This window comes from Cryobacterium sp. N19, from assembly GCF_002929595.1.
In the GTDB taxonomy this organism is placed as follows: Bacteria; Actinomycetota; Actinomycetes; order Actinomycetales; family Microbacteriaceae; genus Cryobacterium; species Cryobacterium flavum.
The window spans coordinates 55,931-112,984 of sequence record NZ_PJJR01000053.1 but is presented as its reverse complement, the minus strand read 5'-3'; the positions used below and the strand labels follow the sequence as shown (position 1 = coordinate 112,984).

The window sequence follows — 57,054 nt, the reverse complement described above, 5'->3', positions numbered from 1 at the left end:
CATGGCCTTCGCGACGACGTTGGCGACGATCGCCCGCACCGCCGGTGTGCCGAGCACCTCCTTGGTCTGGCCCTCGAACTGCGGCTCCGGCAGGCGCACCGTGAGCACGGCGGTAAGTCCGGCCATCACGTCGTCTTTGTCGACCTTGTCGCTGCCGACCTTGAGCCGGCGGGCGTTCAGTTCGACCTGGCCGCGCAGGAACTTCAGCAGTCCGGCGTCGAAACCGGCCTGGTGGGTGCCGCCCTTGGGAGTAGCGATGATATTGACGAAGCTCTGCACGATCGTGTCGTAGCCGGTGCCCCAGCGCAGGGCGATGTCCACCTGGCAGTCGCGCGTGAGCTCGGTCGGCACCATGGCGCCCTTGTCGGTGAGCACCGGCACGGTCTCAGTGAAAGTGCCGTTGCCGGTGAGCCGCCAGGTATCGGTGATCGGGGCATCCGTCGCGAGGTGTTCGACGAATTCGCTGATGCCGCCGTCGAACTGGAACAGGCTAGTGACGGGCTCCTCGGTGCGACGGTCGGCGACCTCGATCGCGAGGCCGGGAACGAGGAACGCGGTCTGGCGGGCTCGGTTCAACACCTCGTCGGTCTGGAACGCTGCACCCTTGGTAAAAATCTGCCGGTCAGCCCAGTAGCGGATGCGAGTGCCCGTGACGCCGCGCTTGACCTTGCCGATCACGCGCAGCTCGCTCTGGTTCTCGAACGGAGTGAACGGTGCGTCGGGGCTCTTCTCCCCCGAATCCGCGAACAGGCCAGGTTCACCGCGGTGGAACGACATGGCCCAGGTCTTGCCGTCGCGGTCGACCTCGACATCGAGACGTTCGGACAGCGCGTTGACAACGGAGGCCCCCACCCCGTGCAGACCACCCGACGCCGCATACGAACCGCTGCCGAACTTTCCGCCGGCGTGCAGTTTGGTGAAGACGACCTCGACACCGGTCAGGCCGGTCTTGGGTTCGATATCGACCGGGATTCCGCGGGCGGTGTCGCGCACCTCGACGCTCTGGTCGGGATGCAGCTCGATATTGATGCTGGCACCGTGCCCGCCCAGGGCCTCATCGACGGAGTTGTCGATGATCTCCCACAGGCAGTGCATCAGTCCACGCGAGTCGGTGGAACCGATATACATGCCGGGGCGTTTGCGCACTGCCTCGAGTCCCTCAAGGACTGACAGGTGGCGCGCGGAATAGTCAGAGCTCACAACAACCAAGAATACCGGCCCCGACCGGGAATCTTTCGCGCTTTGGAGGCACGGCGCGGCAGGCAACCCCCCCCACGACACGTCTACGCGGTGAGCGAAATACCGGCCAATCATCTCGTCATTGGCCCTGCGGCGTGTTTACATTAGATAAGAGGGTTCATGTAATTCAGTCTGGAGGAGGAGAATATGTCCCAGATCGCCACCGAAAATGGTGCTGTAGACAACCAGGGCGCCCCCCACCAGCTCACCGCAGCCGACCGCTGCGACGCGTGCGGTGCCCAGGCTTACATCCGTGTCGTCGTGAAAAACAGTGAGCTGCTGTTCTGCGCGCACCACGGCCGCAAGCACCAGGAGAAGCTGGCAACCATTGCCGAAAGCTGGCATGACGAATCGAGCCGTCTGCTCGAAGACCAGCGCTCCTAGCGGGCTGGTAGGCACTCAAAACGGATGCCGCGCCGGCGGCTGGCTAAGGCCAGTTGCCGGCGCGGTCTTTTCGTCGCTGCGACTTTTCGGTCTCCGGAACCGCGCTCAGTCCGCAGCCCCTATTCGGCGTTCTGGCCCAGCCGCACGGCCACTTGGTTGCGGGCCGTCCGCGCGGTGTCATCGACGGACTCGGCCGTCGCGCCGCGCGCATATTCGAGATCGTGGCGGCTAAAGGCTGCCTGCAGCAGGTGGTCGGCGAGTGCGGGATTGCGAGCAAGAACGGGCCCGTGCAGGTGGGTGCAAAACACCTCACCCATGGTCAGTCCCTCAATCTGAGGTCCGCTCGCCGGAGCATCCGCGTTGCCGGTGCCGTACAGCACCCGGCCGAGCGGGCTGGCTTCAGCACCGACGTAGTCGCGGGCATGGTTTTCGAACCCGATTAGCCGCCCGTATTTTGAGGCGACGATGATGTCGTCGGTAGCGCGGGCGGCGCGTGGCACGGCGTGGCCGGCTACGAGGCCGAGTCCTTCCAGCACGCTGCCGTCGGGGAGGTCGCTCCCCCAGCTCAGCAGTTCCCACCCGGTGCCGACGGCCAGGATGGGCACGCCGGAATTGGACCAGAGGCGCAGTTCCTCCACCAGGGTACGAAGGTTGTCCCTGGCCGGCAGAAGTGCAGCATCCGTTCCCGAACCGATCGACACGGCATCCACGTGCTCGGGCAGGTCGGCCCGGGAATGCACATCGACCACCCGCGCGTCGTGGCCGCTCCACCGAACGCGCTGCGCGAGCACACGAGCATTGCCGGCATCACCGTTCGTGTTCAGAAGGCGCGGCAGCAGCGAGACGACCGTGAACGGGCGGTCCAGCGAAGTGGCAGTCATACCGGCTCCTCAGAGTTGGAGACGAGGCCGAGGTGCGCGCGGGTGCGCCGCATTCCGTCGGCGGAGAAGATGATGGTTTTCACCCCGGAGACGGGATCGGGCAGGGCTAGGAACGCGTCGAGAGCGGTCGGGACATCGGGCTCGATGCGGTCGACGGTGACGTCGTCGTAGGCCAGCTGCAGGGCGATGTCGTGCGCCTTGAGCCCGGAGGCGATGAGTACGTGGCCGAGCCCAGAGGTGTCCACCGGCCAGAAGTACGACGGGTCACGCACGTCGGAGCCGATGATCACCAGAATCTGCTCGGTTCCCGGTTCGAGACTGTCCACGTTGAGCTGAAAACTCGACGGGTTTTGCACGAGCACAAACTCAACGGTCTTGCCGCCAACGGTGACGACCTCGCCGCGTCCGAAAACGGCCGGCATGGCCGACAGCGCCGTGCAGGCGATCGCCGGATCAAAATGTACGCCCAGGGTCGACTGGGCCGTGCTCAGCGCGGTCAGCGCGTCGACGGCGTAGTGGATGCCGCGAGCCGGCAAGCGGATGCTGTGAACGCCCGTGGCAAACTGCACGTCGGCGTCCAGGCCGGCCACCCGGGTGAGCTGGAGCCCGGTTCCGTTCGGCAGGCGAATCGGTGCGGTGTCGGCGTAACCGAGTCCGCGTGGATACTGAGCGAGAACCTCGGCGGTTACACCGTAGCGGGCTACCGAAACGCCAGGTTCGAGATCGTGACCGAGATCGGCCAGGTAGCGGTCGTCAGCGTTGAGTACGACCGACTCCGTAGCCCGTGCAGCGATTTTCGCCAGCAGGGCGGCGACCATTTCGGAGTCGTGGAACCGGTCGATCTGGTCAACCATGACGTTGGTCAGGGCGACGACCCGCGGAGTCAGCGAGCCGGCGATGAACGCGCCGTGTCCCTCATCCATTTCAAGCACGGCAACGTCGCCGGCAATCGTGCCGGACAGGCTGACCTGTTCCAGAAGGGCGCTGGTCAGCCCCTGGCTGATGTTGGCCGTCGACTGGTTGGTGAATACGGACAGGCCGTGCGCGCGCAGAACGGCGACGAGCATCTTGGTCGTGGTTGATTTGCCACTGGACCCGGTCACGATTACCAGGCCGAGCGGAAACCCGTTCAGCGCCGCGGCCAAAAAGCCCGGGGCGATGCGGTTGACGACGACGCCGGGAATGGCCGAGCCACCGCCCGGTTTGCGCCAGCGCGCGAGCACACGAACGGCCCGACCGATGAGAATCGCGGGGGCGTACCGAAGGGAACTCACGAACCGCACAACGCAATCCGGGTGGGACCTGTCACTGTCACGTTTACTCGAGGTAGTCGCGCAGGGACTGCGACCGGGACGGGTGACGAAGCTTGGCCATCGTCTTGGACTCGATCTGGCGGATGCGCTCGCGCGTGACCCCGAAGGTGTCGCCGATCTGGTCGAGCGTTTTCGGCATGCCGTCACCGAGGCCGAAGCGCATGCGAATCACACCGGCTTCACGTTCGGACAGCGAGTCGAGCAGGCTTTCCAGCTGTTTCTGCAGCATGGTGAAACCCACGGCATCGGCGGGCACGACGGCTTCGGTGTCTTCGATGAGGTCACCGAATTCGCTGTCGCCGTCTTCACCGAGCGGGGTGTGCAGCGAAATGGGTTCGCGACCGTACTTCTGAACCTCGACGACCTTTTCGGGCGTCATGTCGAGTTCGCGGCTGAGCTCTTCAGGGGTGGGTTCGCGACCGAGGTCCTGCAGCATCTGGCGCTGCACACGGGCGAGCTTGTTGATGACCTCGACCATGTGCACCGGAATACGGATGGTGCGAGCCTGGTCGGCCATGGCCCGGGTGATGGCCTGGCGAATCCACCAGGTGGCGTAGGTGCTGAACTTGAAGCCCTTGGTGTAGTCGAATTTCTCGACCGCACGAATGAGGCCCAGGTTGCCCTCCTGGATCAGGTCGAGGAACTGCATTCCACGACCGGTGTAGCGCTTGGCGAGCGACACGACGAGCCGCAGGTTGGCACCGAGGAGGTGGCTCTTGGCTCGGGCGCCGTCCTTGGCAACCCACTGCAGCTCACGGCCGAGCGCGTTCTTCTTCTCGACATCCGTCATCTCCGACAGCTTGTCTTCGGCGAACAGGCCGGCTTCGATGCGCATCGCGAGTTCGACCTCTTCGGCCGCGTTCAGCAGGGCGACCTTACCGATCTGCTTGAGATAGTCCTTGACCGGGTCGGCCGTGGCGCCGGTGATGGCGCTGGAATAGACCGGGACCTCGTCGTCATCGTCGACCAGGGAGAGTACGAGGGCGCCGCTGGGGAGCGGCTCGGTCGATGCCGTGCGCTTGGTGCTGTCCTCGTCTGACTCGTCGTCATCGGCGTCCGTTCCACCGTCGACGTCGGCTTCGTCGTCTTTCTTGACGACCTTCGCCTTGGTCGCGCGCTTCTTCGGGGCCGGCTTCTCGGCGGCCAAACCGGCGGCCGCGGACTTCTTCGTCGCTGCGGCCTCGGCTGCTGCTGCCTTCGCGGCTGCAGCCTTGGTGACGGTCTTCTTGACCGGCGGTACTACCGGAGTCGTGACGGACTCGTCGGTCACCTCGGTCTTGACGGTGGTTGCCATTCGAACACCTCTCATGCGGAGTCGTACCTGCTTCTGTGCGACCGGTGACGGTGCCAGATGCGTTTTTGGGCAGAACTTGGACCCATGTCAAGTCCCGGGATGCTCACGCCGAAATGACTTCGGTGTGCCCCGGACCAGAACGGGTCCTGGAAATAATTATTGCACGGTTTGTCTGGACGACAAGCCACGACACGTACTACGATCATCCGTTACGCCGTTTCCAGGCGCGTGATAGTGCAACCCAGATAGGTGCGACTTCTATTCCCTCGTCGCGAGAGAGCTGGCGTCTGGTGCGCCGCCGGGCGTGCACGAGAAAACCGATGCCGATTCCGACGACCAGGTATTGCACCGTGAATGCCACCCGAAATGCGTCGAGCGCGTACAGGTCGCTCGCTGCTCCCCCGGCCACGCGCCATCCGTTCTGCAGGTCGAGCAGCAGCCCGATCAGGTACATCATGACGAAGCTCGCGGTGAAGCCACCGACGTTGACGACGCCGTTGGCCGAGCCCAGGCTGCGCTGCGGATTAAAAGTGCGCGCGAAGTCGAAGCCGATCAGCGAGCCCGGCCCGCCGATGCCGAGCACGACCAGCAGCAGCACAATGCTCCACAGCGGTGGAACGCCGGGCCAGAGCAGCACGATCGCCCACGCGATTCCGATGCCGGTCACGATACCAAGCACGATATTGCTGCGGCGCAGTGGGTAGCGTGCGGTCAGCAGGCCGAGGATCGGCCCGAACACGAGGCCGGCGCCGACCAACACGGTCAGCATTCCGGCGGCGAACGCCGGTTCGTAGCCGAGGCCGAAGACCATGAAGGGATAGCCCCAAAGCAGACTGAAGACGGTGCCGGACGACTGCGTCACGTAGTGCGACCAGAATCCGAGCTGGGTGCCCGGGCGCCGAAAACTGTGTCGCAGCTGGGTCAGCGCGATGCCAAGGCTGTTGGCACGCACGTGCTCGGTGACGTCTCTGGGTCGGTCCTGCACGAAAATGATGACCACGATCAGGGCGATTACGGCCACGGATGCCGCCGAGAGGAAGGCGGGTTTCCAGCCGCTGGTGTGGAGAAGCCAAGCCAGGGGCACCGCGGAGAGTACCTGGCCGAGTTGACCGATGTTGCCCATCCACTGGGACAGCAGGGGGACGATGCGACCGCTGAACCAGGAACTGATCAGGCGGATCATCGAGATGAAGATGGTCGCGTCTCCGGCGCCGACCAGGATGCGGCCGATGACGGCGACCGAGATATCCGGTGCCAGCGCCAGTGTCACCTGGCCGGTGACCATGAGCGCCGTTCCGGTGACCATGAGCACTCGCGGGCCGTACCGATCGATCAACACCCCGACCGGAATTTGCGCGGCGGCGTAGACGACGAGCTGCACGACGGCCAGGCTCGAGAGGATGGCGGCCGAGCCGCCGAATTTCTCCGTGGCGGCTACCCCGGCGATTCCCATCGAGGTGCGCTGGAGTACGGCCGACAGGTACGCGAACGACCCGATGATAAAGATCAGGGTGGATCGACGCGAGTTCACTCGATCTAACCTATCGCGTTCCTGACCAGCCGGTCAGGCGTGTCGACCAGATACTTCCAGCTGCGTTAGCTGGCGGCACCGTCATCGCGGCTGCGCCGCAGGGCGAGGAAGTTCTCGAGTTCGGCGGCGATTTCATCGGCCGACGGCAGCTCGCCATCTTCGTCGGTGAGCGGCGACCGCAGCGGGCTTCCCTCCATGTAGGCATCGTAGCGCTGCTCCAGTGTGCCCACCAGCTTGGCCAGCTCCGGGTTGTTCCGCACCTGGTCATCGATGCGTGCCACGAATTCTCGATTGGCTTCCCGCAGGCGATCGGTCGGAAAGATCAATCCGGTCGACGCGCTCGTGCTCTCTAGCGCGGTGAGGGCTGCGGCCGGAAATTCGGTGTCACCCAGGTAGTGCGGAATGAGCAGCACGTAGCCGACCGTGGAGGCGCCACGTTCCTGCAGGCGGAACTCCAGGAGGTGCAGAACGTTGGCCGCGACCTGCGTGTGCGGCCGCCAGACCGATCGGTTCTCGATGAGATCGGAACGGTTGCCGCTGACGGTGACACCGATCGGTCGGGTGTGCGGAACGGGCATGGGGATGGCGTGCACCCAGGTTGCCCCGGCGACCGTGAATCGGTCGACGAGCTGCAGCACGGCGGCAGTGAACTGTTCCCAGCGGAAGTCGGGTTCGAAACCGGTCAAGAACAGGAACGGCTGCCCGATCTCATCGCGGGCCAGGTACAGCTGCAACGTCGGCGGCTGATAGTTGGTGAGATGATCCTGGTCGAAGTAGATGATCGGGCGCCGGGCCCGATAGTCGAGCAGAGTGTCGGTGTCGAACGACGCGACGACGGTGTGATCCAGGGTGGTCAGCAGATAGTCGGTGAACTGGGCTACCGCACCACCGGCATCCGCGAAGCCAGTCAGGCCCATAATCAGGTGCAACCCCTGCGGGACGCCAGCGGCGTCGGCGGTGAGTTCGTAGAGCTCCTCGGGGTCTGACATTCCTTAACTCTAATCCGAGGGGCACATTTGTGCTGTGTTTTGGGGCTTTCACCATCGTGCCCAGAGCGAACAGCCTGGTAACGGCCCCGGATAGCATCGAGTTATGACTGTTCCCACCCTGTCCCTGTCCACCGAGTCCGCGCTGGGCTCCCCCGCCGACATTCTCATCCTCGCTGCGCTGCAAACGGATGATGGGGTGCAGCTAGTCGCGGACGTCACCCTCGGTGACGCCCTGATCGCGTCGGTGACGGCTCAGCTGCCGCTCCTGAACGCCACCGGAGCACGCGATGAGATCGTGCGTCTGGTGTCGAGTGCCGGCACTCCGCGCAGCATCGCCGTCGTCGGACTGGGGCGCGTGCTCAGCACCGCAGCCCTTCGCCACGCGGCCGGGTCTGCCGTTCGGCAGCTGACCGGCGCGACCTCGGTCGCCTTCGCCATTACCCTGGGCGACGCCGACCAGGTCGAGGCCGTGCTCGAGGGCGCCGCGCTCGGTGGCTACTCCTACACTGCCTACCGCCACAGCTCGCTGGCCGCCACCAAACTTCCGGCCCGAAACGTCGTGGTGCACACGACGACACCGGCGGCATCCGCTGTGGAGCGCGCCCAGGTCAGCGCCGAGGCCATGGCCCTGGTCAAGGACCTGGTGAACATGCCGCCGCTCGACCTGTACCCGGCAGCGCTGGCCGATCTGGCGATCGAGGCCGCCAGCGGACTGCAGCTCGAGGTGACGGTCTGGGACGAGCAGCAGCTCGCTGCCGACGGGTTCGGCGGCATCGCCGGGGTCGGAGCCGGCTCGACCCGCCCGCCGCGCCTGGTCAAACTCAGTTACACCCCGAGCGGGGCCGGCAAGCACCTCGCCCTGGTCGGCAAGGGCATCACATTCGACACCGGCGGACTCTCGCTCAAGCCGCCGGCATCCATGGTGGGCATGAAGTACGACATGACAGGTGCCGCCACTGTTCTGGCCGTGGTGGTCGCCGCGGCCCGGCTGCAGCTGCCGGTGCGAATCACCGCGTGGATGTGCATCGCCGAAAACATGCCGTCGGGCTCGGCTATCCGCCCCAACGACGTGCTGCGCATGCGCGGTGGCCGCACCGTCGAGGTGCTCAACACGGATGCCGAGGGCCGCCTGGTACTCGCCGACGGCCTCGTCGCGGCCGGCGAAGAACACCCGGACGCCATCATCGACGTCGCGACCCTGACCGGGGCCCAGGTCGTCGCGCTGGGCAACCGGTATTTCGGCGCCATGGGCGATGACGCTCTCGTTCAACACGTGCTCGCGGCCAGCGCTGCGGCCGGCGAGAACGCCTGGCCGATGCCGTTCCCGGAAGAATTGCGCGCCACCCTCAACTCGGACGTCGCTGACATCGCCAACGCGAAGATCGGCAGCTCGGCCGGCGGAATGCTGCTCGCCGGGGTCTTTTTGAAAGAATTCATCGGAACGGATGCGGCCGGCCAGACCATCCCGTGGGCTCACCTCGACATTGCCGGACCGGCCGAGAACTCCGGCACGGGCTGGGGATTCACCGCTGCCGGCCCGACCGGGGTGTCCGTTCGGGCGCTGATTCGACTGGCCGAGGACTTTTCACGCCCGTAGTACAGTCGTAGGGGCAAGAAAAAGCTTGTCAAACCACGCGGTCGAGCAGCATAATCTGTCGGCCGTCGTGACAAAGCGTAATGCGCGAGGGAGTAGCTGAGTGTCGGAACAGAATTTTGACATTGTCGTTCTCGGTGGCGGAAGCGGTGGATACGCAGCAGCGCTGCGTGCCGTGCAGCTGGGATTCACCGTTGGTCTGATCGAGAAGGGCAAACTCGGCGGCACCTGCCTGCACGTCGGTTGCATTCCGACCAAGGCCCTCCTGCACTCGGCTGAAGTTGCCGATTTCAGCCGTGAAGCCGCCAAATACGGCGTCAAGACCGCGTTCGAGGGCATCGATATCGCTGCTGTCACCGCGTTCCGCGAGGGCATCGTGGCCAGCAAGTACAAGGGATTGCAGGGCCTGGTAAAAGCTCGCGGAATCACCGTGATTGAGGGCGAAGGCCACCTGGTCTCCCCCACGACCGTTCAGGTCGGCGAAGACATGATCGTCGGCAAGAACGTCATTCTGGCTACCGGCTCCTACTCTCGCTCGCTGCCCGGGCTCGAGATCGGCGGCCGCGTCATCACGAGCGAAACCGCTCTCGCCCTGGACTACGTTCCCAAGAAGGTCGCCGTGCTCGGTGGCGGCGTCATCGGCGTCGAGTTCGCGAGCGTCTGGAAGTCTTTCGGCGCCGACGTCACGATCATCGAGGCTCTACCGCACCTCGTGCCCAACGAGGAAGAGTCCATCTCTAAGCAACTCGAGCGTGCGTTCCGCAAGCGCGGTATCGAGTATTCCCTCGGCATCCGCTTCCAGAGTGTCACGCAGTCCGATTCGGGCGTCGTGGTCACTCTCGAGAACGGTGCGACCGTTGAGGCCGACCTCCTGCTCGTGGCCGTCGGCCGCGGACCGGTCACCGCGGGCCTCGGCTTCGACGAAGTCGGCGTCACCATGGACCGCGGGTTCGTCATCACCGACGAGCGCCTCGCCACGAACATCCCCGGCGTGTACGCCGTTGGCGACATCGTTCCCGGCCTGCAGCTCGCCCACCGTGGCTTCCAGCAGGGCATCTTCGTCGCCGAAGAAATCGCCGGACTGAACCCGATCATCGTCGAAGACGTGAACATCCCCAAGGTCACCTACTGTGACCCCGAGGTTGCCTCCGTCGGCTACAGCGAAGCCAAGGCAGCCGACAAGTTCGGTGCCGACCAGATTTCCACCTACGAGTACAACCTCGGCGGAAACGGCAAGAGCTCGATTCTGGGAACTGCCGGTTCGGTCAAGTTGGTGCGCGTCAAGGATGGCCCCATCGTGGGCATCCACATGATCGGTGCTCGCGTCGGCGAGCTCATCGGCGAAGGCCAGCTCGTGGTGAACTGGGAAGCGTACCCGGAGGACATCGCTCCGTTCCTGCACGCGCACCCGACGCAGAGCGAAGCGATGGGTGAGGCCTTCCTGGCTCTTGCCGGCAAACCGCTTCACGCGATGTAGTCGGATTCCACAATTTTCATTGATTTTTCAGATAAGTAAACGGTTTTGAAGGAGACATACGCATGAGCGAATCCGTCAGCCTCCCGGCACTCGGAGAGAGTGTCACAGAGGGCACGGTCACCCGCTGGCTCAAGAACGTGGGCGACCGCGTGGAGGTCGACGAGCCGTTGCTCGAGGTATCGACCGACAAGGTGGACACGGAAATCCCGTCTCCGGTCGCCGGCATTATTGAAGCCATCCTGGTGCAGGAAGATGAGACCGTCGAGGTCGGCACCCCCCTGGTCACCATCGGCGACGGATCGGGCGCGGCCGCACCCGTCGCTGAGGCACCGGCTGCAGAAGCGCCGGTTGCTGAGGCGCCCGTTGCCGAGGCACCCGCGCCGGTTGCTGAGGCGCCCGTTGCCGAGGCACCCGCGCCGGTTGCAGCACCCGAGCCCGTCGCGGCACCAGTTGCAGCACCCGCACCCGTCGCGGCACCAGTTGCAGCACCCGAGCCCGTTGCGGCACCGGTTGCAGCACCCGCACCCGCACCCGTCGCGGCACCAGTCGCTGCACCAGCGCCCGTTGCAGCAGAACCAGAACCGGTCGCTGCAGCCCCGGCAGCAGCACCCGCACCCGTCGCAGCCGCCCCCGCGGCACGCGGTTCACACGCTGGCACCAGCGGCTACGTCACGCCGATCGTGCGCAAGCTCGCCAACGAAGCCGGCGTCGACCTGGCGACGATCAGCGGCACCGGAGTGGGCGGACGTATCCGCAAGGAAGACATCGTGCAGGCGGCCTCGGCCTTCGGCACGACCGCTGCCGCACCGGTCGTCGAGGTCTCGCCGCTGCGTGGCACCACCCAGCCGATGTCGCGCCTGCGCAAGGTCGTCGCCGAGCGTGCTGTCATCTCGATGCAGTCATCCGCTCAGCTCACGACCGTGGTCGAGGTCGACGTCACCCGCGTCGCTCTGCTCCGCGACCGGGTCAAGGGCGCTTTCGCCGAGAAGACCGGCAACAAGCTGTCCTTCCTGCCGTTCTTCGCCCTCGCTGCCGCTGAGGCCCTCCGTGCCATCCCGATTGTGAACGCCACGATCGAGGGCGACACGATTGTCTACCCGGCGCAGGAGAACATCAGCATTGCCGTTGACACCGAGCGTGGCCTGCTGACCCCCGTTGTGCGTAACGCCGGGGATCTCGACTTGGCCGGTTTCGCCGCCCAGATCGCCGACCTCGCCGCTCGCACCCGCGACAACAAGCTGAAGCCCGATGAACTGAGTGGCGGAACGTTCACGCTGACCAACACCGGTTCGCGCGGCGCGCTGTTCGACACGCCCGTCGTGTTCCTGCCGCAGAGCGCCATTCTGGGCACAGGCATCGTGTACAAGAAACCGCTCGTTGTCACCAACGACGGTCTCGACTCGATCGCGATCCGTTCCAGCGTGTACCTCGCGCTGTCCTACGACCACCGCATCATCGACGGAGCGGATGCAGCCCGCTTCCTCACCACGATGAAGGCGCGGCTCGAAGCCGGTGCGTTCGAGGGCAACCTCGGAATCTAACAGTACGAGCTGTCGGAAGTTTCGGCCTGGGACACCTCAGTAGTCGAAGATCTCACGAAGACGCCAGCCGCCCTCGCCCTTGACCACCAGGACCGAGGCCGGCTGGCTTTTTTGCTGCCCGGACGCCGGAGTCAACACGACCACGGCCAGGTCACCGCTCCGTTCTGCCAGGGACGGCAGGTAGGGCGCGCAGTCGGCGACCTCCCGGCCGGATCCGCCCTGCTGCCGTTCGCGGGCATCGTAGCTGTCCGCGGCCAGAATGGCCGAGCCGGTCTGATCCACGTCGACCAGGCAGACCAGGGAGGCAGCGACCAGGCACGCCGCCCGGCGCACGAGGAGCACCGGCACGGCCGATACCGGGTTGTCCCCCGCTATCGCCGCCAAGCCTGCCGTACGAGCGGCATCCGCGGAGCCCGCGACCGTTGGTACGGGGGCCGGAGTGCCGGTGGCCCCTGCACTGTTCCTCGACGTGCCGTCGGCACCCGACGCGCCGGGTAACGCGCTGTCACCGGCACGGCCCGATACCGGGAACAGGGTCAGGGCGAGCACGAGAATGCTGGCGCCGCCCAGTGCTGCCACCAAAAGCGGCCGGTGGTGCCCATACAGTCGTTTGCGCAGGGCGTGCGCCACGGCCTTGAGCGGATGCGAGTCGATCACAGAATCAACGACGGTCGCGAACGACCGACCAGGACGCGACTGCGGCTGGAGCCGGCGCAGGCTGGCTGCGCCCCAAGCCATGAGACTGGTGAAGGCATCGCCACCGACGCCGAATCGCGCGGGTAACGACCTGTCGTCGAACAGCTCGTCGATCGTGTCGGTAAACTCATCGTTGGACGTGTCGTCGAACCCGTGATCGGATCCGTCGTCGAATTCGTGGCGGCGGAGTTGCACCACGTTCACCTGACCAGTCCCCGCCTCGAACGCGTCAGCGTTCACGTTCTGTGTTTGGGCCTCCAATCGGTGGGTGAGGCGAAAGGCGTCAAGCGGTTCGGCGTCAGCCCAATCGAAAAGGTCATGCTCCAGTGTGCCGAGGACCGAACCGACCCCTGCCGCGCCAGCTGCCCCGTCTGAAGATTTCGGAGAAACGGCCGGGTCGATGGCGCCCCGAAAGCGCCGCAGGAGCGCCGCGCCGCTCGCGCGGTGCGTGTCCGTTACATCGACGGCCTCGACGAGGGCTTCCATCACGATAGCCAGGCGTTCGTAGTCGGCGCGGAGCCGCCGCATCCGCTCCCTGGGTATGTCAGTGAGCCGCGCAACCGCACCGAAACCGTTCACCACCGCCCGGCCGCTGGCATCCAGCAGAATTGTCGCCTGGCTGATGGCCCCGTGCGCGAACCCGGCCGTGTGCATGGCGCGCAGGGCGACGATGATCGGTGCCAACAGGGTCACAGCTTCGCCGGGAGACAGTCGAGGGTGTTCGACCAAGTACCTAGCCAGGGATCCTCCGGTGAGTCGTTCCAGGACTAGACAAATGCGACCATCCCCGAGCTGCGCAACGTCGAGCAGGCGCACGAGTCCCGGCGCTGCCCCCGAGGTCAGCACGGCAATGTCGAGTTCGATGCTCGTCGACTCGGTGTCGGCGCGGAAGACCTTGAGGGCCACCGCGCTTGCCGCACCGGAATGACCCAGGTACACCGCGGCTCGATCCCCGGTGCCCAGCAAACGGATCACGCGGTGTCCGGCGACAATCCCCTCCGGGTGCACCGGTTCTGTCGTGGCGGAAGCGCCGTCGGCCTTAGGGTATGCCGCGCGCTGGCCGGCACGGGAGTCGCGGCCAGCTGTGTCATCGGCCGAAGTCGGAGGTTGTTCAGAGCGTCGTCTCACCTGCCCATGATCGGCCGCTGGGCCGGCCAGAGCGCTCAGGTCCCCCGCTCTCGTGCAGAACAGGCGATCTGTGCCGCTGTGGAGGAGCCGGTCCGGGTGGCACCGGCGCCGGCTGCGCCCGGGTGCTCGCTGCGCCCGGGTGCTCGCTGCGCCCAAAATGCCGGCGACGCCCCTAGACTGGGCAGATGCTCGACTTTGTCGTCGCGGGGCTAAGCGCCAACTCCGTGCCGTATGTTGAGGGCCTAGAGCTCCAACGCGCAGTCCATCGTTCCGTCGTCGCCCACGAGCGACCGGACACCGTCCTCCTCCTGGAGCATCCGGCCGTGTATACCGCCGGAAAACGCACTCTGCCGGAGGAACGCCCCGTCGACGACACGCCGGTTATCGACGTCGACCGGGGGGGCAAGATCACCTGGCACGGCCCGGGCCAGCTCGTCGGGTATCCCATACTGCACCTCGCGGAACCCGTCGACGTCGTCGGCTACGTTCGGTCCCTTGAGGCAATCCTGATCGAGGTCCTGATCGACTTCGGGATCGATGCCGTACGCGTTGCGGGACGCTCAGGGGTGTGGGTGGGACCCGACGGCCACGAAGATAAAATAGCCGCGATCGGAATCCGAGTTGCCCAGGGAGTGACCATGCACGGTTTCGCGCTCAACTGCAGCAACTCGCTGGATGCCTATTCGCGCATCATCGCCTGCGGAATTCGCGATGCCGGGGTGACCACGATGACCCGTGTGCTCGGCCGCACCGTCGACCCGAGCGAATTGATCGATCCGATCACGGCCGCTTTCCGTCGCACGATGAGCCTGAATGCCGCCCCGGTGGCCCCTGCAAGCATGACCCCAGCCAGCCTCGATACCGTCAGGACGAACGCATGAGCGCAGTACCCGAAGGCCGGAAACTGCTGCGGCTGGAAATTCGCAACGCGGAAACGCCGATCGAGCGGAAGCCCGCCTGGATCAAGACCGTCGCCAAGATGGGGCCGGAATACCAGAAGCTACAGGCGCTGGTGAAGAGCGAAAACCTGCACACGGTGTGTCAGGAGGCCGGCTGCCCGAATATCTTTGAATGTTGGGAAGATCGCGAAGCGACCTTCCTCATCGGGGGTTCACAGTGCACCCGCCGTTGCGACTTCTGCCAGATCGACACCGGCAAGCCCGCAGACTATGACACGGACGAGCCGCGTCGCGTCGGAGAGTCCGTCGTGTCGATGAACCTCCGCTACGCCACCGTGACCGGCGTCGCCCGCGACGACCTCCCCGATGAAGGCGCCTGGCTCTACGCCGAGACGATTCGTCAGATCCACCAGCAGAGCCCCGGCACCGGTGTCGAGATTCTGGTCCCAGACTTCTCCGGCAATCCGGAACACCTCGCCCAAGTCTTCGACGCCAAACCCGAGGTCTTCGCCCACAACGTGGAGACCGTGCCACGCATTTTCAAGCGCATCCGCCCGGCCTTTCGCTATGACCGCTCGCTCGACGTGCTCACCCAGGGCCGCAACGCCGGGCTGATCACCAAGTCCAACCTCATCCTCGGCATGGGTGAAGAACGCGCAGAAATCACCCAGGCACTGCACGACCTGTATGAGGCCGGTACCGACATCATCACCATCACCCAGTACCTTCGCCCGAGCGCCCGGCATCTTCCGGTGGCCCGCTGGGTGCGCCCAGAGGAATTCGTCGAGCTCAATGAGGAAGCCAAGGAGATCGGCTTTCTCGGCGTCCTGTCCGGTCCGCTGGTGCGTTCGTCCTACCGCGCCGGTCGGCTGTGGGCCCAGTCCATAGTCGCAACCGGTCGCCAGATCCCGGCCGAATTGCGCCAGCTGGCGGATGCCCAACTTGGGTTCGCCCAGGCCGTCTCCTGATGCGAGCACACAGGCGAATTCGGTCACGGGGCATTCGAGTGACTGGGTAGTCTTATACCCATGGCACGCAGCAAGGAAAAGTCCCCCAAAAAACCAAAACAGCCCGGCCGCTTGAAGCAAATGTGGCAGGTATTCCAGATGACGAGACGCTACGACTCGAACATCGTCTGGATTCTCGTTTTGGCCTTCGTCGTCCCCGTTCTGATCAGCCTGGCCCTCGCCCTGCTGATCCCGGGGAGCAACGTCTTCACGATGGTGCTCTGGATCGTCGCCGGCGTGCTCGCCGGTATTCTGGCCATGCTAATCATCCTCGGTCGTCGGGCCGAGAAGGCCGCGTATTCCCAGATCGAGGGTCAGCCCGGTGCCGTGGGGGCGGTATTGCGCAGTTCACTGAAGCGTGGCTGGGTCGGCAGTGAAATGCCGGTAGCGGTCAACGGCAAGACGCAGGATGCGGTCTATCGTGCGGTCGGTCGCGGCGGCGTCGTGCTGATCAGCGAGGGACCCAAGACGCGCACTGCCCGTATGCTCGACGAAGAAAAACGCAAGATTGTGCGCATCGGCGGCAACGTCGGCATCACGGTTATTTCCGTCGGACCCGACGAGGACGCCGTGCCACTGCACAAGCTGGCTCGCCGCCTGACCAGGATCAAGCCCACGCTGACTAAGGCCGAGGTGCTCGCTGTAAACAACCGCCTCAACTCTATGGGCACGAAACTTCCCATTCCCAAGGGCGTCGACCCCATGAAGGCGCGCCCCCAGCGCGGCTGACCTCAACAGACAACAGAACGGCCGGGCGTCCATCGCCCGGCCGTTCTTCGTCATCGCAGTGCTATTACTGCCGGATGAGCGCCGTTCCGGCAATTTTGTCGTGGAAGCCACGCTGGTCGGAATCCCAGACCAACGCCGGGAGGGCAATTCCGAGCAACAGCGACCGCACCACGGGTCGCCAGAGACCAATCCAGCCCCCGTGGATAGAGATAAGTCGGAGGCCCACCAAGCGGTGACCGATGCTGGCACCGATGGTCGGGATGAAGACGATCTGCAGGATGACGAAGATGATCAGGTTCGCCGCCGGGTCATAGTTGAAGAAGATCGCTGAGACGCCGATGGCGATGGCCCAGTCGATGGCGAAGCCGAGCATCCGTCGACCGGGGCGGCCGATGGAACTCGGCCCGATCTGGGGTAATCCGAGCCGCTCCCCCGGCCATCTACTGGGTGGAAGCTGACCAAAAGTGTTCGGGCGGGAGTCGGAGGCTGGCACCCGATGAGTCTACCGATGGGGCCTGCCTGTAACATGGGCGAAACATAAGCGTCACGGACAAGTAACGCAGCGCTACTAATCTCAATGAAGCCGATGTGTCCGATTCGGCCGTTTCCACGCCCTCGTCGTCTGGAGTTATTCCGCATGTTCCGCGATTCGTCCGAAGTGCTTAAATTCATCAAAGACAATGACGTCAAGTTTCTTGACATCCGTTTCACCGATCTCCCCGGTGTGCAGCAGCACTTCAACATTCCGGCATCCACCGTCGATGAAGAGTTCTTCACCGTTGGCCAAATGTTCGATGGTTCCTCGATCCGCGGTTTCGCGTCGATCCACGAATCCGACATGCAGCTCATCCCCGACGTGTCGACCGCATACCTGGACCCGTTCCGCACCGAGAAGACGCTCATCATGCTCTTCGACATCTACAACCCGCGCAACGGTGAGATCTACTCCAAGGACCCGCGCCAGGTAGCCAAGAAGGCCGAGAAGTACCTCGCCTCCACCGGCATCGGCGACACCGCCTTCTTCGGCTCCGAAGCCGAGTTCTACATCTTCGACGACGTGCGCTACGAAGTGAACCAGCACACCAGCTACTACAAGGTCGACTCCAGCGAGGGTGCCTGGAACTCGGGTCGTAAGGAAGACGGCGGAAACCTCGCCAACAAGACCCCGTTCAAGGGCGGCTACTTTCCGGTCAGCCCGGTCGACCAGCACGTCGACATGCGCGATGACATCTGCCTCAAGCTGATCGAATCGGGCCTCGTGCTCGAGCGCAGCCACCACGAAGTCGGCACCGGCGGCCAGGGCGAGATCAACTACAAGTTCGACACCATGGTGCACGCGGCCGACGACCTGCTCAAATTCAAGTACATCGTCAAGAACACGGCGCATGACTGGAACAAGACCGCGACCTTCATGCCTAAGCCGCTCTTCGGCGACAACGGCTCCGGTATGCACACCCACCAGTCCCTGTGGGCCGACGGCAAACCGCTGTTCTACGATGAGGCCGGCTACGGCGGACTGTCCGACGTGGCGCGCTGGTACATCGGAGGTCTGCTCAAGCACGCCCCCGCCGTGCTCGCCTTCACCAACCCCACGGTCAACTCGTACCACCGTCTCGTCCCCGGCTTCGAAGCCCCGGTCAACTTGGTCTACTCGGCCGGTAACCGTTCGGCGTCGATCCGTATCCCGATCACCGGCACCAACCCCAAGGCCAAGCGTCTCGAGTTCCGCGCCCCCGACGCGTCTGGTAACCCGTACCTCGCCTTCGCCGCTCAGCTCATGGCCGGCCTCGACGGTATTAAGAACCGCATTGAGCCGCACGAGCCGGTCGACAAGGACCTCTACGAGCTGCCGCCCGAAGAAGCCAAGAACATCCCCCAGGTGCCCGCGTCACTCGAGGAGGCCCTGCAGGCCCTCGAAGCCGACCACGACTTCCTGATGGCAGGAAACGTCTTCACACCCGAATTGATCGAGACCTGGATCGAGTACAAGCGCGAAAACGAGATCAAGCCGCTCGCCCAGCGTCCGCACCCGTTCGAGTTCGAGCTCTACTACGGCGTCTAAGCAGTAGATGCGCGCGATCCGTTCATCGGGCCCGCGTGACTGGGAAGGGACTGCATCTTCGGATGCGGTCCCTTCTGTGTTGCAAGGTGACGCGTTGCCGCGTGCTGTGTTGCCGAGTGCACTCCTGTCACGCGCCTCGTGCCGGATCAGCCGACAGTGGGCCCCGGACGCTCCACGGGGCCGTAGAACAGTCGCTCGAACACGGCACGTGCCCGGCGGGTCACAGCAAGATAGTCGTCCTCGAGCTGATTGCCCGAGCCGGGCGGGTATTCCATGACCCGGGCGATTCCTTCGAGGGCCGCACGATCGGTCGGCAAGACGTTCGAGGTGTGATTGGTCCACAGGGTGATGGCCGACCGCGCACGGGACGCGAAGATCCACGCGCTGCGCAGCACCGCGGCATCCGCTGCCGGAACCAGGCCGGCACGGACCACCTCGGCCAAAGCCGACAGCGTCGACGTCGTGCGGAGCGCCGGAATCGCTGCCGCGTGCTGCAACTGCAAAAGCTGCACCAGCCATTCCACGTCGCTGAGCGAGCCGCGCCCGAGCTTCAGGTGCCGGTTGGGGTCGGCGGCCTGCGGCAGCCGCTCGTTCTCCACCCGCGCCTTGATGCGGCGCACCTCGCGCACGGCCTGTTCGCTGATCGCGGGGGGATACCGCACCTCGTCGGCGACGGCCGTGAAGTCGCGCAATAGAGCAGCGTCGCCGGCGACCCCACGGCCGCGAAGAAGCGCCTGCGCCTCCCAGGTGAGCGACCAGCGCCGGTAGTAGGCCTGGTAGGACTCCAGTGACCGAACGACAGGGCCATTGCTGCCCTCGGGCCGCAGCCCAATGTCCAGGTCCAGTGGCAGACGCGAGTCCTCGGTGAGCCGGTTGAGCTCGCGCACAATGTAGCGGGCCCGATCATTGGCAGCTTCGCCGTCGAGGGTGCCGGCACGGAAGACGTACATGACGTCGGCGTCGGAGCCGAAACCCAGCTCGGCGCCGCCAAACCGGCCCATGCCGATCACACCGAACTCAATACCGTCGCCGCCGGACGACCCGTCGGCGCCGCCCTGATCGTTCAGGTCTCCCCCACGGATGGCGGCGATCACGCCCTGAATATAGGTCGCGTTGACGTCGGTCAGGCCCTGGCCAAGCTGGTCGAGATCGATCTGGCCGAGTAGCGAGGCGAATGCCAGACGCAGCATCTCACGGCGACGGGCGGCGCGCAGGATGGTGGCGGCAGCATCTGGGCTTTCATGCCGGCCCAGCACGGCTCGGGTCTCATCCTGCAGGGATTTGCGCGGCCGTGGCTGCAGGTCGGCCTCGTCCTCTAGCCAGGCCACCGCCTCCGGGATCTTTTCCAGGAGCTCGCCGATGTACCGGCTTCCGGACAAGACCCGGGTGAGTCGCTCGGCGGCGCCCGAGGAATCCCGAAGCATGCGCAAAAACCAGTAGGTCGAGCCGAGGTTGTCGCTCAGGCGACGAAAGGCCAGAAAGCCGTAGTCGGGGTCAGCTCCCTGGGACAGCCACTGCAACAGCACGGGAAGCAGGTGCCGCTGGATCGCCGCACGCCGGGACACCCCGCCGGAGAGAGCGGCGATGTGGGCCAGTGCACCCTTGGTATTGAGGAAGCCGATTGCGGCGAGACGGGCCTCGGCCTGTGCGCTCGTCAGGTTGAGGCCGTCGGCGGGGAGCGACGCCACCGCCGACAGCAGGGGCCGGTAGAACAGCCGCTCATGCAGGCCGCGCACCCGTTGTTTGGTCTCCGACCAGCGGATGGTCAGCCCGTCAGCGCTCGTGGCCAGACCGGTCGAGCGAGCCAATACCCGCAGGTTCGCTTCGTCCCGCGGCACCAGGTGGGTACGGCGAAGCTTTTGCAGCTGCAGCCGATGCTCCATCAGGCGCAGCATGCGGTAGTCCTGGGCAAATTCGGTGGCTTCGGCCCGGCCCACATACCCGGCGGTGGCCAGGGCGGTCAGCGCCGGCAGGGTACCGGCCTGTCGAACGTCGGGGTCGGTCTGGCCATGCACGAGCTGGAGCAGTTGCACCGTGAACTCGATATCGCGCAGCCCGCCAGGGCCCAGCTTGAGCTGAACGTCGACCTCGTCGTCGGGAATGTTGTCGGTGACGCGCTCACGCATCCGCTGCACCGATTCGACGAAATTCTCCCGGCTGGCGCTGCTCCAGACCTTGGGCGTGACCGCATCGAGATAACGCGCCCCCAGCGCGCGGTCACCGGCCAGTGTGCGGGCCTTGAGCAGTGCCTGGAACTCCCAACTTTTGGCCCAGCGGTCGTAGTAGGCCAGGTGTGATTCGATCGACCGTACGAGTGCACCGCTCTTGCCCTCAGGGCGCAGGTTGGGGTCGACCTCCCACAGCTCAGGTTCGATGCCGGATTCGCCCAGGCCGCGCATGATGAGCACGGCCAGGCGGGTGGCGATCTCAACGGCTCGGGAGCTTTCCAGCCCGGCCGCTTCGTCCCCATCGGCGACGAAGATGACGTCGACGTCGCTCACATAGTTGAGTTCGCTCGCGCCGGCCTTGCCCATTCCGATAATGGCCAGGCGGGTGGCACGCACCTGTTCGGTTGGAAAAACACCGCGCCCGGCCGTGTTACCGCTCGACATGGTACGGGCGACCGCGAGGGCGGCTTCGAGCGCTGCGGTGGCGAGGTCGGACAGGGTGCGGGCAACGCCGTCGAGCCCCGCCACGGGGTCGGCCTGTTCGAGGTCGAAGGCCGCCAGCTGCGCCAGTCGGCGACGATAGCGCACCCGCAGGGCAATCCAGGCCGCGTCGTCGACCAGCTCCGAGAATCCCCCGGTCGCACCGACCGAGTCCAACAGGTCGCTGACCAGTTCGTCGAGGCTGGGTAGCACCACAAGAGGCGTTGCCAAAACCGAGAGTTCCACCGGATGCCTGAGGAAGAATTCGGTGAGTCCGCTGGAGGCTCCAAGAACCTTCAGAAGCCGCCCGGTCGCCGTGGCTGACTGCAAGAGCTCAAACAGTTCGGGCGACCCCGGTCGCAGCAGGGCGACCAGCGCTACCAGCGCGGCATCCGGGCTGGCCGTCACCGCGAGGAGCGGCAGAAGCGCCCGCGTCTCGGTCAGCCTCCCGGCCGAATCCGGGTCAGTGTGCGGGCTGACCGCACCGAGCTGGGCGACCTCATCGAGGCGGGCACGCACCTCGGCAAGGTCGACGAAACCCGCCCGAACGAGTTCGGTCAGGGTCAACTGCAAACGCTCCATCGCGGGTGATTCCTTCGGTCATCGACCACTGGTGAGTTAGAGCATCTCCAGGTTTTTTTCCAGTTCGAACGGGGTAACCTGCGAGCGGTAGTCGCGCCACTCCTGCCGTTTGTTCAGCAGAACATAGTTGAAGACCTGTTCGCCGAGGGTCTCGGCGACGAGCTCTGACTCCTCCATGAACTGGATGGCGTGATCGAGGCTGGCCGGCAGTTGCGTGTACCCAAGCGCACGACGTTCGGTGTCGCTGAGGCTCCACACGTTGTCTTCGGCCTCCGGCGGCAGCTCGTAGCCTTCCTCGATGCCCTTGAGGCCGGCGGCCAGCATAAGCGAATACGCGAGGTATGGGTTGGCTGCGGAGTCAATGGCGCGGTACTCGACGCGGGCGCTCTGGCCTTTGTTCGGCTTGTAGAGCGGTACGCGAACCAGCGCGGAGCGGTTGTTGTGGCCCCAGCAGACAAAGCTCGGGGCCTCGTCACCGCCCCACAGCCGCTTGTACGAGTTGACGAACTGGTTGGTCACCGCAGTGATCTCCGGGGCGTGCTTGAGCAGCCCGGCGATGAACTGACGGCCAATCTTGGAAAGCTGGTACTGGGCACCGGCCTCGTAGAACGCGTTCGCGTCCCCCTCGAACAGCGACATGTGCGTGTGCATGCCCGATCCGGGGTGTTCCGACATGGGCTTGGGCATGAACGTCGCGTACACGCCCTGCTCGATCGCGACTTCCTTCACCACGGTACGGAAGGTCATGATGTTGTCTGCGGTGGTGAGCGCGTCGGCATAGCGCAGGTCGATTTCGTTCTGGCCCGGACCGGCTTCGTGGTGACTGAACTCGACAGAAATACCGAGGTCTTCGAGCATGCGCACCGACCGGCGGCGGAAGTCGTGGGCGGTGCCGCCGGGAACGTTGTCGAAGTAGCCGGCCGAGTCGACCGGAACCGGCCCGTTCTTGCCGTATTTCGACGACTTGAGCAGGTAGAACTCCACCTCGGGGTGAGTGTAGAACGTGAATCCGCGGTCGGCTGCCTTGGCGAGGGTGCGCTTGAGCACGTTGCGCGGATCGGCCACGGCTGGCTGACCGTCGGGGGTGGTGATGTCGCAGAACATGCGGGCGGTGGGGTCGACCTCGCCGCGCCAGGGCAGGATCTGGAAGGTCGTGGGATCCGGGTGCGCCAGGACATCCGCTTCAAACGAGCGGGTGAGGCCTTCGATGGCTGAACCGTCGAAGCCGAGGCCCTCGTTGAAGGCACCTTCAACTTCGGCTGGCGCGATCGCCACGGATTTGAGGGTGCCGACGACATCGGTGAACCAGAGTCGAACGAACTTGATTCCTCGCTCCTCGATGGTCCGAAGAACGAAGTCGCGCTGCTTGTCCATTCACGCTCTCTCTGATTGCTCAAACAGGTAGCCAGCAAAACAACTACCGACCCCAATAACTACTGTCTAGGCTACTGGCTCCAGGCACGATTGCTTGCCTGACTACACTTGTCGCATGCCAGAGTTGACAGCACCCGAGCCCGATTCCACGGTTTCTTCCGCCGATGCCGCAGTGCAGCATCCCTACAACGCGGCTTCCGGGCCGAAGCGAGTGCGCACCCGCCACTTTAAGAACGCCCAGGCGCAGGGCATCCCCATCACCGGCCTGACCAGCTACGACATGTTGACCGCCCAGATTTTCGACGAGGCCGGAATCGATTTTCTGCTCGTGGGCGACTCAGCCGGCAACAACGTCTTCGGGTATGAGACCACCCTGCCGGTCACGGTGGACGAGCTCATCCCGCTGACCCGTGCCGTTGCCCGTGCGGTGACTCGCGCCCTGGTCGTGGCCGATATGCCGTTCGGGTCGTACGAGAACGGGCCGGACCAAGCCCTGGCGACCGCCGTACGGTTCATGAAGGAAGCCCAGGCCCACGCGGTGAAGCTCGAGGGCGGCCAGCGCAGCCACAAGCAGATCAGGCGTATCGTCTCGGCCGGAATTCCCGTGATGGGACACGTCGGTTTCACCCCGCAGAGTGAACACGGTTTGGGCGGCCACATCATTCAGGGCCGAGGGGATGCCGCCGACGAGCTTATCGCTGACGCTCTCGCCGTGCAGGACGCCGGCGCTTTCGCCGTCGTCCTGGAGATGGTGCCGGCGTCCGTCGCAGCTCGCGTGACCAAACGACTGTCGATCCCGACGATCGGGGTCGGGGCGGGACCATCCGTTGACGGCCAACTCCTGGTGTGGACCGACTTCGCCGGTATGACCAGCGGCCGGGTGCCCAAGTTTGTGCGGCAGTACGCCGACGTTCGGGCGGTACTGACGGATGCTGTGCAGCGGTTCACCGCGGACGTCGCCTCTGGCGCGTACCCCGCGCCAGAGCACAGCTACGAGTAGAACGGCTAGCGGGCGTCCTGAGCGTCGTCTTCCGACCACTTGGCGCTGTTCGCACGCAGCTTCTCCAGAGCGTGGGCTGCCTCGTCACGGGTGGCGAACGGCCCGACCCGATCCAGCGATGTCGACTGGAGGCCGTGCTCCACCTCCCCGGTGCGCATGTTGTACCAGAATGCGTGTTCTTTGTCGTCGGCCATAAGCTTGATCCTATGCCTAAGGATTCAATCGGTCACCTCATCCCGGGAACGGTGTCACCGACCCGTTCCGTTCCATCTCACATCGTTCGCCCGGAGTACGTGGGCAAGAAGGGGCCGAGCCCCTTCACCGGATCTGACGTCTATTCGACCGAGAAAATCGACCTCATTCGCGAGTCCGGCCGCATCGCCGCCGAGGCGATCGCCGCTGTCGGCCGAGCCATCGTTCCCGGCGTCACCACCGAGCAGCTGGACCAGATCGGTCACGACTACATGGTGGCCAACGATGCCTACCCCTCGACCCTCGGCTACCGCGGATACCCCAAATCGTTGTGCAGCTCGGTGAACGAGGTCATCTGCCACGGAATCCCGGACAACACGGTGCTCGAAAACGGCGACATCGTCAACATAGACATCACCGCGTACAAGAATGGCGTACACGGCGATACCAACGTCACCTTCATCGTGGGCGAAGCCACCGAGGAGGTGACGCTGCTGGTCGAACGCACCAGGGAAGCGCTCGCGCGCGGTATCAAGGCCGTCGCCCCTGGGCGTCAGGTCAACGTGATCGGACGAACCATCGAGTCCTACGCCAAGCGCTTCAACTACGGCGTCGTGCGCGACTACACCGGCCACGGGGTGGGCGAAGCCTTCCACTCCGGTCTGATCATTCCGCACTATGACGCACCGCAGTACGACACGGTGATGGAGGTCGGGATGGTCTTCACCATCGAGCCGATGCTGACCCTCGGCACGAGCGACTGGGACATCTGGAGCGATGACTGGACCGTGCTGACACGTGACCGCAGCATGACCGCACAGTTCGAACACACCCTCGTTGTAACCGAGCGCGGTGCCGAGATTTTGACCCTGGTCTGACCGACCTTTTCGAACGGATAGAGGATCAACACATGACGGCACAGACCGCAATCGGCATCGACATCGGTGGCACGGGAATCAAGGGTGCGGTAGTCGATCTGGCCACCGGCGCGCTCCTCTCTGACCGCGTGAAGTTGCCCACTCCCAAGGGTGGTCGGCCGCAGGACATTGTCGAGACCACCCGAACCCTGCTCGCCACCGTCTCGAAGGACGTCGGAGACCTCCCGGTGGGCGTGTGCTTTCCCGCGGTCGTGAAGAACGGTCACACCATGTCGGCCGCGAACGTATCGTCGAAGTGGATCGGGCTCGCCGCGGAAGCCCTGTTCGAAAAGGGTCTCGGCCTGCCGATTCACTTCGTTAACGATGCGGATGCTGCAGGCTACGCCGAATCACAGTTCGGTGCGGCCAAAGACGTCGGCGGCGTCGTGCTGCTGACCACGCTCGGTACCGGGATCGGTTCGGCGCTGCTGAACGACGGCGTGCTCGTGCCCAACACTGAGCTGGGCCATCTGCAGATCGACGGCTACGACTATGAAACCCGTGCGGCATACTCCGCCAAGGAACGTGACGACCTCAGCTGGGACAAATGGGCCGCACGCTTGCAGAAGTATTACTCGACCCTCGAACTGCTCTTCTCCCCCGACCTGTTCATCGTCGGCGGAGGAGTCTCCAAGCACCACGAGCACTTTCTGCCTCTGCTCAATCTGAAGACCCGCATCATCCCTGCTGTGCATCGGAACAACGCCGGTATCCTCGGCGCGGCCGCCCTCGCCGCGCGCTTCCCGGGCTGATTTTCGAAGCTTAACGACAGCAGGACCGACTCCACGTAAGTGGTGTCGGTCCTGCTGTCGTTAGGTCAGTCGAGCGTTACCGAGCCATCGGTTCGGCGACCTCGTCTACTGCCACGGCCTCGGATACCGAGGTCCGCTGGCGGCACTTCATCCAGTACGACAGAGCGAAGATCACGATCAGCGACACATAGATGGTGGCCGCGATCGGCGACGCGATGAGCGCCGGCGGGTCTCCCTGCGAGATCGCGAGCGTGTGTCGCAGCTGGTTTTCCAAGATCGGGCCGAGAATCAGCCCGACCATCATGGGAGCGATCGGGTAGCCGTAGCGCCGCATGAAGAAGCCCGGCACGCCATCCACGAGCAGGATTACCACATCGACCTGCGTGAAGTTGAGCGAGAATGCACCGAGCCCGGCGAACACCAGAATTCCGGCGTGCAGGTACGGGCGCGGGATCTGCAGAATCTTCACCCAGATACCGACCAGCGGCAGGTTCAGAATCAGCAGCATCAGGTTGCCGACGTACAGGCTGGCAATGATCTTCGGCATGGCTTCGGTGGGCATTCTGGAGGAGGCCCTCCGCGCCGACCTGTACAAGGTACCGCCCGAACTCGTGATCTGGCTCGTCGGTGCTGCCCTAGTGGGAACGGCTGGGGCGATGGTCATATCCCGCATGGTGTGGCGCCGGATCCACCGGTTGGAGCCTGAGGAGATCGCTTCCCTGTTGGAGACGCACGATGCGATGCTGCACGGCATCGGCGAAGGCGTCGTCGCGGTTGACGTCCTCGGCGCAGTCGCCCTGGTCAACGATGAGGCACGGAGGCTGCTCGGTGCCGACGATGACTCGGTGGCGAGCCCGGCGACGGAGGTGCTCGGTGCGGCCATGGCGGTTCCGTGGTGTCCCGGCGCTCTCCCCCGGCATCACCCACCCGGATGTTGCGAGCCTGCTCATGGCCAAGAGCACTATCGCGGCCGAGAAGGGCATCCGTTTGGTCATCGATGAAGGGTCAATCCTCGCGCCCGACGGCACGACCGATCCGGTCACTGTGCTCGGCAACCTCATCGACAACGCGATGGAAGCAATCTGCGCCGACGGTACCATCCTGGTGCGCCTCGGCACCGACAGGCACCGGCACTACCTTCGTCGTCTCCGACGACGGTCCGGGAATCAAGGAGAAGGACCGTGTGCGAATCTTTGAGTCCGGCCAGTCCACACGAGAATCCAGCCGACCCGGTCGATATCATCGCTATCACCGCGGCCCGGGAACTCGACACCGTGCGGGCCGCGATGGCCGGCGGCGTCATGCATTACCTGGTCAAGCTATTCACCTCGACCGTTCTGCTTGAGCGACTCGACCAGTACGTTCAGCACCGGCAGGAACTCCGAGATCACGCCGCGATCGCACCATCGATGCTCGATCAGGCCCGCATCGACCGGATGCTGCAACCCGGCGCGCTCGCGCCCGCCGCCCTTGCCGCCGGTGCAGCTGCACCGACCGTTCCCGCTGACTCCACCGGGTTGTCGCTCTCCAAGGGGCTGTCCGAGGTGACCCTCGATGCCGTTGTGGCAACACTCCAGCGCGTCGTGGTGGGCATCTCGGCGAGCGATGTGGCCCAGCATCTGGGCCTGGCCCGGCTCAGCGCCCGCCGGTATCTCGAATATCTGCTCGCCGCCGAACGCGCCGACATCACCCAGAAGTGTGGCCGGGCCGGGCGGCCGGAAAAGCTCTACCACTGGACCGCGGCCGGTTGATCGGCCGCCTGGCCAGCAAAGAAGTGGAATGGGCCGGCTAGTACGCCGGGTTCTGTCCAGGTGTTCGCACACCGTCGACGGCCATCTATCTCGTGACTACGTTGCCGCAGCCCTCTAGCGGTCTACCCGAAAGCTCGGCGAGCCGCCTCAACGCTTTCTGTCTGACCTTGCTCCGGACGAGGTTTACCGAGCCGACCAGGTCACCCTGGCCTCTGGTGGTCTCTTACACCACCGTTTCACCCTTACCACCAACTCGCGCTGGTGGCGGTCTACTTTCTGTGGCACTGTCTCGCGGGTTGCCCCGGGTGGGCGTTACCCACCATCCTGCTCTATGGAGCCCGGACGTTCCTCGGCATCCGCTCGATCCGAAGATCTAACGAACGACGCGACCGTCTTGCCGACCCATTCCGTAAATTGAGTCTACCGGGCGCGCGGGCTGCCGCCGAACGCACGCCCCATCGGTACTAGATTCCGGACTCTTCGGTGCGCACCAGCACTGCGCCACAATCGGGGCAAAAAATGACCTCGTCGGCCGGTGCCTGGCGGGCATCGGCGAGGTCGCTGCCGGTGAGGGTCATGGTGCAGCCACTGCAGGTTCGGGCGCGCAGCAGGGCCGCGGCGTTGCCGTGGCCGGTGATGCGCAGACGCTCGTACAGCGCCGCGAGGTCGTCGGGGATGGTGGCCGCTACGGTGGCCCGGTCGCGCGTGAGTTCGGTGAGTTGGCGGGTGAGGTCGACCAACACCTCGTCGCGCGCGGATTCGGTCGCGCTCACACGTTCGGCGATGGCGTCACGCTCCTTTTCCACCACGGCGACGGCAGCCTCGTGCTCTTCCTGGCGCTCCAGCACAGCGATCTCGATCTCTTCGAGGTCGAACAGGCGTTTCTTGAGCGAGGCGACTTCGGAGTCCAGAGCCTGGATGTCCTTGATCGACGAGGTGTGCTGCAGGCGGTCGGTGTCGCGCGCGATTCGCTTCTCCACGACCTCGACGTCGCTCTCGATGCGTCCCAGTTCGGTGCGCACGTCGTCAAGCTCGCCCGACCGACCGAGCAGTTTCATGCGGCTGGCCTCGGCTTCACGATTGAGGTCGGCCAGTTCGGCGTGCTGCACGAGCGATTTTGACTGGTGGCTGAGCTGAAGAACCTTGATGTCCAGGGCCTGAAGCCGCAGAAGTTCCTTCTGCTGGAGTGGTGATGCCTTCACGATGTCCTGACCTAACGCTTTTGATGAGATGTGGTACGAAAAAATGGGGATGACTCGGAGATTAGTGCACTAGTCAGTGCACGACGGCGAAGGACCACGGATCGGTGTTCAGTTCGCTGACGGTGACTACGATCCCGGGAAGAGCTGTTCGCAACTGCTCGGCCGCCGGTTCCAGCCAGAGCCACTCACTGGCCCAGTGCGACACGTCCATGAGCGCGGGGCCGCCCGTGCAGAGCGCTTGCTCTCGCGCTTCGGAGGAGGGGTGATGACGCAGATCGGAGGTGATGTAGACATCCGCTGTCAGCACGCTGGGGTGGCGCAGCAATGAATCGCCTGCACCGCCGCACAACGCGACGGTGGTGACCGGTGTCAAATAGTCGCCCGCGACGCGCACGCCCGACGCAGTCGCAGGCAGCAAGGCCAGCACGGTGTGCGCGAGGTGCCCCACGGTTGTTGGCTCGGCCAGGCGTCCAACGCGACCGATGCCGGTTCCGGGCGCGGCACTGTCGGTGATGGGTAGGGCGTCGATCAGTCCCAGCCGGGTAGCGATCACGTCGGACACGCCGTCAGCGACGACGTCGGCGTTGGTGTGCGCGGCGAGCAGTGCGCAGTCTGCGCGAATCAGGCGACTGAGCAGGGCGCCCTTGTAGCCGTCTTCGGCAATGCTCGTGACACCGCGCAGCAGCAACGGATGATGCGTCAGCAGCAGGTCGGCGCCGGCCTCGACGGCCTCGTCGACGGTGTCGGAGACGGCATCGACAGCCAAGTGGATGCTGCGAATCGGCCGGTTCGGATCTCCGCTGACCAGGCCAGGTGCGTCCCAGGCCTCGGCACCGCCCGGGGGCCACAGGGTATGAGCGACGCGGATAACGTCGGCTAGCGAGAATGACACTCGTTCAGCCTACCGGGCGCCCGGCGCTGGGGCTTCGCCGGACACGGTGCAACCCAATGCTCCGGTCCGGCGAAAGATAAGTCAGTAGTCGAAGTCGTCGAACTGGGCGACGGCCGATTCCTCACGGGTCCAGGCCGCGGGAATCATGGCCCCGGTTTGGGCTTTGCGGTGCAGAAAATCGGTGGTCTCCGGTTCAACCAACTCCGGCGACGGACTGTCGGCCGTCACGCTGACCAGCTGGCTGGCCGAACCAATCAGGAACTGGGCACGCAGCAGGTGTCCATCATCTCCCATCACCGGGATGTCGACGACGTCGACCTGCCGGCGGTTACACAGTGCTTCGGCGTAAAGGAGTACGGCATCAGCCAGATCGCTGCCGGTTATTACTGAACCGCCCGGGTGAAATATGCGTTTCATGATTGCCCCTCGAAAGCTCACGGAAAATGCAGGTGCTTCCAGGGACCGGGGTCGCTCTAGCAGTATATGCCCGGTCTACCCCCACGACGATGGAAACTCGGCTATCTCGCATAAACGCACTGGACCGCAGTGTTACAGCGTGAGCGCGCGATTCACGATCCGCTCGGCGACGTCCGCGAGGGGAAGGCCGTTGTTGCGGGCATATCCGCGAATCTTGTCAAACGCATCGCCCATGTGCACCCCGTGGGTATAGGCCACCACACCCTTGGCCTGCTCGATCAGCACCCGACTGCTGAGAGCATGCTGGAGTTGCTGGCGAACAATATCGCTCTCCCGAATAGCCCGTTCCTGCAGGATGCCGATGGTCGCGACGTCAGCGAGGGCCTGCACCGTGTTGGTATCTGCAGTGCTCAGCCCGCCGGTGCGATCCCAGAAGAGGTTGAGCGAACCGATCGTCGTCGCGCGCAGGCGCAGCGGTACGGCATGCATCGACGCGAATCCCTGAGCTAGAGCTCCCTGCCGAAACTTGGGCCATTTGTCACCGGTGTTGTCGATGTCCGGAATAGCCACGGCCAGCCCGGTCGTGAAGCTTTCGACGCAGGGGCCGCTTCCGGCACGCAACTGCAAAATTTCCACCAAGCGGCTGCGTTCGTTGGTCGACGCCATGACTTCGAGTTCACCGTCGCCAGCTGAGAGGATGATGCCCGCCGCCGAGGCTTCTAATAGTGCGACACATTTCTCCACCAGCGTGTGCAAGAGGTCGACAACGTCGTAATCGGCGACGAGTGTGTCGGCCAGGGTAACGAAGGTCTCAAGGAGTTGACCTTCCCGGGTTTTTGTCACCATATTTCCATTCTAAGACTCGGGAATCGACGAAAAATCCAGCTGTCGTGTCACTACATCAGCGGCGACTTCCCGAACAGTTCGTCCATGAGCAAAAGCATGTCCATGAATTATCAGAAGCGCGTCGGCGGCGGAAAGATTGAGCTGGGCCAGAACCATTCCGGTCGCTTGATGAACGACACGCCTCGAATATCCTTCATTATCTTCCAGATTCGTTTTAAGTGTTTGCGACGCGAGGGAACCACGTAAAACCTGCACGGAAGCAATGTGCACGAGCACTTGCGCATCGAGAATCTGTGCGGGAGACAGCCCGTCGGAATGGTTCGAAAACAGGGAAACGGCACCGATATCGAGCGACCCCAAGCTCAGCGGAAAGGCGTAGACGGCATGCACACCGGTGTGCCTGGAGGCGTTCATTAGTGTCGGCCAGGTCGCGCCCGTGGACGTCTGAAAATTATTAATGAGCAAGGGGCGCCGAGTGTGCAGCGCGTCCCAGGATGGCCCTTCACCCAGGTCCAATTGCAGCTCATCAAAGAGCGCGGCCATCGGATTGCTCGCGCAGACTGTTTCGCGTCCAAATGGATTCACGAGCGTGCAGACGGCTGCGGCGTTGACCGGCAGCACCTGAAGAAAAGGCTCACAGATGCTCGCGCGACTCTCGTGAGCGAGCGACAGCTGTTCCACCGCGGCACCGAAGGCCAGCCGATCAGTCACTGAGCACGCACCCAATCCGGACGCACCTGCATCGTGCGTGTCATTCGACCTCACGATCACAAGCTGTGGGAGAAATCTCTGTGGGCCCTACCGGGCTCGAACCGATGACATCCACGGTGTAAACGTGGCGCTCTACCAACTGAGCTAAAGGCCCCGGCGACGACGTTTGTCGCGGGCGTTCTCAGTATAGGTCAGAGTCGCTGCGCGATTGGCGACCCGACGGGTTCAGAGAACCGGTGCCAACTGCTCGAGCGCGGCCCGATACGACTCAATCGACCGCGCCTCGCCCGGTGCGGTGATGAAACTGGAACGGATGATGCCGCTCGGGTCGATCAGAAAAGTCGCGCGATTGGCGAAGCCCTTCTCCTCGAGAAAGACGCCATATTCCTTTGCGACGGCGCCGTGCGGCCAGAAATCCGCGACCAGGTCAAAGGTATATTTCTCCTGCTCACCAAAGGCCCGCAGGGCGTGTCGGGAGTCGACCGAAATGCCAATCAGTTCAACGCCGCCATCGTCGAACAGAGCGAGGTTGTCGCGCAACTCACACAGCTCACCGCTGCAGATTCCGGAGAAGGCCAGCGGAAAGAAGACGAGCGCGACCGACTTCGTTCCCCGGTACTGGCTGAGCTGAACGCTTTCGCCGAACTGGTTGATCAGTTTGAAGTCGGGTGCCTGGGTGTCGTTTTCGAGAGCCATAAATGCTCCTTTCCTGGTGCGCCTGCGCGCACGGATTGGCCGGTGACACACTCTAGCCCCGCAATGTGCGCGGATTCACAGACCGCGTGGATCCGTCCTCGTGAAATTTGGCTGGTGAACCCTCCGTCTGCGGACGACGAGTAAAAATCTGTAGGCTTACGTGGTGCCGCTGGTTGCAATCCAACCTGCTCATTTACGGCACGTGCCTTCGTGGTGGCGAAAGAATGCCCCCACGAAGCACCATCGCTGCATAAACCCCAAGGAGAGGTCGACTGTGACGGTCAACGACCAGGACCCGTACTCTACGAACAACGCCGACTCCGATCCGGAGGAGACGGCCGAGTGGTCGCAATCCCTCGATTCGCTCGTTGCCGAACACGGTCACGAACGCGGACGCGAGATCATGCTCAGCCTGTTGAAGCGTTCGAAAGAGCTGCACCTCGGCGTTCCCATGGTGCCGACGACGGACTACATCAACACCATCGCCACGGAGAACGAACCCGACTTTCCCGGTGACGAAGACATCGAGCGCCGCTACCGCGCCTGGATTCGCTGGAACGCTGCCGTTCTGGTGCACCGCGCTCAGCGCCCCGGCATCGCTGTCGGCGGGCACATCGCGACCTATGCGTCATCCGCTGCCCTCTATGAAGTCGGGTTCAACCACTTCTTCCGCGGCCAGGATCACCCGGGCGGTGGCGACCAGATCTTCATCCAGGGACACGCCTCCCCCGGCACCTATGCTCGTGCCTTCCTCGAGGGCCGCCTGACCGAGAACCAGCTCGACGGGTTTCGCCAGGAGAAGTCGCACGCTCCCGACGGCATCTCGTCCTACCCGCACCCACGCCTCATGCCGGAATTCTGGCAGTTCCCGACCGTGTCGATGGGGCTCGGCCCCATCAACGCCATCTACCAGGCGCAGCTCAACCGCTACGTGACCAACCGTGGCATCAAGGACGCGAGCGACCAGCAGGTCTGGGCGTTCCTCGGCGACGGCGAAATGGACGAGGTGGAAAGCCGCGGCCAGCTGCAGGTCGCAGCCAACGAAGGCCTCGACAACCTCAACTTCGTGATCAACTGCAACCTGCAGCGTCTCGACGGCCCGGTGCGCGGTAACGGCAAGATCATCCAGGAGCTGGAGAGCTTCTTCCGCGGTGCCGGCTGGAACGTCATCAAGGTGGTCTGGGGCCGCGAGTGGGACAACCTGCTCAAGAACGACGTCGACGGCGCCCTGATCAACCTCATGAACGTCACGCCCGACGGCGACTATCAGACCTACAAGGCCGAGAGCGGCGCCTACGTACGTGAGAACTTCTTTGGCCGCGACCCGCGCGCCCTCAAGCTGGTCGAACACCTGAGCGACGACGAGGTCTGGAACCTCAAGCGCGGCGGCCACGACTACCGTAAGGTCTACGCCGCGTTCAAGGCCGCATCGGAGCACAAGGGACAGCCCTCCGTCATTCTGGCAAAGACGATCAAGGGCTACGGCCTCGGCCCGAGCTTCGAGGGCCGCAACGCGACCCACCAGATGAAGAAAATGACCCTCGACAACCTCAAGTCCTTCCGTGACAGCATGCACGTGCCGATCACGGATGCTCAGCTCGAGGAAAACCCGTACCTGCCGCCGTACTACTCCCCCGGCGACAAGGACGAAGCGATCGAGTACATGCACGAGCGGCGTCGTGCGCTCGGCGGCTACCTGCCGGAGCGTCGCACCCGGCACACCGCGCTCAATCTGCCTGGCGACGAGACGTACAAGGTCGCCAAAAAGGGTTCCGGAACCCAGGAAATCGCCACGACGATGTCCTTCGTGCGGCTGCTCAAGGAGCTCGTGCGGGCCAAGGACTTCGGCAACCGTATCGTTCCGATCATCCCCGACGAGGCCCGCACCTTCGGCATCGACGCGTTCTTCCCCACCGCCAAGATCTACAACCCCAACGGCCAGCACTACACGTCTGTTGACCACGCCCAGCTGCTCTCCTATAAGGAGAGTCCGCAGGGCCAGATTCTGCACGTGGGCATCAATGAAGCCGGGGCTGCCGCGGCGTTCACCAACGTGGGTACCTCGTATGCCACCCAGGGTGAACCGCTCATTCCGGTCTACGTCTTCTACTCCATGTTCGGATTCCAGCGCACCGGCGACGCCCTCTGGGCGGCCGGCGACATGATGGCCCGCGGGTTCATCATTGGAGCCACGGCCGGACGCACCACGCTGACCGGTGAGGGGCTGCAGCACGCCGATGGTCACTCGCCGCTGCTGGCGTCGACCAACCCGGCCGTGGTCTCCTACGACCCTGCGTACGGTTACGAGATTGGCCACATCGTGCGCGCCGGACTCGATCGCATGTACGGCGGAACCCACACCGACCCGAACGTCATGTACTACATCACGGTCTACAACGAGCCGGCCGTTCAGCCGGCCGAGCCCGACGATGTCGACGTGGACGGAATCCTGCACGGTATCCACCGGGTGAGCGCATCCGCTGTGAGTGGTCCGAAGGCTCAGCTGCTGGCCTCCGGCGTCGCCGTGCCGTGGGCGCTTGAGGCGCAAAAGCTGCTCGCCGACGACTGGGGTGTGTCGGCCGATGTTTGGTCGGTCACGTCCTGGACCGAGCTTCGCCGCGATGGTCTTGCCGCCGAGGAACACAACTTCCTCAACCCCGACGACGAGCCGCGCGTTCCGTATGTCACGGCGAAGCTCGAGGGAGCAGCCGGTCCGTTCGTGGCCGTGTCCGACTTCATGCACGCCGTTCCGGATCAGATTCGGCAGTTCGTTCCGAGCGACTTTGCAACGCTCGGCGCCGACAGCTTCGGCTTCTCGGACACCCGTCCGGCGGCACGTCGATTCTTCAAGATCGACGGTCCGTCCATGGTCGTGCGCACCCTGGAGCTGCTCGCCCGTCGCGGTGAAGTTGACCGGAGCCTCGCCGGCCAGGCGATTGCCAAGTATCGCCTGCACGATGTGAGCGCGGGCACCACCGGCTCTGCCGGGGGCGAGAGCTAAGAAACCGTGGCACCGGCGCCCAAGACGAAAGAGCAGACTCTCAACTGGCTGCGCACCATCTCCGGCGAGCTGTCCACCCAGACGCTCAAGCGGCTCGAGGACACGCTGTCCTGGTATGGCGATATGCCACCAGGACGGCGGTCGGCGGTCGGCCTCGTCGCCCAGGCCGGAATCACGAGTTTCATCTCGTGGTTCGACGACCCCCGGTCAACGCCGTGGATCGCCGCTGACGTCTTCGGCGCCGCCCCCCGCGAACTGCTGCGCTCGGTGAGCCTGCAGCAGACGCTGCAGCTCATTCGCGTAACGGTTGAAGTCGTCGAGGAACGGGTCAAGGACGGTGGGGAGGCCCTGCGCGAGGCCATTCTGCTCTACTCCCGGGAGATCGCTTTTGGGGCAGCGGATGTCTACGCTCGCGCCGCCGAGGCACGCGGGCTCTGGGACGCACGACTCGAAGCGCTCGTCGTCGACTCTATTCTCAGCGGGGAATATGACGACGAACTCCCCAGTCGCATCGCGGCCCTCGGCTGGCACGGCCACGGCGAGGTCTGCGTTTTGGTCGGCACGACGCCGCAAATGCTCGACGTCGACCAGCTGCGACGGGCCGCCCGGCACATGGCTGCTGACGTTTTGATCGGAGTTCAGGGCAACCGCCTCGTGCTCGTGATCGGTCGGGCCCGTCCGGCGCCGGTCGACAGCGAGGACGTCGGTACGGCCGCTGCCCTCACCTTCATGGAAATCGCCATGCAGCTCGAGCCGATCTTCGGCCCCGGCCACCTGGTGCTCGGCCACGAGGTCCCCAACCTCGTGGACGCGTCGAAAAGCGCGAAGGCCGCGCTGGCCGGTTTCGCGGTCGCTCGCTCCTGGCGCAATGCGCCTCGCCCGGTGCAGGCCGACGATCTGCTCCCCGAACGTGCCCTCGCTGGCGATCCGCTCGCCCGGGCCACGCTCATCCATCGCATCTATCGGCCACTGCAGGCCCACTCCACCGAGCTGCTCACCACGCTCTGGTGCTATCTCGACAATGGCCGCTCGCTGGAGGCGACCGCTCGCGAACTCTTCGTGCACCCGAACACCGTTCGGTATCGCCTGAAACGCGTGTCCGAGGTCATCGGCTACGACGCCACGGGAGCCCGCGAGGCACTCATTCTGCAGTCCGCGCTGATCATCGGCTCGATCAGCGACCACGACGGATCCAGCCGACGCCGCTGATCCAGCCCGGGGAAACCGGCGAATGTACTACTGTCGACAAAGCTTTCTTGGATACTTAGTGCGATCTACACATTCATTTACGTCACCAGATTGGAAGACTAACTAAGTGATCGTTGTCGTCTGCCCGGGTCAGGGCTCCCAAACTCCCGGATTCCTTGAACCCTGGCTGGCTCTGCCCGCCTTCGACGCGGGCCTCCGCCAAATTTCCGACGAGGTCGGGCTCGACCTCGTCGCCCACGGCACGGTCAGTGACGCCGACACCATTCGCGACACGGCGATCGCCCAGCCTCTGATCGTCGCTGCCGGCATCCTCACCCTCGAAGCCCTGCTGACCGATGGACGCCGCGACCGCATTGCCGGTATCGCTGGGCACTCGGTCGGCGAGCTGACCGCGGCCGCTGGCGCTGGCATCCTGACCAACGGCGAGGCCGTGCGCTTCGTGCGCGAACGGGGCCTCGCCATGCAGGCGGCTTCCGCGCTGGAGGCCACCGGTATGAGTGCCGTAATCGGGGCCGATGAGAGCGAACTGCTCGCGCGGGTCGCTGAACTGGGTCTCGAACCGGCCAACTTCAACGGGAGCGGGCAGATCGTCGTCGCCGGGGCCCTCAATGCCCTCGCGGACCTCGCCGCGACTCCCCCACACCGGGCCCGAGTCATCCCGCTGCAGGTCGCCGGTGCATTCCACACCCGGTATATGAAGCCAGCCGTCGAACGGATGACCATGGTCGCCGACTCGCTCAGCCCCGCCGATCCGACGCTCCCGATCTGGACCAACCGCGACGGCAGCCAAATGAGCGACGGCATCCATTTTGTGGATCTGCTCGTCGGTCAGGTGTCGTCGCCGGTACGGTGGGACAGGTGCATGGAGGCTTTCGCTCAAGCGGGAGTCACCGGAATCATCGAGGTGGCGCCCGCCGGCGCCCTCGTGGGGCTCGCGAAACGAGCCCTGAAAGGCGTCCCCAGCGTCGCCATCAAGACCCCGGACGACCTGCCCGCCGCCTGGGCCATGATCGACCAGCAGTCCTAACTGTGCCAGCAGTACTGAAGCACGAGAGAATGTGACGAAAGAGACAATGCCAAAGCCCACACTCCAGCAGTCCCACGGACCGCAGTACACCCGCATTCTGTCCGTGGGCGCTGCCCGCGGTGAAAACCTCGTACCCAACGACGACCTCGTTGAAGCCATCGATTCCTCGGACGAATGGATTCAGCAGCGCACCGGAATCATCACACGTGCCCGGGCCAGCCAGGACATCAGCGCCGTCGATCTCGCAACGGATGCCGCCCGCGAGGCCATCGAGAAGAGCGGCGTCGACCCGGCCCTGATCGACGCCGTTATCGTCGCCACCATCAGCAACAGCCGCCAGACCCCATCGATCGCCGCTGTCGTGGCCGACCGCGTCGGCACCAATCCGGCCGCCGCCTACGACATCAACGCGGCCTGCGCCGGCTACGCCTATGCCGTAGCCCAGGCCGACGCCCTGATTCGCACGGGGGCTGCACACTACGCGCTCGTCATCGGCGCAGAGAAGCTCTCAGACCTCGTCGACCCGACCGACCGCAGCATCTCCTTCCTCCTCGGCGACGGCGCCGGCGCCATCGTCATCGGCCCGAGCGACTACCCCGGAATCTCTACCACAGTGTGGGGCTCGGACGGCTCCAAAGCAGACGCGATCACCATGAATCACACCCTGCAGGAGTACCGTCGCGGCGAAGCCGACTGGCCCACCCTGCGTCAGGAAGGACAGACTGTCTTCCGTTGGGCCGTCTGGGACATGGCGAAGGTGGCTAAGAAGGCCCTCGAAGTCGCCGGGATCGAGAGCGCCGACCTGGCGGCGTTCATTCCGCACCAGGCCAACATGCGCATCATCGATGAGTTCGCCAAGCAGCTCAAGCTGCCGGAGTCCGTGGTCATCGCCCGCGATGTCGCCACGACCGGTAACACCTCCTCGGCTTCGATCCCTCTCGCCACCCACCGCCTGCTCGAGGAACACCCAGAGCTCAGCGGCGGACTCGCACTGCAGATCGGCTTCGGAGCCGGACTCGTGTTCGGTGCGCAAGTCGTTGTGCTGCCCTAACCTACCCACCCCCTAAACTAGGTCTCGGTCAACCGAGACACCCCTCAAGGAGAAATATCATGGCATTGTCCACCGAAGAAGTTCTGACCGGCCTGGCCGAGCTCATCAACGACGAGACCGGAATCGCAACCGACACGGTTGAACTGGGCAAGTCGTTCACCGACGACTTGGACATCGACTCCATCTCGATGATGACCATTGTCGTCAACGCAGAAGAGAAGTTCGACGTGAAGATCCCCGACGAAGAGGTCAAGAACCTCAAGACCGTCGGCGACGCCGTCGAGTTCATCGTGAAGGCCCAGGACTAGGCCCAAGCCTGAACCAGGTCGGCCGGCAAACGGCCGACCTGTTCACTGGGCTGGTGCTGGAACGCGCCGGCCCACACGTTTGTCGTTCCATGGAGAGTTGACTTATGACCAAGAAAATCGTTATCACCGGTATCGGTGCCACTACGCCGTTGGGCGGCACGGCGGTCGACACCTGGGCGGCCCTTCTGGCCGGCGAATCGGGCACCACCACCCTCGAGCAGGCCTGGGTCGCTGAAACAGCTATTCCCGTAACTTTTGCCGCACAGGCGCGCGTGAAGACCGCAGATGTGCTGCAGCGCTTTGAGGTCAAACGCCTCGACCCGTCCAGCCAGTTCGCGCTGATCGCCGGGCGCGAAGCCTGGGCCGATGCCGGCACTCCCGAGGTCGAGCCTGAGCGCCTCGCCGTGGACTGGGCCACCGGAATCGGTGGCGTGTGGACCCTGCTGGACGCGTGGGACACGCTGCGCGAACGCGGCCCGCGCCGCGTGCTGCCGATGACCGTGCCGATGCTCATGCCCAACGGCCCGGGAGCGGCCATTGGCATGGACCTGCACGCCCGTGCCGGTATCACCACGGTTGTTTCCGCCTGTGCCTCGAGCACCGAAGCTCTGGTCAACGCCTACAACCGCCTGCAGGCCGGATTGGCCGATGTCGTTATTGCTGGCGGCTCCGAAGCCGCGATTCACCCGCTGCCGATTGCCTCGTTCGCGGCGATGCACGCCCTGTCGACCCGCAACGACGACCCGGCCACCGCGAGCCGCCCGTACGATGTGACCCGCGATGGTTTCGTTCTCGGCGAGGGCGCTGCCGCCCTCGTCATCGAGACCGAAGAGCACGCCAAGGCACGTGGAGCGCACATCTACGCTGAGCTCGTCGGCGGCGTCGTCAACAGCGACGCGTACCACGTCACCGCGCCTGACCCTGAGGGAACCGCGGCTGCCCGCGCCATGGTGTCGACGGTGCAAAATGCCGGTGCGACCCTCGCTGAGGTATCCCACATCAACGCTCACGCCACGAGCACCCCGGTCGGAGACATCGCCGAGTACAACGCTCTCAAGCGAGTGTTCGGTAACCTGCTCGACGGTATCCCGGTGTCGGCCACGAAGGCATCAACCGGCCACCTGCTCGGAGGTGCCGGTGCCCTCGAGGCGTTCTTCACGGTGAAGGCTCTCGCCGAGCGCACCGCACCGCCAACGATCAACCTCACGTCGCAGGACCCGGAAATTCCGCTCGACGTGGTGACCACTCCGCGGGCGCTCCCTGCCGGAGACCTGCTCGCGCTGAGCAACTCCTTCGGGTTCGGCGGGCACAACGCGGTCGTGGCATTCCGTTCCGTCTAAGTACTGCAGATGAGAATGACCCCGTCCGGATTCGGACGGGGTCATTTCTGTAAGGCGATTCGCCGAATCTGGCCGTGTTCACGGGAACAGACGTCGACTTCGTGGGATTGCCACCGGGAGTATCACCGGTCGACAGGCCACGCCATCACGGGCGAACCGCACGCATTGGGGAACCGGTCTGATCAGCCGACCTGGTGCAGCCACACCACGGCGTTCAGATCGCTGGCCTGCCGGAACGGTTCAAGCTCGTCGTCCCAGGTTTGCCCGAGGGCCAGGCGCAGCTCCCGGTGCAATTCGATCGCGTTGGCTCCGGCACGCTCCATCGCCGATCGAATGCGATCTTCCGGCACGACGACATTACCCACGCTGTCGGTCTGTGCGTAGAAGATTCCCAGCTCAGGCGTGTGCAGCCAGCGACCGCCATCCGAACCCGGTCCGGCGTCTTCGGTGACTTCAAAGCGCAACTGCTCCCACCCTCGCAGAGCGGATGCGAGTGCCGCGCCGGTACCCGGGGATCCCTCCCAGTAATATTCGGCCCGATGGGATCCGGGCAGAGCCGGTTGTTCTGACCAGGCAAAGTTGACAGCCTCGCCGAGCGCACGGCCAGCCGACCACTCGACATGCGGGCAGACGGCCCGCGGAGAGGAGTGCACAAAAAGCACCCCCCGCGCAATCCGCGTCCGACGGTTAGGTGTTGCATCCATCGTGTTTCTCCGTTCCTAGTAGGTGCGTCTTCCCCAACGACCTCGGAACGACCGCGCTTGCAACGCTGAGCTACTTTCAACTCACTGCTGTGGGCACGATGGTGAATGTGAAATTGTTCGACCGCCAGAGCGCAGCGAGCCGATAGCGCCATTATGCCCCAGCCACCTGCGCATTGACAAGCACCTGACGGGCCTTCCCGGGGCCCGGTGTAGGCGAGGCTTCGTCGGCCGCGAACGCACATCTGTGACCACCAGAGGCCGCATTGGGACAGCGCATACGGGGAATCGTGCACAGACTCCACATTCGTTATACGGATGCGGTCGGCCCTGTTATTGCAGGTCCGGCCGCTTTTTTGTGCCCGTTTCCGGGTTTTCGTCTACCCCGGAACGGGGGGTGAACCTGAGAAAAACCCGTATTCGATTGTGACAATGCCCATAGTGGGCAATACTCATTTCACACGACGCGGCCCCCTCCACAGCCGCTCACCCGCACCCCCCGAATCCGTGCACTAGACGAAATGTGACCCATGTCCAACACTGCTTTCGCTTCACGCTCCACCCTTCGCCCCGCTGGTCGCCCGTCGCGCCGCCTGGCCCTGATCGCCGCCGCCGGCGCGTTCGCCGTCGCGTTCAGCGGCCTCGCCGTGCTGCCGGCCCAAGCCGCCACCACCACCGCCTCCGTCGCTGTCCCCGCCGGCAGCAAGGTCACCACCGACCTCGGCACCATCCCCGCCGACGCCGCCTCCGTGCAGGTCATGTTCGACACCACCGCCGCCGCCCGCACCGACATCAAAGTTCTCGTCGGCCCGGAAAACACCCAGCGCTACTACTTCACCGCCCCCACCGGCGACGGCCCCGAACGCACCTACACCGTCCCCGTCACCAGCAAATCCGACGGCACCCTCACCGTCGCCAGCGCCACCGCCAACGTCACCGTCGACATGACCATCGTCGGCTACACCGCCAAAACCGTCCCCGCACCCACCCCGGCACCCACCCCGGCACCGGCTCCTACCCCGACGCCGACGCCCACACCGACTTCGGCTCGGCCGACGGCGGGCACGCCGACCGCGACGAACACCGGTGTTCCCGCCGGCACCAGCCTGAAGGTCGTCAACGGGGACATCAACGTCACCACCCCCGGCACCGTCCTGAACGGCCTCGACGTGAGAGGCCTGATCAAAATCAGCGCCGCCAACGTCACCATCAAAAACTCCATCATCCGCGGCCGCACCATGAACGGTCCCGGCGCCCTGATCAACAACCTCGGCGGCTACAGCAACCTCGTGATCACCGACACCGAACTGTTCCCCACCGTCGCCTCACCCGACGCCAACGGCATCTACGGCTACAACTTCACCGCCACCCGCCTGAACATCCACAACGTCATCGACGGCATCCACGTCACCGGCAGCAACGTGCTCATTCAGAACAGCTGGATCCACGACCACATGCACTACCTCAACGACCCAAACCAGGGCGGATCACCCAGCCACGACGACTCCATCCAAGTACAGATCGGTAACAACGTCACAGTCACCGGCAACCGCCTCACCGACTCACACAGCGCCGCCGTGCAAATCACCCAGGACCGCGGAGTCGTCTCCAACTTCAGCTTCACCGACAACTTCGCCAACAACGGCGCCTGCACCGTCAACATCGCCGAAAAAGCCTACGGCCCACTCAAGGGAACGATCATCAAAGACAACAAATTCGGCAGAGACACCAAGGTCGCCAACTGCGCCGTGATCGCAAAAACCACCACCATCATCGACTTCCAACGCAACTACTACACCGACAACACCACCGTCGTCATCAAAAAGGGCTAACCACCAGACCAACCCCCACAGAATTCCCTTGCAGGAACACCAGGCGGGCCCCACGCACACAGCGCGGGGCCCGCCTTTCTGCGCGCCCAGACCCGCATACCCGCACCGCACACCCGTCACGCAGGTCGACTTTGACCGGCTACTTGGCCTGGGCGTAGTTGTCTACGGTGGCCACCGTGAGCATGAAGTCGACCGGAAAGTCGCCGAAGAGCAGCCGCCCCGCCGTCTCGGCGGCCGTGACGATGATCTGAGCCACAGCGTCGGCCTGCTCCGCCGGCGTGTGCACGATCACTTCGTCGTGCAGAAAGAACACCAGATGCGGTTCGGCGTCGAAGGGCGGGCGGGCCCCCGGAGCCTGCGACGTCGACCGCTCGTCGAGAGAACCGGACTCGGGGGCTGTGCCGGGGGCGGCATCCGCTTCGGAGCGGGCCGCTACCGCGCGATCGCGAGGTGCAGGGCCTGGCAAGGCCGTGAGCTCGCGGCGGATCTCGGCCATCCAGCACAGGGCCCATTCAGCGGCACTGCCCTGCACGATAAAGTTGCGGGTGAAGCGTCCCCAGTCGCGGGCCTGACTGCGGGCGCGCCGCTCATCGCTCGCTGTTGCCGCCGGATCATAGGCTTGCGCCTGGGCTTCGTGCCAACCCGGTCCCGGGATCGGCGACGATCGCCCAAGTCTGGTCGTGACGACCTCACCACGTTCTCCCGCGCGGGCGGCCGACTCGGTCAGAGCGATCGCCCGGGGATAGGCGCGGGCGAGGCGGGGCATCAGTCGACCGCTTTCCCCGGTCGTGGCGCCGTACATGGCGCCGAGCATGGCGACCTTGGCGTGGTCTCGAGTTTCGACGACGCCGCTCGACACAATTCCGGCATACAGGTCGGTTCCGCGCCCGGCCGTGGCCATGCTCGTGTCCTGTGCGAGCGCCGCGAGGATTCGCGGCTCGAGTTGGGCGGCATCGGCGACGACGAGTTTCCAGCCGTCGTCGGCGACCACGGCACCGCGAATCTGTTTGGGCAACTGCAGCGCTCCCCCACCGCGGGTGGCCCAGCGACCGGTCACGACACCTCCGGGTACGTAGTCGGGGTGGAATCGGCCGTCGATGACCCAGGATTCCATCCAGGTCCAGCCGTTGGCGCTGAGCAGCCGAGCCAGTTTCTTATACTGCAGCAACGGTTCGATGACCGGATGCTCCAGCTTCTGCAGCTCCCACCCGCGCGTGGACGTGACGTTGAGGCCCACTCGCTGCAGCGCCTTGAACAAATCCTGCGGGGAGTCAGGGTTGAGGTCCGGATCATCCAGTTCGAAACGGATGCGCTGGGCCAGCAGCTCCAGACGCTCCGGCCGTACCCCGGGCGCGACCCGCGGCCCCAGTTCCCGGGTGAGGAGCACATCGTGCACGTCGGTGCGCCAGGGCAGTCCGGCATAACGCATCTCCGCGGCTACGAGGGCACCGGCGGATTCGGCCGCCAGCAGCAGCCGCAGTCGTCCCGGTTCGCCAGCGGATGCCACGGCGTCGAGCTGGCGTCGAAACTCGCGCGCTGCGCCGGAGTCATCGGCAGCGGCACCACCGGAGCCGTCAGCGTCAAATTCATCGGCCGCGTCACCGTCGACGTCGAGGTCGAACAGCGTCGCCCGAGGTTCCGCCTCGTCGATCGGTCCCAAGCTCGCCACATCCCAGCGACCTGGTGCGGCCAGCGCGAGTGGGCTCGTCATCGTGAGGGCGGAATTCTTCAGGATCACGTGGCAGAGGCGGAGATCATGGCAACGGTCCACACGGATCCCGGCCGCGAGCAGAACGGGATAGATTCGGGCGGTGTCTTCCCAGACCCAGCGGGGCGCAGCGGCGTTTTGCCCCGCTGGCACGCGCGTTGTCGGCTCGCGGGACTTCACGAACGAGTGAAACTCGCTCATGGTGAGTCGGCGGGCAGTCTCGAGCGGGAAGCCGGCATCGTCCAGCGGGTCGACGAGCACGTCGCCCCCGCTCGCTTGCCGCACCAGAACATACACTCGTCTATTCTGCCCGGTGCCGGAGCACCCGTACCCCTCGGCTTCGCGGTGCCGACAGGTACGGGGTCTGCGAGACGACGCCTGATTGAGGACGTTATCCAGCGATCTTGTCGCCGTTGGGAGCGACAACCCACCAAACGCCGCCAACACCCTCGCCGGTGGTGTCACCGGCAGCAGCGTCGCCCGCCCAGTAGTAGAGCGGAAGCCCATTGAGGGTGACTTGCTTGGTGCCGTCGGTGCGGGTGATGACACCGACCGTGCCGGTCACACCGTCAACGGTGGGGGTGTCGGATTCGGCGATGACGGCTGGCCATTTGACGAGGCATTCGCCCTCGCAGGTACTCTTGCCGGAGTCGGCGACGTCCTTGTCGAACACATACAGGGTCATCCCGGCGGTATCGACGACGATCGTGCCGAGCGAACTGTCCGCGGTGGCCAGAGCCGGCTTGTCGGCGGCGTCACTCGTCGCACTGGATGAACTTGATGTGTCGGCAGCCGGTGCCGTCGTTCCCTGCGAGCATGCGGTCAGCGCAAGAACGCTGAGCGCAACCGCCCCGACGACGGGCCCGACCTTGAGCCAAATTCTGCTGTTCATGATTGCTTCCTTCTCTCGGTGCACGCTTTTCGAATTGGTGCGTGATGAAGTGTTGCTATTCGATGAGTGGTACCGGTGCTGTGGTGCGAGGCAGAGGGGTCCTTGGAGCTACCACGAGTTACCACGGGGAATGGTTCAGTGGCCAGAAGGATTTGTCCGACGACCTTTGCCCGCGGCAATGTCGTTAGCTTTGCGGCGTGCGGCGTATGGAAGTCGTGAGGATCGTCCCGTCCCGTTCCCGGCGGGTGTCTACTTTCTCCGGTGCAGCACACAACCCGCGCCGCCACGTCTATCTCTCGCCGCCGCAGAAGGAGCTTTCATGCTCGACCTTGTCTATCTCCTGGGCGTCTGTGCCCTGTTCGCCCTCGTCGCGTTTGTCGCCTGGGGGGTCGAGAAACTGTGATCGTGTTCTCGGTCATTGCCGCCGGTCTGACCGTGGCCGCCATCGTCTACCTGCTCGTTGCCCTAATAAAGCCGGAGTCGTTCTAATGGATAACTGGTTGGTTGCCCTGCAGGCGGCAACCGTGGCTCTGGTTCTCGCCCTCATCTATCGCCCGCTCGGTGACTACATAGCGCTCATCTACACCAGCCGGCGGAACCTGCGCATCGAGCGCGGCTTCTACCGACTGATCGGTGTCGATCCGCGCTCCGAACAGACCTGGCAATCCTATCTGCGCAGTGCGCTGGCGATCTCCTTCGTCGGAGTACTGCTGCTCTACGGCCTCCAGCGGCTGCAGGCCGTATTGCCCTACGCCCTCGGCTTTCCGGCTATCCCGGAAGGGCTCTCGTTCAATACCGCCATCTCGTTTGTCACCAACGCCAACTGGCAGTCCTACTCCCCCGACGTCACCATGGGGTATTCGGTGCAGCTTCTCGGCCTGGCCGTGCAGAACTTCGTTTCGGCCGCGGTCGGGCTGTGCGTGGCCATAGCCCTCGTGCGGGCGTTCGCTGCCGTACGGGCCGGCACGATCGGCAATTTCTGGGTGGACCTGACCCGCGGCATCCTGCGCCTGCTGTTGCCGTTGTCCATTGTGGCCGCGATCGTGCTCATCGCTGCCGGCATGATTCAGAACGTGAGCGGCTTCACAACCATCACGACCCTGAGCGGCGCGACCCAGTCGCTGCCCGGTGGGCCGGTCGCTTCACAGGAGGCGATGCGATCGCGCCGCTAGCCGAGGCCGACCGGGTGCGGAGCGCCCTGCTCGCTGCCGTCGGACATGACCTGCGTCGCCCGTTCGCGTCGGCCACCGCGGCCGTGAGCGGGCTGCGCGCCACCGACGTTGCGCTGAGCGCCGACGACCGCGCCGAGTTGCTCGCGACCGCCGACGAAAGTCTGGAATCGCTCTCGGCGCTCATCACGAACCTGCTCGATGTGAGCCGACTGCAGGCCGGCGCGCTGGCCGTGCGGCGGGGCCCGGTCGATGTGGCCGTCGTGGTTCTTCCGGCCCTCGACGAGCTCGAACTCGGTCCCGAGCAGGTCGACCTGGACCTCGGCCCCCAGCTCAGCATGGTTCTAGCCGACGCGGGGCTGTTGCAGCGGGCCATCGTGAACGTCGTGGCCAACGGCATCCGCTTTGCTCCCGCCGGAACGCGCGTGCGGATCTCGGCCAGCGAGTTCGCCGGTCAGGTGGAAATTCGAGTGACCGACCACGGACCGGGAATTCCCGCCGGGCGGCGAGCGGATGTCTTCGTACCGTTCCAGAGACTGGGCGACACCGACAACCTGACCGGTCTCGGTCTCGGCCTGGCCATCGCCAGGGGGTTCGTCGAGGGCAGGGGCGGCACGCTCGACGCCGATGACACGCCCGGTGGCGGAGTCACCATGGTGATCGCCCTGACGGCTATTCCGGACGGCCCGGCCGGGGAGGAACCCAAATGAAGATTCTCATCGCCGACGACGATCCGCAAATTCTGCGCGCTCTGCGCATCACGCTCGGCGCGCGCGGCTACGAGATCATCACGGCCGGCGATGGCGCCGACGCGCTCAATGCCGTCATCGAACAGCACCCCGACCTGGTCATGCTCGACCTCGGAATGCCGCGCCTCGACGGTCTGGCCGTGATCGAGGCGGTGCGGGGGTGGAGTCAGGTGCCGATTCTCGTGGTCTCCGGCCGCACCGGGGCCGCCGACAAGGTCGACGCCCTCGACCTCGGCGCCGACGATTACGTTACGAAACCGTTCTCCATCGAGGAACTGCTCGCCCGAATCCGCGCTCTCACCCGGCGCGTGCCGTCGGTCGGCGACGAACCGGTGGTGCAGTTCGGCGCCGTCACCGTCGATCTCGCCGCCAAGCGGGTGACCGGTGCGGCATCGGAGGTCATTCGACTCGCCCAAACCGAGTGGCGCATTCTAGAAGTTCTGCTGCGCAACCCCGGCAAGCTGGTCACTCGCGAGCTCCTGCTGAGCGAGGTGTGGGGGCCCCACCACACCAACGACTCCGGCTATCTGCGGCTCTGCGTTGCGCAGCTGCGCAAGAAACTCGAGGCGGTGCCGGCGGGGAAGCCGACTCCGGCAGCGATCTCGGGAGTAACCACGATCGGGTCACCGGCCGGGAGTACGGCGGCCGTGCTCACCGTTCCGTCGTAACCGACCTTGAGAACGGCGTGAGCACCGGCATCCGCTACATACACGCCGTCATCCAAAGGAAGGCTGGCGTAGGGGTGGGTATCGACGATTCCGGCATAGGTGGCTGGGCCGGTAGGTGCCGCTGGATCGAACTGGTCGAGGCAGGACTGCCGCAGGTCGACGAACCCATAGGTGTTGACCTCGGCCGGGTTCGCCGTGCTCTCATAGGCGAAGAGATCGGCCAACGGTGCGGCCACACCGCCCGCCGGCATCGAGTACAGCGCCGATGCGGTGCGTGTTGGTCGAGTAGTAAACGGTGCCGTTACGCACGGAGACGGCCCCGAGTTCATCGCCGGGGTTGGCACTCGCAACGTCGTGCCGTCGGGACTGACCTTGGTGAGCACCCCCAGTGCGTTCTGCGAGACATAGGCTGTGCCGCCCGCCCCGACGCCCAGACTGAGCGGCAGAAACAGGCCGCTCGCCAACACTGTGGGTCCACCAAGTGTGGGAATCTTCGTCGGCGGACGTGTGCGGATCCAGGTGACTTCTCCGTTCACCGGGCTGGGTCAGACGGTGCGCGGCGCCTTCGCCAGGTTGGCCTCGAGCTCTGCGATGTTCTGACGCACGCCATAGGCGGGGCGGTCACGCTCGACGCGCCAGCTTTCGGCGAGGGGGCCGATATTGACGGTGTCGAAGCCGAATTCGTCGTAGAGCTTGGTAACGAAGGCAGAGGCATCCGCAAAGTCAGAGGACGTGGCCAGCGCGCGCCGCTCGGAGTCCCCGGTCGGGAAGGAATCCGCGGTGATGTCGGCGGCCGTGATGTGGTTAAATCCCTTGGCCACGCGAGACGTTGGCAGGTGCTTCTGCAACATGCCCGTCACGGTCGCCTGGCCATTGTCGAGGGCGTCGATGTGTCCATCGCGTTCGAAATAGTAGTTATTGGTGTCGATGACGATCTTGCCGGACAGGGGTTCGACGGGCACGTTCGCGTAGGCCTTCAGCGGCACGGTGACGACCGCCACGTCGGCGGCCTCGGCGGCCTGCGCTGCGGACCCAGCGCTCGCTTTCGGACCCAGTTCCGCCACGAGGTCTGCCAGGGTTTCCGGTCCTCGGGAATTGCTGATTACGACGTCATAGCCACTCTCAATCGCCTTTCGCGCGACCTGGCTGCCAATGTTTCCTGCACCGATGATTCCAATAGTTGTCATACTGGCGACAACGATAGCGACCCCAAAAATGTTCCCGCCGTGCGGCCGCGCGGAGAGGCGGGGTCGGCGCTGAGAAGGGAACGGTACGCAACGGATGCCTCGATTCACCACGAATTTATTGCAAAACGGCAACAACATCGGCATCGTGATCCCGGACGCGGTCGTCGCAGAACTCGGCGGCAAACGCGTTCCCGTGTTGATCACGCTCAACGGCACGTACAGCTATCGCAACACGACCGCTGTCATGGGCGGGCTCAATCTCGTGGGACTGAGTGCTGAACACCGGGCTGCCTCTGGACTCGGCGGCGGAGACGCCGTGGAGGTCACTATTGTGCGTGACGACGAGCCGCGGGAGGTCGAGGTACCGCCGCCGCTCGCACTGGCGCTCGCGGAGGATTCCGACGCTACTGCCGCCTGGAACAGGCTGTCCTACAGCCGCCGCAAAGAATATGCTCGGGCCATCGCGGATGCGAAGGGTGACGACACCCGCGCGCGTCGCGTCGGGAAGACGATCGCCGACCTTCGTGGGGTGTCCTGAGCCCTCTGACGATCGGTTCCTGGGCGATCAGGTAACCTTTCTGTCGATGCTGGCCGTCTGCCGACTCGCGCGCGGCGTCAAGCTTGATGCCTGACCTGCGCGGGACGGCGCAGATCTGGGCGCGCGTGAAGTCGCGCTAGCCAACGGCTTTCTTGAGCAATGCCACCAGCCGATCCTGATCGGCGTTGGTCAGTTTGGTGACGGCGTAGGAGGTCGGCCAGAAATCGCCGTCGTCAAGGTGCGCGTCTGGCTGAAAGCCGATGGTGGCGTAGCGCACCTTGAACTTCGCGGCGCTCTGAAAGAACACCACCACCTTGCCATCGCCATCGGCGTAGGCCGGCATGCCGTACCAGGTCTTCCCGGCCAGATTCGTGTGGCTCGTAACCAGCGTGTGCAGGGTCTCGGCCAACTCCTTGTCTGTGCCGGTCAAGTCGGCGATTGCAGCGAGGCAGGCTGCCGCCAGGTCGGCACCGGCCTTGGCGGCCTTCTCCTCGGCCACAGCCGCCCGCATGGCTGCCTTTTCCTCTTTGCTGAAGGTGGTGCTCATGGTTTGTTCCTTTCCAGGGGCCGATCTACGCCATTTAGTGTAGGCGGCGTCTCGGACATCCGTTTTATGCGGTTGAGTGAAGAAACACGAGCGTGCGGTGCAGCGACAGCGCGGCGGCCTCCGCGTCATACGACGGCAACGAGCTGTCGGCGAAATAGTGCTGGTCTCCGGGGTAGAGAAATAGTTCCGCCGCGTCCGTCGACTCGACGAGCGCACGGGCAGCATCGATGTCACCCTCGCCAACGAAGATCGGGTCGGCGTCCATGCCGTGCACTTGTACCGGAACGTCATCCGGCCAGGCTGCGCTGAATTCGGATACTGGAACGCAGGAATAGTACAGCAGCGCCCCGCGTGCGCCCGAGCGCGTCTGCGCCAGCTTCTGGGCGGGGAGCACCCCGAGGGAGAATCCCGCATAGATCAGGTCTCCGGGTAGGCCCGCGACCGTCTGTGCGCCGCGGTCAATCAGGTCGCCGAAGCCGACCTGCTCGGCGTAGCCAACGCCCTCGTCTATGGTTTCAAAGGTACGGCCATCGAACAGGTCGGGTGTGTGAACGACATGCCCGGCCCTGCGCAGTTCGTCGGCAAAGAGGGATGTTTCCGTGTCGAGCGGTGCTCGAGGACGCATCCGCGCATTCAGCCGGGCTCCAGCCCCATGAGATGGTGCAGCTCGGCCGTGAGGCCTTCTGCTCTGCCCGCCCCCGAGCCAACGGAGCTTCGGCCGCCGACTCGACTTCTGACCCCGCAAGCAGATCGGGTGACCGCCACTTGGCGGCGGCGAGCGGTGCCGAGCGTGAGCATCCGCTCGCCTGAATCCACCATGACGACTCTCGCTCACCTCCCCACGGTAATCTGGACCTCACCGCCATTGCATCGTGCGAGCGCGATGCCCCACCCGAGGAGTACCACATGTCTGTCGGCCTGCTTGCTGTCGTCGATGACATACTCACGGCCGCCCTCAAGGCGAGCGCGAAGACCGCGGGCGTCGTCATCGACGATGCGGCCGTCACGCCGCAGTATGTGCAGGGGCTCTCGCCGGCACGCGAACTCCATGTTGTCTGGCGCATCGCGCTGGGCAGCCTGTTCAACAAGTTCGTCATCATCATCCCGCTCGCGCTTCTCCTGTCCGCGTTCGCACCGTGGGTGTTGCCGTTTCTGCTGATCTTCGGCGGGACCTATCTATGCTTCGAAGGTGCGGAGAAAGTCACCGAATGGTTCGGCACCCATCACGTCGCCGACGAGACGGAATCCCGCGATGAGGGCAAGCTCATTTTCGGCGCAATCCGCACCGACCTCATCCTCAGCACCGAGATCATGCTGATCGCGCTGGCCAGCCTCGACCCCGACTTCGGCATCTGGATGACCCTCGGCGCCCTGGTGGTCATCGGTCTCGGCATGACCGCGCTCGTCTACGGTGCCGTCGCACTATTGGTCAAGATCGACGACATTGGCCTGGCTTTGATGGAGAACCCCGCCCGCCAGGTGCGACGTACCGGCGCACGCATCGTGGCATCGATGCCCACCGTGTTCCGTGTGATCGGCATCATTGGAACGGTCGCCATGCTCTGGGTCGGCGGCCACTTGGTCATCGCAAACCTCGCAGAGACGTTCTGGCACGGCCCCTACGACCTGCTCCATGTCGTCACGCACTCGGTCGAATCCGCCGGCCCGGCTGTCGTCTGGCTCACCGACACTGGCTTGTCGGCCGTGTTCGGCCTGACTCTCGGGCTCATCATCGCCGGGATCACTTTCGCACTGTCGGGTCTCCTAAAACGCAGTAAACCTCCCGTTACGACCAAGGAAGTCTCCACCCCGAATATCTAGCCTTCATCCGTACAGCACGCCACGTAGCGCCTGGACGGCAGTGCCGAGCTACCAAGGGGCAGGCGGCCGAGCGATAGGGTGAAGTAAACGATGCGGGGACGAGTGAACAATCTGGCGCTCCAGTTACGAGCGGCCGCGGAAAGAAACGATGCCCTGCGAGCGGATCTCGACCAGGAATTTGCCACCCTGATCGGTACCAACCGGGACGCACACGACGTGATGGACGCGCTGTGGTGGGCCGCGCATCCGTTACAGCCGACACCCGCCGGCGAGATCGACCCGGCAGTGCACCTGGTGGAGCTGCAGTCCAGTGTTTTCTCCCGCGCAGCAATGCCCGAGCCGACGCTCGAACGCACGGAGGCTGGATCGACCGTGCGTGCGACAGCCAGCGAGCACCGACTGCGGCAGCTCACCGTGCACCTCGCTGCGCGCGCGGATGCCGTCGCCCAGTTGCTGGAACGGTTCGGTACCGATCTGACTGATGCGGGTGCCACCACGATGGCGGTCACCAAGGATCTCGCGTCCGGTGTCGCCGCTCCCCCACCCGCCGACAGATCCACGAACGCGGTCACCGATGACCGGCCGCTGGCCGGCCGAGTGCGTTGGCGTTCAATCTTGCTGGCCGCAGGGGTGGCCGCTGGCGTCTTGGGCACGCTCGGTGCCCAGGCGCTGCAGCAGGGCATCATGGCCACGTTCGAGAACGGCTCTTCGGCCACTGCCGGCCCCAGCTCAGCTGAGAACACACCCGGCGTGCTGCCGAACGAAGCGGCGGTCGGCGCCATTGCCGGGCTTTTCGACCAACCGGTCGACCCCTCGGCCGGTGAATTGGCCGACCTCGGACCGTCTTACAGCATGGTGCGACCCTCCGGACTCACGCCTCGAGGCTCCTACGGAATTTACCTGGCCCGGCTCGGTTCCGGCCCGTACTGCCTCGTGGTGCAACAGGTCGACCTCACCGCGACGAGTATCTGCGCGGCTGCCAGCGAGATTGCCGAGAACGGCCTGCGCCTCAACGCCGTGGTTTTGGGTACCCTCGACCCCGAGGCGACCGGGCCACGCGTGCTTCTCGATCTGACGGCAACATGGTTGGCCGACGGCATGGTCATGTCTAGTACCTCGCCGCACGTGCCAACAGTGTCCGCCTACGTCGCACCGTAGTCAAGCTGCCCGCTGGCTGGCTATCGCGGTAAACCGGTACGCCGCGTCTGCGTCAGCGCATCCGCTCCGCCAAAGCCACAATGATTCCCTCCGGGCCTCGCACGTACGCCAAGCGCCAGACACCCTCATACTCGCCGATGCCGCCGACCAGACTGTACCCTTCCGTGGCCAGCCGGTCGACCAGCGCTTGAAGATTCTCGACTTCGAACGACAGGCTGCGGAGCCCGAGCTCGTTGGCCATGGCGTCGGGCGATCCCGGTACGGGATGCGGTCGAACAAAACTGGAAAACTCTACCGCCGTCCCCACTCAGGCGTCTTCAGCATGACCATTTCTGAACGTGAGTTGGGAATCGCGGTGACGATGTATATAAAGTTGCCCTCCACGAAGGTGCGGCCCTCGATCTCGAGGCCCAGTCCAACAAAGAACGCCGTCATCTGGTCGAGATCCTGAACGGTCACACCAACATGATCGAACCGCTTGATTCGCGGCATGGGCAGCCTCCAGATGTTCTTTCTGCACAGACGAAGGGAGCCTACAGCGGAATCATGACGCACAGAAGTCCGGGCGGGCGTGAACACGGTCATCCCCGGGAGGCGCGATACCCTCGGAATGGTCCAGCGCAACGTCGAGGGGCTTGATCGGATACAACGAACGGAGCTCTGTGGTTGACGCGGGCAGGCGAAGCAAGCGGATCGTCGGAGTAGCACGTCACGGGCGGCTGACACGCTCGAATCCATATGCTGCCGCCCTCAGACTGGTGGCGACCGTGCTGGCCGTTGTCGTAGCGAGCACGTCAGCGGTGGTTACGGTGGCGGTGTGGAGCTTCAGCAAGACGGTCGACGACAACGCGATCGACATCACCACGGGTGACACGGCCGCGCCCGTGCCACAGCTCGAAAGCTACGAAAACGGTTTCAACATTCTGCTGGTCGGCATCGACAACGATGCAACGCAAAGCGCGGCGTACGGTGAACGTGACGGCACTCTCAACGATGTGAACATTCTCGTGCACGTGTCTGCCGACCACAGCAACGCGGTCGTTGTGAGCATCCCCCGCGATCTCATCGTGGCGCACCCCGCCTGCACGGATGCCGCGAGCGGCACCGAGTTTTCGGCGATGGCCGCACGGCCCGTCAACGAGGCGATGTCTCGTGGCGGACTCCCCTGCGTGGTCAAAACAGTGTCCGAGTTGACCGGGCTGACCATCCCCTACGCCGGGATGATCTCGTTCGACGGGGTCGTGCAGATGAGCGACGCCGTCGGCGGCGTTCCCATCTGCCTGAATGCAGCCATCAACGACCCCGCTGCGGGACTGGACCTGCCCTCGGGCACCAGCATCGTCGCCGGAGACACCGCGCTCGCGTTCCTGCGCAGCCGCAAGGGCGTCGGCGACCGCAGCGATCTGGCACGAATCTCCTCGCAGCAAATCTACATGGCCTCACTCATGCGCACCGTGCAGGGCAACGGAACCCTGACCAGCATCCCCACCCTGGTCAGACTAGCCAATGCTGCAGCCACCAACATTCAGTTGTCGACCTCGTTGGCCGACATCGACACGATGGTATCGATGGCCCTGGCGCTTAAGGACATCGATCTGGACCGACTGCTGTTCGTGCAATATCCCGGCACCACCGAGGATCCCGATTTTCCGGGCAAGGTCGTTCCGGTGGAATCCGTGGCCGCTGAGATGTTCACCAAACTCGCAGCCGATCAGCCCTTCACTCTCCCGGGAACGACCTCCACTCCGGAACCGACAACGGATTCCGCAGTGCCGGTCGAAACGTCAACGCCGGAACCGGGCGAAACCGCCGTCCCTGCACCAGTACCGACCGTTCAGCCGCTGGACGGTCTCACCGGCCAAACGGCGCAGGACGACTCGTGTGCCGAAGCGGCCATCAGGTGATGGCAGTCTGTCGATAGTCCGGAGCCGACACTGCGCGGCCACGCACACGTCTCGAGCCTTCCTGAAACCGAACCACGTCGCATCCGCAGAGAAATACAGCACCAGGGACTTCAGCGCGACGCTGCTCGCCTCCCCCGGCGGCGTGGTCCTTTTGTTCAGGGCCGGGCTGATCGTGCTCGCGATCAGCGCGAACACCGTTCTGGAACTCCGTCCAGACGTCTCAGCGCACCCGGGACGATGGGACATTGGCGTGATCGGCGCTCACGACGCCGATACCGGCATCTCCAAGTCCGAAGTGTTCCGGATTTGCGCCGATCTCGACGGGAAGTCGCTGCGTTTCGTGACCGGTACCTCGGCGTGACCGGGTACCCCTACGTGTTTCTCGACGCCACGTATTGCAAGGCCCGCGTCAACCACTGTGTCATCTCCCAGGCTTTGGTCGTCGCCATCGGCGTGGCCGCCGACGCGCCGCGAGGTCCTCGGCTTCGATGTCGGTGATAGCGAGACCGAGGCGTTCTGGACCAGCTTCCTCCGGTCGTTGAAGACCAGCGGTCTCGACGGCGTGAAGCTCGTCATCTCCGACGCCCACACCGGATTGAAGAAAGCCATCGGCACCGTATTCCAAGGCGCCAGTTGGCAACGCTGCCGTGTCCATCAAATGCGAAATATTCTCTCGATCGTCCCGCGGGCCAGCCAGGAAATGGTCGCCAGCGTCATCCGCACGATCTTCGCCCAGCCGGACGCCAAGCACGTTCAGGCCCAGTTCGACGAGGTCACCCGCATGCTCGAACACTCCCACCCCCAAGGTCGCCCAGATGCTCCACGACGCCCTCGCAACCGTCGACGCCAGCATCCTCACAGGGGGATTCCCGTTCCCGAACTCACTGCGGCATAATCAGAACCACTGACCTGCACGGTGTCGAGAAACTCCACCACTCAGCGGGACGTGACGATGGCGCCGCCGAGATAGGCGGTGCTGGTGCCCTTGGACTCTGCATCGGACTCAGCTTGGTCAAGACGCGTCATGCTCGAAGCCTACTGCGCTCATTCATCGTGTCTCGAAACCGCCCTAGGACTATGGGACGTGTCACCAGTCCCCCTTTTCGCCTTTCCAAATCGCCCGAATCTCGCGGCGCCGTGATTGTCATAACCAAGTCGCATAGCGTCCTGGTGGAATGACGGTACTGACTGTTAGTCCTGAAACGCTCACCAAGGGCAGATTGACGAAACGGGAGAGGCCGAGCAACGTGACCCACTCGTCAATCGACTCCCCTGTAATCGTTAACTACTCCGAGACAACCTCGAATAGGAGCGCGAGTTCGTCGAGTTCGACGTCCCAGCCCTCTCGGTTCTGCTCAAGTCGTTCGCGACGGTAGCGGGTGCCGCCGGGGAGTGTGTCGAAGCCCGATTCGATCACCGTGACATCCGTCCCGGAACCAGCATCGGCGAGGGTGAAGCGCACGTGCGTCGAGTACTCATCGAGCTGTTCGGCGGGGATTC

General features: G+C 64.5%; 54 protein-coding genes, 1 tRNA gene, 1 other RNA gene and 3 pseudogenes (2 of these 59 only partly in view). 30 read left to right on the top strand and 29 right to left on the bottom strand.

Going from position 1 to position 57,054, the window contains the following annotated elements; translation table 11 throughout:
• Positions 1–1,200, bottom strand: partial view of a type IIA DNA topoisomerase subunit B gene (locus CXY78_RS16370; protein ID WP_174776442.1) — the 5' portion only. It extends 879 nt beyond the left edge of the window; only the first 1,200 of its 2,079 coding nucleotides appear in the window; it begins with the start codon at positions 1,198–1,200; the stop codon falls past the left edge of the window.
• Positions 1,201–1,386: 186 nt separating this feature from the next.
• Between CXY78_RS16370 and CXY78_RS16365 the strand changes: the two genes are divergently transcribed.
• Positions 1,387–1,623, top strand: a complete 237-nt coding sequence (locus tag CXY78_RS16365; protein ID WP_092340182.1) for a hypothetical protein — start codon at positions 1,387–1,389, stop codon at positions 1,621–1,623.
• Positions 1,624–1,742: 119 nt separating this feature from the next.
• Here CXY78_RS16365 and CXY78_RS16360 read toward each other — a convergent pair whose 3' ends face one another.
• The 5 genes from CXY78_RS16360 to CXY78_RS16340 all read right to left on the bottom strand — a co-directional run bounded on the left by CXY78_RS16360 (position 1,743) and on the right by CXY78_RS16340 (position 7,631).
• Positions 1,743–2,504 carry a type 1 glutamine amidotransferase gene (locus CXY78_RS16360; protein WP_092340183.1) on the bottom strand — a complete coding sequence of 254 codons (762 nt, stop codon included), beginning with the start codon at positions 2,502–2,504 and terminating at the stop codon, positions 1,743–1,745.
• On the bottom strand, positions 2,501–3,778 hold the full coding sequence (locus CXY78_RS16355) for a MurT ligase domain-containing protein (protein ID WP_134505311.1): 1,278 nt from the start codon (positions 3,776–3,778) through the stop codon (positions 2,501–2,503). The genes CXY78_RS16360 and CXY78_RS16355 overlap by 4 nt, the downstream gene beginning before the upstream one ends.
• 43 nt (positions 3,779–3,821) lie before the next feature.
• On the bottom strand, positions 3,822–5,168 hold the full coding sequence (locus CXY78_RS16350) for an RNA polymerase sigma factor (protein WP_369827346.1): 1,347 nt from the start codon (positions 5,166–5,168) through the stop codon (positions 3,822–3,824).
• A 145-nt stretch (positions 5,169–5,313) separates the two neighbouring features.
• The gene (locus tag CXY78_RS16345) at positions 5,314–6,642 is read right to left on the bottom strand and encodes a nitrate/nitrite transporter (protein ID WP_104090274.1); all 1,329 of its coding nucleotides are present in this window, start codon (positions 6,640–6,642) and stop codon (positions 5,314–5,316) included.
• A gap of 65 nt (positions 6,643–6,707) precedes the next feature.
• Complete coding sequence (locus CXY78_RS16340; protein WP_092340187.1) at positions 6,708–7,631, bottom strand: proteasome assembly chaperone family protein; 924 nt, start codon at positions 7,629–7,631, stop codon at positions 6,708–6,710.
• A gap of 103 nt (positions 7,632–7,734) precedes the next feature.
• On the opposite strand from CXY78_RS16340, the gene CXY78_RS16335 reads away from it, so the two are divergent.
• The 3 genes from CXY78_RS16335 (at position 7,735) to CXY78_RS16325 (ending at position 12,243) form a co-directional block, all read left to right on the top strand.
• Positions 7,735–9,228, top strand: a complete 1,494-nt coding sequence (locus tag CXY78_RS16335; protein ID WP_092340188.1) for a leucyl aminopeptidase — start codon at positions 7,735–7,737, stop codon at positions 9,226–9,228.
• 100 nt (positions 9,229–9,328) lie between these two features.
• Positions 9,329–10,702 carry a dihydrolipoyl dehydrogenase gene (lpdA, locus tag CXY78_RS16330; RefSeq protein ID WP_092340189.1) on the top strand — a complete coding sequence of 458 codons (1,374 nt, stop codon included), beginning with the start codon at positions 9,329–9,331 and terminating at the stop codon, positions 10,700–10,702.
• A gap of 62 nt (positions 10,703–10,764) precedes the next feature.
• Positions 10,765–12,243 (top strand): 2-oxo acid dehydrogenase subunit E2, encoded by a 1,479-nt coding sequence (locus CXY78_RS16325; protein ID WP_104090272.1) that lies wholly within the window; start codon positions 10,765–10,767, stop codon positions 12,241–12,243.
• 36 nt (positions 12,244–12,279) lie between these two features.
• Here the strand turns inward: CXY78_RS16325 and CXY78_RS16320 are convergent, their stop codons facing one another.
• Positions 12,280–14,067: a protein kinase gene (locus tag CXY78_RS16320; RefSeq protein ID WP_158253336.1), complete on the bottom strand. Its 1,788-nt coding sequence runs from the start codon at positions 14,065–14,067 to the stop codon at positions 12,280–12,282.
• 185 nt (positions 14,068–14,252) lie between these two features.
• On the opposite strand from CXY78_RS16320, the gene lipB reads away from it, so the two are divergent.
• The 3 genes from lipB to CXY78_RS16305 are packed head-to-tail and all read left to right on the top strand — an operon-like array spanning position 14,253 to position 16,702.
• Positions 14,253–14,948 (top strand): lipoyl(octanoyl) transferase LipB, encoded by a 696-nt coding sequence (lipB, locus tag CXY78_RS16315; RefSeq protein WP_092342193.1) that lies wholly within the window; start codon positions 14,253–14,255, stop codon positions 14,946–14,948.
• Positions 14,945–15,934 carry a lipoyl synthase gene (gene lipA / locus CXY78_RS16310; protein WP_104090269.1) on the top strand — a complete coding sequence of 330 codons (990 nt, stop codon included), beginning with the start codon at positions 14,945–14,947 and terminating at the stop codon, positions 15,932–15,934. Before lipB ends, lipA begins: the two co-directional genes overlap by 4 nt.
• A gap of 60 nt (positions 15,935–15,994) precedes the next feature.
• Entirely contained in the window at positions 15,995–16,702 is a 708-nt protein-coding gene (locus tag CXY78_RS16305; protein ID WP_092342197.1) for a DUF4191 domain-containing protein, read from the top strand.
• Positions 16,703–16,766: 64 nt separating this feature from the next.
• Here CXY78_RS16305 and CXY78_RS16300 read toward each other — a convergent pair whose 3' ends face one another.
• On the bottom strand, positions 16,767–17,195 hold the full coding sequence (locus CXY78_RS16300; RefSeq protein ID WP_233197526.1) for an RDD family protein: 429 nt from the start codon (positions 17,193–17,195) through the stop codon (positions 16,767–16,769).
• A gap of 144 nt (positions 17,196–17,339) precedes the next feature.
• Here CXY78_RS16300 and glnA point away from each other — a divergent pair, with 144 nt between their 5' ends.
• On the top strand, positions 17,340–18,764 hold the full coding sequence (gene glnA, locus CXY78_RS16295) for a type I glutamate--ammonia ligase (protein ID WP_092342201.1): 1,425 nt from the start codon (positions 17,340–17,342) through the stop codon (positions 18,762–18,764).
• 146 nt (positions 18,765–18,910) lie between these two features.
• On the opposite strand, the gene CXY78_RS16290 is transcribed toward glnA, so the two are convergent.
• Positions 18,911–21,994 carry a bifunctional [glutamine synthetase] adenylyltransferase/[glutamine synthetase]-adenylyl-L-tyrosine phosphorylase gene (locus CXY78_RS16290; RefSeq protein ID WP_104090268.1) on the bottom strand — a complete coding sequence of 1,028 codons (3,084 nt, stop codon included), beginning with the start codon at positions 21,992–21,994 and terminating at the stop codon, positions 18,911–18,913.
• A 36-nt stretch (positions 21,995–22,030) separates the two neighbouring features.
• On the bottom strand, positions 22,031–23,368 hold the full coding sequence (locus CXY78_RS16285) for a glutamine synthetase family protein (protein ID WP_092342204.1): 1,338 nt from the start codon (positions 23,366–23,368) through the stop codon (positions 22,031–22,033).
• Between the two features lie 115 nt (positions 23,369–23,483).
• On the opposite strand from CXY78_RS16285, the gene panB reads away from it, so the two are divergent.
• Positions 23,484–24,368 (top strand): 3-methyl-2-oxobutanoate hydroxymethyltransferase, encoded by an 885-nt coding sequence (gene panB, locus CXY78_RS16280; RefSeq protein ID WP_104090266.1) that lies wholly within the window; start codon positions 23,484–23,486, stop codon positions 24,366–24,368.
• A 5-nt stretch (positions 24,369–24,373) separates the two neighbouring features.
• On the opposite strand, the gene CXY78_RS16275 is transcribed toward panB, so the two are convergent.
• On the bottom strand, positions 24,374–24,562 hold the full coding sequence (locus CXY78_RS16275) for an SPOR domain-containing protein (protein WP_092342208.1): 189 nt from the start codon (positions 24,560–24,562) through the stop codon (positions 24,374–24,376).
• 12 nt (positions 24,563–24,574) lie between these two features.
• Between CXY78_RS16275 and map the strand changes: the two genes are divergently transcribed.
• Together map and ppgK are read left to right on the top strand one after the other, a co-directional pair.
• Positions 24,575–25,438, top strand: a complete 864-nt coding sequence (gene map, locus CXY78_RS16270) for a type I methionyl aminopeptidase (protein ID WP_104090264.1) — start codon at positions 24,575–24,577, stop codon at positions 25,436–25,438.
• Between the two features lie 32 nt (positions 25,439–25,470).
• Positions 25,471–26,229: a polyphosphate--glucose phosphotransferase gene (ppgK, locus tag CXY78_RS16265; RefSeq protein WP_092342212.1), complete on the top strand. Its 759-nt coding sequence runs from the start codon at positions 25,471–25,473 to the stop codon at positions 26,227–26,229.
• A gap of 76 nt (positions 26,230–26,305) precedes the next feature.
• On the opposite strand, the gene CXY78_RS21760 is transcribed toward ppgK, so the two are convergent.
• A complete protein-coding gene (locus CXY78_RS21760) occupies positions 26,306–26,776 on the bottom strand; it encodes a tripartite tricarboxylate transporter permease (protein ID WP_233206219.1) in 471 nt (156 codons plus the stop codon).
• Here CXY78_RS21760 and CXY78_RS21755 point away from each other — a divergent pair.
• The 3 genes from CXY78_RS21755 to CXY78_RS16250 are packed head-to-tail and all read left to right on the top strand — an operon-like array spanning position 26,763 to position 27,980.
• Positions 26,763–27,230 (top strand): hypothetical protein, encoded by a 468-nt coding sequence (locus CXY78_RS21755; RefSeq protein ID WP_233206218.1) that lies wholly within the window; start codon positions 26,763–26,765, stop codon positions 27,228–27,230. The two genes, CXY78_RS21760 and CXY78_RS21755, sit on opposite strands and share 14 nt — an antisense overlap.
• On the top strand, positions 27,178–27,426 hold the full coding sequence (locus CXY78_RS16255) for a hypothetical protein (protein WP_092342216.1): 249 nt from the start codon (positions 27,178–27,180) through the stop codon (positions 27,424–27,426). Before CXY78_RS21755 ends, CXY78_RS16255 begins: the two co-directional genes overlap by 53 nt.
• Positions 27,411–27,980: a hypothetical protein gene (locus tag CXY78_RS16250; protein WP_140425729.1), complete on the top strand. Its 570-nt coding sequence runs from the start codon at positions 27,411–27,413 to the stop codon at positions 27,978–27,980. The genes CXY78_RS16255 and CXY78_RS16250 overlap by 16 nt, the downstream gene beginning before the upstream one ends.
• 25 nt (positions 27,981–28,005) lie before the next feature.
• Here the strand turns inward: CXY78_RS16250 and rnpB are convergent.
• The 8 genes from rnpB to CXY78_RS16210 all read right to left on the bottom strand — a co-directional run bounded on the left by rnpB (position 28,006) and on the right by CXY78_RS16210 (position 32,744).
• Positions 28,006–28,385, bottom strand: an RNA gene (gene rnpB, locus CXY78_RS16245) — RNase P RNA component class A.
• 59 nt (positions 28,386–28,444) lie between these two features.
• Positions 28,445–29,182, bottom strand: a complete 738-nt coding sequence (locus CXY78_RS16240; protein ID WP_104090260.1) for a zinc ribbon domain-containing protein — start codon at positions 29,180–29,182, stop codon at positions 28,445–28,447.
• A 73-nt stretch (positions 29,183–29,255) separates the two neighbouring features.
• Positions 29,256–30,074, bottom strand: a complete 819-nt coding sequence (locus CXY78_RS16235) for a Nif3-like dinuclear metal center hexameric protein (protein WP_104090258.1) — start codon at positions 30,072–30,074, stop codon at positions 29,256–29,258.
• Positions 30,075–30,155: 81 nt separating this feature from the next.
• Positions 30,156–30,491: a hypothetical protein gene (locus CXY78_RS16230; protein ID WP_092342224.1), complete on the bottom strand. Its 336-nt coding sequence runs from the start codon at positions 30,489–30,491 to the stop codon at positions 30,156–30,158.
• A gap of 132 nt (positions 30,492–30,623) precedes the next feature.
• On the bottom strand, positions 30,624–31,337 hold the full coding sequence (locus CXY78_RS16225) for a GAF and ANTAR domain-containing protein (protein WP_174774985.1): 714 nt from the start codon (positions 31,335–31,337) through the stop codon (positions 30,624–30,626).
• 9 nt (positions 31,338–31,346) lie between these two features.
• A complete protein-coding gene (locus tag CXY78_RS16220; protein WP_104090257.1) occupies positions 31,347–32,048 on the bottom strand; it encodes a GAF and ANTAR domain-containing protein in 702 nt (233 codons plus the stop codon).
• Between the two features lie 81 nt (positions 32,049–32,129).
• Positions 32,130–32,202, bottom strand: a tRNA-Val gene (locus tag CXY78_RS16215).
• Between the two features lie 71 nt (positions 32,203–32,273).
• Entirely contained in the window at positions 32,274–32,744 is a 471-nt protein-coding gene (locus CXY78_RS16210) for a peroxiredoxin (RefSeq protein WP_092342228.1), read from the bottom strand.
• Between the two features lie 274 nt (positions 32,745–33,018).
• Between CXY78_RS16210 and aceE the strand changes: the two genes are divergently transcribed.
• From aceE to CXY78_RS16180, 6 genes are all read left to right on the top strand, one after another.
• Positions 33,019–35,745, top strand: a complete 2,727-nt coding sequence (gene aceE, locus CXY78_RS16205; protein ID WP_104090255.1) for a pyruvate dehydrogenase (acetyl-transferring), homodimeric type — start codon at positions 33,019–33,021, stop codon at positions 35,743–35,745.
• A 6-nt stretch (positions 35,746–35,751) separates the two neighbouring features.
• Positions 35,752–36,954 (top strand): CdaR family transcriptional regulator, encoded by a 1,203-nt coding sequence (locus tag CXY78_RS16200; RefSeq protein WP_092342232.1) that lies wholly within the window; start codon positions 35,752–35,754, stop codon positions 36,952–36,954.
• Between the two features lie 106 nt (positions 36,955–37,060).
• Positions 37,061–37,981, top strand: coding sequence for an ACP S-malonyltransferase (locus tag CXY78_RS16195; RefSeq protein ID WP_104090253.1), 921 nt, complete (start codon positions 37,061–37,063; stop codon positions 37,979–37,981).
• Positions 37,982–38,027: 46 nt separating this feature from the next.
• Complete coding sequence (locus CXY78_RS16190; protein WP_092342236.1) at positions 38,028–39,032, top strand: beta-ketoacyl-ACP synthase III; 1,005 nt, start codon at positions 38,028–38,030, stop codon at positions 39,030–39,032.
• 59 nt (positions 39,033–39,091) lie between these two features.
• Positions 39,092–39,340 carry an acyl carrier protein gene (locus tag CXY78_RS16185; protein ID WP_092108059.1) on the top strand — a complete coding sequence of 83 codons (249 nt, stop codon included), beginning with the start codon at positions 39,092–39,094 and terminating at the stop codon, positions 39,338–39,340.
• Between the two features lie 104 nt (positions 39,341–39,444).
• Positions 39,445–40,680 (top strand): beta-ketoacyl synthase, encoded by a 1,236-nt coding sequence (locus CXY78_RS16180; protein ID WP_092342238.1) that lies wholly within the window; start codon positions 39,445–39,447, stop codon positions 40,678–40,680.
• A gap of 182 nt (positions 40,681–40,862) precedes the next feature.
• On the opposite strand, the gene CXY78_RS16175 is transcribed toward CXY78_RS16180, so the two are convergent.
• On the bottom strand, positions 40,863–41,384 hold the full coding sequence (locus CXY78_RS16175) for a DUF3145 domain-containing protein (protein WP_092342239.1): 522 nt from the start codon (positions 41,382–41,384) through the stop codon (positions 40,863–40,865).
• A 527-nt stretch (positions 41,385–41,911) separates the two neighbouring features.
• Here CXY78_RS16175 and CXY78_RS21095 point away from each other — a divergent pair.
• Positions 41,912–43,213 (top strand): hypothetical protein, encoded by a 1,302-nt coding sequence (locus CXY78_RS21095; RefSeq protein ID WP_158253335.1) that lies wholly within the window; start codon positions 41,912–41,914, stop codon positions 43,211–43,213.
• Positions 43,214–43,352: 139 nt separating this feature from the next.
• On the opposite strand, the gene CXY78_RS16155 is transcribed toward CXY78_RS21095, so the two are convergent.
• Positions 43,353–45,218: a bifunctional 3'-5' exonuclease/DNA polymerase gene (locus CXY78_RS16155; protein ID WP_233197523.1), complete on the bottom strand. Its 1,866-nt coding sequence runs from the start codon at positions 45,216–45,218 to the stop codon at positions 43,353–43,355.
• Between the two features lie 94 nt (positions 45,219–45,312).
• Entirely contained in the window at positions 45,313–45,813 is a 501-nt protein-coding gene (locus CXY78_RS16150; protein ID WP_092342267.1) for a hypothetical protein, read from the bottom strand.
• A gap of 399 nt (positions 45,814–46,212) precedes the next feature.
• Here CXY78_RS16150 and CXY78_RS16145 point away from each other — a divergent pair, with 399 nt between their 5' ends.
• From CXY78_RS16145 to CXY78_RS16130, 4 genes and pseudogenes are all read left to right on the top strand, one after another.
• Positions 46,213–46,302 carry a potassium-transporting ATPase subunit F gene (locus tag CXY78_RS16145; protein ID WP_092342245.1) on the top strand — a complete coding sequence of 30 codons (90 nt, stop codon included), beginning with the start codon at positions 46,213–46,215 and terminating at the stop codon, positions 46,300–46,302.
• Positions 46,302–46,973, top strand: a pseudogene (locus CXY78_RS16140) (potassium-transporting ATPase subunit KdpA); the annotation flags it as partial. The gene CXY78_RS16145 and the pseudogene CXY78_RS16140, both read left to right, overlap by 1 nt.
• Positions 46,973–47,692: pseudogene (locus CXY78_RS16135) on the top strand (sensor histidine kinase); the annotation flags it as partial. The pseudogenes CXY78_RS16140 and CXY78_RS16135, both read left to right, overlap by 1 nt.
• Entirely contained in the window at positions 47,689–48,399 is a 711-nt protein-coding gene (locus CXY78_RS16130; protein WP_104090243.1) for a response regulator transcription factor, read from the top strand. The pseudogene CXY78_RS16135 and the gene CXY78_RS16130, both read left to right, overlap by 4 nt.
• A gap of 545 nt (positions 48,400–48,944) precedes the next feature.
• Here CXY78_RS16130 and CXY78_RS16125 read toward each other — a convergent pair.
• Complete coding sequence (locus tag CXY78_RS16125) at positions 48,945–49,586, bottom strand: NADPH-dependent F420 reductase (protein WP_092342251.1); 642 nt, start codon at positions 49,584–49,586, stop codon at positions 48,945–48,947.
• Between the two features lie 94 nt (positions 49,587–49,680).
• Between CXY78_RS16125 and CXY78_RS16120 the strand changes: the two genes are divergently transcribed.
• Positions 49,681–50,124 carry a YdeI/OmpD-associated family protein gene (locus tag CXY78_RS16120; RefSeq protein WP_092342253.1) on the top strand — a complete coding sequence of 148 codons (444 nt, stop codon included), beginning with the start codon at positions 49,681–49,683 and terminating at the stop codon, positions 50,122–50,124.
• Positions 50,125–50,260: 136 nt separating this feature from the next.
• Here the strand turns inward: CXY78_RS16120 and CXY78_RS16115 are convergent, their stop codons facing one another.
• Positions 50,261–50,671, bottom strand: a complete 411-nt coding sequence (locus tag CXY78_RS16115) for a hypothetical protein (RefSeq protein WP_092342255.1) — start codon at positions 50,669–50,671, stop codon at positions 50,261–50,263.
• A gap of 64 nt (positions 50,672–50,735) precedes the next feature.
• Positions 50,736–51,296, bottom strand: a complete 561-nt coding sequence (locus tag CXY78_RS16110; protein WP_199182629.1) for a dienelactone hydrolase family protein — start codon at positions 51,294–51,296, stop codon at positions 50,736–50,738.
• Between the two features lie 281 nt (positions 51,297–51,577).
• Here CXY78_RS16110 and CXY78_RS16105 point away from each other — a divergent pair, with 281 nt between their 5' ends.
• Entirely contained in the window at positions 51,578–52,492 is a 915-nt protein-coding gene (locus CXY78_RS16105; protein ID WP_092342257.1) for a DUF808 domain-containing protein, read from the top strand.
• Positions 52,493–52,594: 102 nt separating this feature from the next.
• On the top strand, positions 52,595–53,650 hold the full coding sequence (locus tag CXY78_RS16100; protein ID WP_104090242.1) for a hypothetical protein: 1,056 nt from the start codon (positions 52,595–52,597) through the stop codon (positions 53,648–53,650).
• A gap of 52 nt (positions 53,651–53,702) precedes the next feature.
• Here the strand turns inward: CXY78_RS16100 and CXY78_RS22190 are convergent, their stop codons facing one another.
• Positions 53,703–53,891: a hypothetical protein gene (locus tag CXY78_RS22190; RefSeq protein ID WP_338061607.1), complete on the bottom strand. Its 189-nt coding sequence runs from the start codon at positions 53,889–53,891 to the stop codon at positions 53,703–53,705.
• 50 nt (positions 53,892–53,941) lie between these two features.
• Positions 53,942–54,142 (bottom strand): hypothetical protein, encoded by a 201-nt coding sequence (locus tag CXY78_RS22185; protein ID WP_369827331.1) that lies wholly within the window; start codon positions 54,140–54,142, stop codon positions 53,942–53,944.
• Positions 54,143–54,417: 275 nt separating this feature from the next.
• On the opposite strand from CXY78_RS22185, the gene CXY78_RS16090 reads away from it, so the two are divergent.
• Entirely contained in the window at positions 54,418–55,554 is a 1,137-nt protein-coding gene (locus CXY78_RS16090) for an LCP family protein (protein ID WP_233206217.1), read from the top strand.
• A 250-nt stretch (positions 55,555–55,804) separates the two neighbouring features.
• A pseudogene (locus CXY78_RS16085) lies at positions 55,805–56,402 on the top strand (transposase); the annotation flags it as partial.
• Positions 56,403–56,839: 437 nt separating this feature from the next.
• On the opposite strand, the gene CXY78_RS16080 reads toward CXY78_RS16085, so the two are convergent.
• A protein-coding gene (locus CXY78_RS16080) for an SRPBCC domain-containing protein (RefSeq protein WP_158253334.1) crosses the window boundary here: on the bottom strand, positions 56,840–57,054 show its end. 247 nt of this gene lie beyond the right edge of the window; the window shows 215 of its 462 coding nt (coding positions 248–462); its start codon lies off the right edge, out of view — the gene reads right to left on this strand; its stop codon occupies positions 56,840–56,842.

Bases quoted from the DNA above. Each gene is read 5' to 3' on its own strand.
- CXY78_RS16125 (WP_092342251.1), bottom strand. From the start codon at position 49,586: ATGACAACTATTGGAATCATCGGTGCAGGAAACATTGGCAGCCAGGTC.
- lipB (WP_092342193.1), top strand. From the start codon at position 14,253: ATGCTCGACTTTGTCGTCGCGGGGCTAAGCGCCAACTCCGTGCCGTAT.
- CXY78_RS16115 (WP_092342255.1), bottom strand. From the start codon at position 50,671: ATGAGCACCACCTTCAGCAAAGAGGAAAAGGCAGCCATGCGGGCGGCT.
- CXY78_RS21755 (WP_233206218.1), top strand. From the start codon at position 26,763: ATGATCTTCGGCATGGCTTCGGTGGGCATTCTGGAGGAGGCCCTCCGC.
- CXY78_RS21760 (WP_233206219.1), bottom strand. From the start codon at position 26,776: ATGCCGAAGATCATTGCCAGCCTGTACGTCGGCAACCTGATGCTGCTG.
- CXY78_RS16325 (WP_104090272.1), top strand. From the start codon at position 10,765: ATGAGCGAATCCGTCAGCCTCCCGGCACTCGGAGAGAGTGTCACAGAG.
- CXY78_RS16275 (WP_092342208.1), bottom strand. From the start codon at position 24,562: ATGGCCGACGACAAAGAACACGCATTCTGGTACAACATGCGCACCGGG.
- glnA (WP_092342201.1), top strand. From the start codon at position 17,340: ATGTTCCGCGATTCGTCCGAAGTGCTTAAATTCATCAAAGACAATGAC.
- CXY78_RS16110 (WP_199182629.1), bottom strand. From the start codon at position 51,296: ATGCGTCCTCGAGCACCGCTCGACACGGAAACATCCCTCTTTGCCGAC.
- CXY78_RS21095 (WP_158253335.1), top strand. From the start codon at position 41,912: ATGTCCAACACTGCTTTCGCTTCACGCTCCACCCTTCGCCCCGCTGGT.
- CXY78_RS22190 (WP_338061607.1), bottom strand. From the start codon at position 53,891: ATGGCCAACGAGCTCGGGCTCCGCAGCCTGTCGTTCGAAGTCGAGAAT.
- panB (WP_104090266.1), top strand. From the start codon at position 23,484: ATGCCAGAGTTGACAGCACCCGAGCCCGATTCCACGGTTTCTTCCGCC.
- CXY78_RS16180 (WP_092342238.1), top strand. From the start codon at position 39,445: ATGACCAAGAAAATCGTTATCACCGGTATCGGTGCCACTACGCCGTTG.
- CXY78_RS16285 (WP_092342204.1), bottom strand. From the start codon at position 23,368: ATGGACAAGCAGCGCGACTTCGTTCTTCGGACCATCGAGGAGCGAGGA.
- CXY78_RS16185 (WP_092108059.1), top strand. From the start codon at position 39,092: ATGGCATTGTCCACCGAAGAAGTTCTGACCGGCCTGGCCGAGCTCATC.
- CXY78_RS16175 (WP_092342239.1), bottom strand. From the start codon at position 41,384: ATGGATGCAACACCTAACCGTCGGACGCGGATTGCGCGGGGGGTGCTT.
- CXY78_RS16365 (WP_092340182.1), top strand. From the start codon at position 1,387: ATGTCCCAGATCGCCACCGAAAATGGTGCTGTAGACAACCAGGGCGCC.
- ppgK (WP_092342212.1), top strand. From the start codon at position 25,471: ATGACGGCACAGACCGCAATCGGCATCGACATCGGTGGCACGGGAATC.
- map (WP_104090264.1), top strand. From the start codon at position 24,575: ATGCCTAAGGATTCAATCGGTCACCTCATCCCGGGAACGGTGTCACCG.
- CXY78_RS16290 (WP_104090268.1), bottom strand. From the start codon at position 21,994: ATGGAGCGTTTGCAGTTGACCCTGACCGAACTCGTTCGGGCGGGTTTC.
- CXY78_RS16335 (WP_092340188.1), top strand. From the start codon at position 7,735: ATGACTGTTCCCACCCTGTCCCTGTCCACCGAGTCCGCGCTGGGCTCC.
- CXY78_RS22185 (WP_369827331.1), bottom strand. From the start codon at position 54,142: ATGCCGCGAATCAAGCGGTTCGATCATGTTGGTGTGACCGTTCAGGAT.
- CXY78_RS16360 (WP_092340183.1), bottom strand. From the start codon at position 2,504: ATGACTGCCACTTCGCTGGACCGCCCGTTCACGGTCGTCTCGCTGCTG.
- CXY78_RS16120 (WP_092342253.1), top strand. From the start codon at position 49,681: ATGCCTCGATTCACCACGAATTTATTGCAAAACGGCAACAACATCGGC.
- CXY78_RS16210 (WP_092342228.1), bottom strand. From the start codon at position 32,744: ATGGCTCTCGAAAACGACACCCAGGCACCCGACTTCAAACTGATCAAC.
- CXY78_RS16230 (WP_092342224.1), bottom strand. From the start codon at position 30,491: ATGAAACGCATATTTCACCCGGGCGGTTCAGTAATAACCGGCAGCGAT.
- CXY78_RS16305 (WP_092342197.1), top strand. From the start codon at position 15,995: ATGGCACGCAGCAAGGAAAAGTCCCCCAAAAAACCAAAACAGCCCGGC.
- CXY78_RS16105 (WP_092342257.1), top strand. From the start codon at position 51,578: ATGTCTGTCGGCCTGCTTGCTGTCGTCGATGACATACTCACGGCCGCC.
- CXY78_RS16255 (WP_092342216.1), top strand. From the start codon at position 27,178: ATGGCCAAGAGCACTATCGCGGCCGAGAAGGGCATCCGTTTGGTCATC.
- CXY78_RS16225 (WP_174774985.1), bottom strand. From the start codon at position 31,337: ATGGTGACAAAAACCCGGGAAGGTCAACTCCTTGAGACCTTCGTTACC.
- CXY78_RS16340 (WP_092340187.1), bottom strand. From the start codon at position 7,631: ATGTCAGACCCCGAGGAGCTCTACGAACTCACCGCCGACGCCGCTGGC.
- CXY78_RS16190 (WP_092342236.1), top strand. From the start codon at position 38,028: ATGCCAAAGCCCACACTCCAGCAGTCCCACGGACCGCAGTACACCCGC.
- CXY78_RS16130 (WP_104090243.1), top strand. From the start codon at position 47,689: ATGAAGATTCTCATCGCCGACGACGATCCGCAAATTCTGCGCGCTCTG.
- lipA (WP_104090269.1), top strand. From the start codon at position 14,945: ATGAGCGCAGTACCCGAAGGCCGGAAACTGCTGCGGCTGGAAATTCGC.
- CXY78_RS16150 (WP_092342267.1), bottom strand. From the start codon at position 45,813: ATGAACAGCAGAATTTGGCTCAAGGTCGGGCCCGTCGTCGGGGCGGTT.